The 57,671-nt window shown below is 62.3% G+C and carries 36 protein-coding genes, 3 pseudogenes and 1 riboswitch (1 of these 40 running past the window's edge); of the genes and pseudogenes, 11 read left to right on the forward strand and 28 right to left on the reverse strand.

Going from position 1 to position 57,671, the window contains the following annotated elements:
- Window positions 1-127 (forward strand): annotated as a pseudogene (locus D8M21_RS11500) (IS481 family transposase); the annotation flags it as partial.
- On the opposite strand, the pseudogene allB reads toward D8M21_RS11500, so the two are convergent.
- The 9 genes and pseudogenes from allB to D8M21_RS08090 all read right to left on the reverse strand — a co-directional run.
- Window positions 125-1,174: pseudogene (gene allB, locus D8M21_RS08050) on the reverse strand (allantoinase AllB); the annotation flags it as partial. The pseudogenes D8M21_RS11500 and allB sit on opposite strands and share 3 nt — an antisense overlap.
- A gap of 240 nt (window positions 1,175-1,414) precedes the next feature.
- Window positions 1,415-2,536 (reverse strand): annotated as a pseudogene (locus D8M21_RS08055) (glycerate kinase); the annotation flags it as partial.
- An 87-nt stretch (window positions 2,537-2,623) separates the two neighbouring features.
- Entirely contained in the window at window positions 2,624-4,399 is a 1,776-nt protein-coding gene (gene gcl / locus D8M21_RS08060) for a glyoxylate carboligase (protein ID WP_126855787.1), read from the reverse strand.
- A 41-nt stretch (window positions 4,400-4,440) separates the two neighbouring features.
- Window positions 4,441-5,325 (reverse strand): 2-hydroxy-3-oxopropionate reductase, encoded by an 885-nt coding sequence (locus D8M21_RS08065; protein WP_048681749.1) that lies wholly within the window; start codon window positions 5,323-5,325, stop codon window positions 4,441-4,443.
- 85 nt (window positions 5,326-5,410) lie between these two features.
- The gene (locus D8M21_RS08070) at window positions 5,411-6,196 is read right to left on the reverse strand and encodes a hydroxypyruvate isomerase family protein (protein WP_048681752.1); all 786 of its coding nucleotides are present in this window, start codon (window positions 6,194-6,196) and stop codon (window positions 5,411-5,413) included.
- A gap of 262 nt (window positions 6,197-6,458) precedes the next feature.
- A complete protein-coding gene (locus D8M21_RS08075; protein WP_048681754.1) occupies window positions 6,459-7,301 on the reverse strand; it encodes a bifunctional allantoicase/(S)-ureidoglycine aminohydrolase in 843 nt (280 codons plus the stop codon).
- A complete protein-coding gene (locus tag D8M21_RS08080; RefSeq protein ID WP_048681757.1) occupies window positions 7,298-8,686 on the reverse strand; it encodes a DUF6986 family protein in 1,389 nt (462 codons plus the stop codon). Before D8M21_RS08080 ends, D8M21_RS08075 begins: the two co-directional genes overlap by 4 nt.
- Window positions 8,683-10,290 (reverse strand): malate synthase A, encoded by a 1,608-nt coding sequence (aceB, locus tag D8M21_RS08085; RefSeq protein ID WP_126855788.1) that lies wholly within the window; start codon window positions 10,288-10,290, stop codon window positions 8,683-8,685. The genes D8M21_RS08080 and aceB overlap by 4 nt, the downstream gene beginning before the upstream one ends.
- Before the next feature lie 53 nt (window positions 10,291-10,343).
- A complete protein-coding gene (locus D8M21_RS08090; RefSeq protein WP_048681763.1) occupies window positions 10,344-11,738 on the reverse strand; it encodes an NAD-dependent malic enzyme in 1,395 nt (464 codons plus the stop codon).
- Between the two features lie 261 nt (window positions 11,739-11,999).
- On the opposite strand from D8M21_RS08090, the gene D8M21_RS08095 reads away from it, so the two are divergent.
- Both D8M21_RS08095 and mgtE read left to right on the forward strand, forming a co-directional pair.
- Window positions 12,000-12,761: an IclR family transcriptional regulator gene (locus tag D8M21_RS08095; protein ID WP_085528764.1), complete on the forward strand. Its 762-nt coding sequence runs from the start codon at window positions 12,000-12,002 to the stop codon at window positions 12,759-12,761.
- A 172-nt stretch (window positions 12,762-12,933) separates the two neighbouring features.
- Window positions 12,934-13,102, forward strand: a riboswitch (M-box (ykoK) riboswitch).
- Window positions 13,103-13,163: 61 nt separating this feature from the next.
- The gene (mgtE, locus tag D8M21_RS08100; RefSeq protein WP_126855789.1) at window positions 13,164-14,417 is read left to right on the forward strand and encodes a magnesium transporter; all 1,254 of its coding nucleotides are present in this window, start codon (window positions 13,164-13,166) and stop codon (window positions 14,415-14,417) included.
- 97 nt (window positions 14,418-14,514) lie between these two features.
- Here mgtE and pucL read toward each other — a convergent pair whose 3' ends face one another.
- From pucL to uraD, 3 genes are all read right to left on the reverse strand, one after another.
- A complete protein-coding gene (pucL, locus tag D8M21_RS08105; RefSeq protein WP_082156751.1) occupies window positions 14,515-15,399 on the reverse strand; it encodes a factor-independent urate hydroxylase in 885 nt (294 codons plus the stop codon).
- A gap of 78 nt (window positions 15,400-15,477) precedes the next feature.
- Entirely contained in the window at window positions 15,478-15,804 is a 327-nt protein-coding gene (uraH, locus tag D8M21_RS08110; protein ID WP_048680929.1) for a hydroxyisourate hydrolase, read from the reverse strand.
- Window positions 15,801-16,295: a 2-oxo-4-hydroxy-4-carboxy-5-ureidoimidazoline decarboxylase gene (uraD, locus tag D8M21_RS08115; RefSeq protein ID WP_048680931.1), complete on the reverse strand. Its 495-nt coding sequence runs from the start codon at window positions 16,293-16,295 to the stop codon at window positions 15,801-15,803. Before uraD ends, uraH begins: the two co-directional genes overlap by 4 nt.
- Window positions 16,296-16,713: 418 nt before the next feature.
- Between uraD and D8M21_RS08120 the strand changes: the two genes are divergently transcribed.
- The 3 genes from D8M21_RS08120 to D8M21_RS08130 are packed head-to-tail and all read left to right on the forward strand — an operon-like array spanning window position 16,714 to window position 19,222.
- A complete protein-coding gene (locus D8M21_RS08120) occupies window positions 16,714-17,604 on the forward strand; it encodes a metal ABC transporter substrate-binding protein (protein WP_238651206.1) in 891 nt (296 codons plus the stop codon).
- A complete protein-coding gene (locus D8M21_RS08125) occupies window positions 17,601-18,368 on the forward strand; it encodes a metal ABC transporter ATP-binding protein (protein ID WP_238651209.1) in 768 nt (255 codons plus the stop codon). The genes D8M21_RS08120 and D8M21_RS08125 overlap by 4 nt, the downstream gene beginning before the upstream one ends.
- On the forward strand, window positions 18,365-19,222 hold the full coding sequence (locus D8M21_RS08130; protein WP_048680933.1) for a metal ABC transporter permease: 858 nt from the start codon (window positions 18,365-18,367) through the stop codon (window positions 19,220-19,222). The genes D8M21_RS08125 and D8M21_RS08130 overlap by 4 nt, the downstream gene beginning before the upstream one ends.
- Window positions 19,223-19,232: 10 nt before the next feature.
- On the opposite strand, the gene D8M21_RS08135 is transcribed toward D8M21_RS08130, so the two are convergent.
- The 3 genes from D8M21_RS08135 to D8M21_RS08145 form a co-directional block, all read right to left on the reverse strand.
- Complete coding sequence (locus D8M21_RS08135; RefSeq protein ID WP_048680937.1) at window positions 19,233-20,918, reverse strand: FAD-dependent oxidoreductase; 1,686 nt, start codon at window positions 20,916-20,918, stop codon at window positions 19,233-19,235.
- Between the two features lie 22 nt (window positions 20,919-20,940).
- Window positions 20,941-22,788, reverse strand: a complete 1,848-nt coding sequence (locus D8M21_RS08140) for a Na+/H+ antiporter (protein WP_126855790.1) — start codon at window positions 22,786-22,788, stop codon at window positions 20,941-20,943.
- Window positions 22,789-22,867: 79 nt separating this feature from the next.
- Complete coding sequence (locus tag D8M21_RS08145; protein ID WP_048680942.1) at window positions 22,868-23,950, reverse strand: esterase-like activity of phytase family protein; 1,083 nt, start codon at window positions 23,948-23,950, stop codon at window positions 22,868-22,870.
- 260 nt (window positions 23,951-24,210) lie between these two features.
- On the opposite strand from D8M21_RS08145, the gene D8M21_RS08150 reads away from it, so the two are divergent.
- Complete coding sequence (locus D8M21_RS08150; RefSeq protein ID WP_048680944.1) at window positions 24,211-25,467, forward strand: MFS transporter; 1,257 nt, start codon at window positions 24,211-24,213, stop codon at window positions 25,465-25,467.
- Window positions 25,468-25,539: 72 nt separating this feature from the next.
- Here D8M21_RS08150 and D8M21_RS08155 read toward each other — a convergent pair whose 3' ends face one another.
- The 6 genes from D8M21_RS08155 to D8M21_RS08180 form a co-directional block, all read right to left on the reverse strand.
- Window positions 25,540-26,994: an esterase-like activity of phytase family protein gene (locus tag D8M21_RS08155; protein WP_126855791.1), complete on the reverse strand. Its 1,455-nt coding sequence runs from the start codon at window positions 26,992-26,994 to the stop codon at window positions 25,540-25,542.
- A 148-nt stretch (window positions 26,995-27,142) separates the two neighbouring features.
- The gene (locus tag D8M21_RS08160; RefSeq protein ID WP_048680948.1) at window positions 27,143-28,294 is read right to left on the reverse strand and encodes a M20 metallopeptidase family protein; all 1,152 of its coding nucleotides are present in this window, start codon (window positions 28,292-28,294) and stop codon (window positions 27,143-27,145) included.
- Entirely contained in the window at window positions 28,291-29,427 is a 1,137-nt protein-coding gene (locus D8M21_RS08165) for an amidohydrolase family protein (protein ID WP_126855792.1), read from the reverse strand. Before D8M21_RS08165 ends, D8M21_RS08160 begins: the two co-directional genes overlap by 4 nt.
- Window positions 29,417-30,715 (reverse strand): glutamine synthetase family protein, encoded by a 1,299-nt coding sequence (locus D8M21_RS08170; RefSeq protein WP_048680953.1) that lies wholly within the window; start codon window positions 30,713-30,715, stop codon window positions 29,417-29,419. The genes D8M21_RS08165 and D8M21_RS08170 overlap by 11 nt, the downstream gene beginning before the upstream one ends.
- Window positions 30,716-30,858: 143 nt before the next feature.
- Window positions 30,859-31,710: a MurR/RpiR family transcriptional regulator gene (locus D8M21_RS08175; RefSeq protein WP_048680955.1), complete on the reverse strand. Its 852-nt coding sequence runs from the start codon at window positions 31,708-31,710 to the stop codon at window positions 30,859-30,861.
- Window positions 31,704-33,059, reverse strand: a complete 1,356-nt coding sequence (locus tag D8M21_RS08180) for an aspartate aminotransferase family protein (protein WP_048680957.1) — start codon at window positions 33,057-33,059, stop codon at window positions 31,704-31,706. The genes D8M21_RS08175 and D8M21_RS08180 overlap by 7 nt, the downstream gene beginning before the upstream one ends.
- Window positions 33,060-33,174: 115 nt before the next feature.
- Between D8M21_RS08180 and D8M21_RS08185 the strand changes: the two genes are divergently transcribed.
- On the forward strand, window positions 33,175-34,632 hold the full coding sequence (locus D8M21_RS08185; RefSeq protein ID WP_082156762.1) for an APC family permease: 1,458 nt from the start codon (window positions 33,175-33,177) through the stop codon (window positions 34,630-34,632).
- Between the two features lie 187 nt (window positions 34,633-34,819).
- A complete protein-coding gene (locus D8M21_RS08190) occupies window positions 34,820-35,725 on the forward strand; it encodes an SDR family oxidoreductase (protein WP_446720498.1) in 906 nt (301 codons plus the stop codon).
- 86 nt (window positions 35,726-35,811) lie between these two features.
- Here the strand turns inward: D8M21_RS08190 and D8M21_RS08195 are convergent, their stop codons facing one another.
- The 5 genes from D8M21_RS08195 to D8M21_RS08215 form a co-directional block, all read right to left on the reverse strand.
- Window positions 35,812-38,157: a UvrD-helicase domain-containing protein gene (locus D8M21_RS08195; RefSeq protein ID WP_048680965.1), complete on the reverse strand. Its 2,346-nt coding sequence runs from the start codon at window positions 38,155-38,157 to the stop codon at window positions 35,812-35,814.
- Window positions 38,158-38,168: 11 nt separating this feature from the next.
- Window positions 38,169-44,708: a DEAD/DEAH box helicase gene (locus tag D8M21_RS08200; RefSeq protein WP_048680968.1), complete on the reverse strand. Its 6,540-nt coding sequence runs from the start codon at window positions 44,706-44,708 to the stop codon at window positions 38,169-38,171.
- Entirely contained in the window at window positions 44,708-49,480 is a 4,773-nt protein-coding gene (locus D8M21_RS08205) for an Eco57I restriction-modification methylase domain-containing protein (RefSeq protein ID WP_048680971.1), read from the reverse strand. The genes D8M21_RS08200 and D8M21_RS08205 overlap by 1 nt, the downstream gene beginning before the upstream one ends.
- Window positions 49,481-49,482: 2 nt before the next feature.
- Window positions 49,483-52,362: a helicase-related protein gene (locus tag D8M21_RS08210; RefSeq protein WP_048680972.1), complete on the reverse strand. Its 2,880-nt coding sequence runs from the start codon at window positions 52,360-52,362 to the stop codon at window positions 49,483-49,485.
- Between the two features lie 254 nt (window positions 52,363-52,616).
- The gene (locus D8M21_RS08215) at window positions 52,617-53,213 is read right to left on the reverse strand and encodes an HD domain-containing protein (RefSeq protein ID WP_048680975.1); all 597 of its coding nucleotides are present in this window, start codon (window positions 53,211-53,213) and stop codon (window positions 52,617-52,619) included.
- A gap of 139 nt (window positions 53,214-53,352) precedes the next feature.
- Between D8M21_RS08215 and D8M21_RS08220 the strand changes: the two genes are divergently transcribed.
- Entirely contained in the window at window positions 53,353-54,063 is a 711-nt protein-coding gene (locus D8M21_RS08220; protein WP_274542923.1) for a glycosyltransferase, read from the forward strand.
- A gap of 361 nt (window positions 54,064-54,424) precedes the next feature.
- On the opposite strand, the gene D8M21_RS08225 is transcribed toward D8M21_RS08220, so the two are convergent.
- The gene (locus tag D8M21_RS08225) at window positions 54,425-55,156 is read right to left on the reverse strand and encodes a response regulator (protein ID WP_048680985.1); all 732 of its coding nucleotides are present in this window, start codon (window positions 55,154-55,156) and stop codon (window positions 54,425-54,427) included.
- Window positions 55,153-56,538, reverse strand: coding sequence for a sensor histidine kinase (locus D8M21_RS08230; protein ID WP_048680988.1), 1,386 nt, complete (start codon window positions 56,536-56,538; stop codon window positions 55,153-55,155). Before D8M21_RS08230 ends, D8M21_RS08225 begins: the two co-directional genes overlap by 4 nt.
- Before the next feature lie 131 nt (window positions 56,539-56,669).
- Here D8M21_RS08230 and D8M21_RS08235 point away from each other — a divergent pair, with 131 nt between their 5' ends.
- Window positions 56,670-57,671, forward strand: the 5' portion of a protein-coding gene (locus D8M21_RS08235) for a CPBP family intramembrane glutamic endopeptidase (RefSeq protein ID WP_161970378.1). It continues 15 nt past the right edge of the window; 1,002 of the gene's 1,017 nt are visible here — the first part of the coding sequence; its start codon is at window positions 56,670-56,672; its stop codon lies beyond the right edge, outside the window.

The following is a 57,671-nucleotide window of genomic DNA, read 5'->3' on the forward strand; positions in this document are numbered from 1 at the left end:
AGAAGCCGAGCGTCGCATGGCGCTACCAGGCTGGCTGCACTTCTACAATCATCACAGGCACCACTCCGCAATCGGGGCCCCACCCATCAGCAGAATCCAAAACAACCTGCCTGGACAGCACAGCTAGTGGGATGCCACGGCGTCGAGCCTCGGTCCAGATGAGGGAAAGACCCAACTGAAGCGACGAGACCCCACCCCACGCGACCCCGAAGTCGCCGTTACCGAGGTCTTTGAGCGCGAGGGTCGAGGGGGAGTGGTCGGAGACGATGAAGTCGATGGTGCCGTTCATCAGCCCCTCCCAGAGCTTCTCTCGGTTGTCGACCTCCCGGACCGGTGGGCAACATTTGAAGGCCGTGGCCCCATTGGGGATTTCTTCGGACAGGAGCGTGAGGTAATGAGGGCAGGTTTCCACCGTGATGTCGAGTCCGTCGCGCTTGGCCGTGGCGATCATGGGCAGGGAGTCTGAGGACGAGACGTGCAGGATATGGGAGCGAGCGCCGGTCCAGCGGGTCCGCTCGATGACCTCGGCAATGGCGATGTTCTCGGCACCGCGCGGTCGTGACTGGAGAAAACGGTCGTACACATCCCCGGTCGGGCTTGGAGCTTTGTCGATCGTGCGCGAATCTTCGGCGTGGACGATCATCAGCGAGTCGAAGGTCTTGGTCTTGACCATCGCCTCTTCCATTTCGTCCGCCTCGAGGTGAGGGAATTCGTCCACGCCCGAGTGGAGGAGGAAACATTTGAACCCGAAGACGCCGTCGTCATGGAGCGGGCGAAGGTCATCCACGTTCCCTGGGACCGATCCACCCCAGAACCCCACGTCCACGAATACGTGGTCACGCGCGAAAAGCCGTTTGTAGGTGAGCGCAGGTTCATTGACGGTCGCCGGAACCGAGTTCAGCGGCATGTCGACGATCGTGGTGACTCCTCCGGCGGCCGCGGCTCGTGTGGCGCTCTCGAAGCCTTCCCACTCCGTTCGGCCAGGTTCGTTGACGTGTACGTGGGTATCCACGAGGCCCGGGATGAGGGTTTCGTCCTCCGCCAGCTCGACGACGCGGTCCCCTTCCAGCTGCGCACCGAGCGGCTCGATGGCCACGATCTTGCCGTCGCGCACCGCGACCTCTCGCGCCGCAAAATGGTCACCGCACGAGACCTGTCGGCCACGGACCACCAAGTCGTAGCGGTCTCGTCGAGGTGTGCCGGAACAGGTCGGGACGTCGTCGCCCCCGTCGGTGGGGGATATTCCCTGCTCGGCGGAGTAGTCACGGATTAATTCACGAATACGTTCCGGGTCATTGGCGCGATTGGCCACGGCGATCTGTTCGGCTCGTTCAACTAACGCGAGCCGTTCCGCCCGGGATTTTGCCTCGCCGCGGGCGGGGGGATAGTCGACCGCGCCGCAGTACTTTTGTCCGATCGCACCGCCAATGGTCCGAAGCAATCTCGGGGCCTCGCGCATCGAGGTCCGGGAGTCGGGAGCGAGGTCTGCGAGGGCGTAGGTGGCCTCAAAACCGGTCTTGCGTAGGGTCTGATCGTCCAGCGTGGTGCGACCGCAGACGGCAATCACGGGCACATTGTGTGCCTGGCCCACGGCGAGGACGCCCATCGGCGTCTTTCCGCCCAGACTCTGTTCGTCGAGGCTTCCTTCGCCCGTGATCAGGAGGTCGGCTCCAGTCACGGCGTCGTCCAGAGCCACGAGGTCCAAGACGACGTCGATGCCCGGCCGGCGTGTGGCCGCGAGAACGGTCAGGGCGGCAAATCCCACGCCACCGGCGGCGCCAGCTCCGGGTGCTTTCGCGGCGTCGTGCGCCGAATCGCCGAGAGTCTCGGCGAGCTTGTCGCGGAACGTTCCTAAGGCGGCGTCGAGGTCGGCGACGTCGTTCTGCGAGGCTCCTTTTTGTGGGCCGAAAACCGCCGCCGCACCATTGTCACCGAGCAGTGGGTGATCGACGTCGGCGGCCAAAACAAAGTCTGCTTCGCCAATGCGCGGATGCAGAGAGGCGAGGTCCACCCGGTCCAGATCGCTGAGGGCCGCGCCGCCGTCGGGAAGGGGCTCGCCGGATTCATCGAGGAGACGGGCTCCCAGGCCCGCGAGCATGCCCGCTCCACCGTCCGTGCACGCGCTACCGCCGACCGCCACCACGACCGACGTGCACCCGGCATCCAGCGCGGCGGCGATGAGTTCTCCGGTTCCGCGACTCGTGGCTTCCCGTGCAGCGAGGATGGGGTCGCCGTCGTCGTTCTGTGGCAACACGGCAATTCCCGAAGCCAGCGACATCTCGACGACGGCCTCGTTGCCGCGCTGTGCCCACGCCGCGGCGACGGGCTCGCCGACCGGGCCGGTCACCGAGAGGTCCCGACGCTCGAATCCGGCTTCGAGGGCCGCCTCAAGGGTTCCTTCGCCGCCGTCTGCCACCGGGAGAATCGTGAGATCCGCTTCGGGGCAGACGCCGCTCATCCCGTGGGCCAGCTCTTCGGCTGCTTCCCGGGCCGTAACCGATCCCTTGAATTTGTCGGGTGCCACCACGATGCGCACGGACGCCTCCTGAAATCTGGGTCGGCCGTAGGGCATGCGGTGTGACCCGCTCCCTCGGCCGACCGGGGTGAATACTGTCCGGTCGAGTCAGTCCATGACCGAAACGGCCGTGGGCGCATCCGCGCCGGATTCTGCCAAGTCCTCGAACTCTGTCACATTGTCCAGCTCGGTGCCCATAGCGATGTTGGTGATCTTCTCCAAGATGATCTCGACGACCACGGGAACCTGGAGCTCTTGGGCGAGTGTCGTCGCCTCCGCAAAGGCGTCGCCGAGCTTCTCTGGATCCGTCACGCGGATTGCGAGACATCCCAAACCCTCCGCGACCTTGAGGTGGTCCACTCCGTAACCCTGTGTCTCGGGGGAGTTGATGTTCTCGAAGGCCAATGAAACGTTCTGTTCCATCGTGAAACCGCGCTGGGCTTGGCGGATGAGACCGAGATAGGAGTTGTTGACCACCACGTGGACGTACGGCAAGTTGAACTGCGCTCCCACGGCGAGCTCTTCGACCATGAATTGGAAGTCGTAGTCCCCGGAGAGCGCGACGACGGTTTTCCCCGGCTGCGCCCGGACCACACCGAGAGCAGCGGGGCAGGTCCACCCGAGAGGCCCGGCCTGACCTGCATTGATCCACCGGCGGGGGCCGTAAACATGCATGAATTGGCCACCGGCGATCTGCGACAGACCAATCGTCGACACGTACGTGACGTCCTTGCCGAAGGCGGCATTCATCTCTTCGTACACGCGCTGCGGCTTGATCGGCGTCTGAGTGAAATGCGTCTTGCGTTGCATGCTGGCCTTGCGCTGCGCGCATTCCTTGGCCCACACGCCGTAGTCGGGAACGGAGAATTTGTCGGCACGTTCGCGGGCCACCTCCAGGAGCACGTCCAGAGCGGCTCCGGCGTCCGAGGCGATGCCGAGGTCCGGGGAGAAGACTCGCCCGATTTGGGTCGGATCGATATCCACGTGCACGAACGTGCGCCCCTTCGTGTATTGATCGATGGAACCCGTATGACGGTTCGCCCACCGGTTGCCAATACCGAGCACAAAATCCGATTCCTTGAACGTCGCGTTGGCATAACGATGCGAGATCTGAATGCCCACCATGCCAGCCATCAGGGGATGATCATCCGGTATGGTTCCCCAACCCATCAGCGTGGGAATCACGGGGACGTTCAGAGTTTCGGCGAGCTCCACGAGCTGTTCCGAGGCGTTGGCGTTAATGATCCCGCCGCCCGCGATGATGACCGGGTGCTCCGAAGCGAACAGCATGTCCAGGGCCTTTTCGGCTTGGGCGCGGCTGGCCTTTGGGCGAGATGGCTCGAGAGGCTCGTAGAGATCGATGTCGAACTCGATCTCTGCTTGCTGCACGTCCACGGGAAGGTCCAGCAGGACGGGCCCGGGCCGGCCGGAACGCATCAGGTAAAAGGCCTTCTGGAAGGCTCCCGGAATCTGCCCGGGCTCCAGCACGGTCATGGCCATTTTGGTCACCGGTTCGGCGATCGAGGCGATGTCGACTGCTTGGAAGTCCTCTTTGTGCAGCTTAGCCACGGGGGCCTGACCGGTGATGCAGAGGATCGGGATCGAGTCCGCAGAGGCCGAATACAGGCCGGTGACCATGTCGGTTCCTGCCGGGCCGGAGGTCCCCACGCAGATGCCGATATTTCCCGGCGCGGCCCGGGTGAACCCTTCGGCCATGTGAACCGCGCCTTCCACGTGGCGGGCGAGGGTGTGCCGAATGCCTCCGTGGGCGCGCATGGCCGAATAGAGGGGATTGATCGCGGCGCCGGGAAGGCCGAAAGCCTCGGTCGCGTTTTCCTTCTCGAGGATCGCCACAATGGCGTCCACCGTACGCATCTTGCTCATGATCTACTCCTGACGTCTGGTGAGGAACCCGCTGACCGGGTCTACTGGTTGTCCCTGCCCGAAAGTTCTTGGGCCAGAGTGAACAGACCGGAATGGTCCAGACCACCGTCGCCCCGGGCCACCATCGCGGAAACGAATTGGGCCACCAGGCCTCCGAGGGGAATGGTCACGCCGGCTTCGCGGGCCGCGGCCGTCACGATCCCCATGTCCTTGTTGTGCAGCGCCAAGCGGAAGCCGGGGTCGAAGTTGCGGTCCAGCATCTTCTGGCCCTTCTGATCCAGGACCTTTGAACCCGCCAACCCGCCGCCCAGCACCTTGAGCGCGGAGTCGGTGTCGACGCCATACGCCTCGAGGAACACCACGGCCTCGGCGAGCAACTGGATATTTCCCGCCACGATCAGCTGATTGGCGGCCTTGACCGTCTGCCCCGATCCGGAGGGCCCCACGTGCACGATCGTTGCACCGACCGCGTTGAACACCTCTTGAGCGGCCTCAAAGTCTTCGGCCGTGCCGCCGACCATGATCGAGAGCGCGCCGTCGATCGCGCCCTGCTCGCCGCCAGAAACCGGGGCGTCGAGGGGGCGGAGGCCCGCTTCCCGTGCGGCCTCCGCGAGTTCTCCGGCGACGTCGGGACGAATGGTCGAGGCATCGATCCACAACGCGCCGGCGGAAGCGTGGGCAAAGACGCCGTCCTGACCCTCGACGACGCCCTTCACATCCGGAGAATCCGGAAGCATCGTGATGATGACGTCCGCATCCCGAACGGCCTCGGCCACCGACTCCGCGGCCTTGCCGCCCTCCTGCGCCAGAGCCTGAGCCTTCTCGGGCGAACGGTTGTAGCCGACGACGTCGTGGCCGGCCGTGACGAGGTTTTTGGCCATGGGCAGTCCCATGATTCCCAATCCGATGACTGCAACGGTGCTCATGCTGTTACTCCTCAGAATCGTGATGATGGTTCGGTATGTGCGGTGTTTTGTGCCGGTGTTCCGTGGATCCCGGCGGTGATCTCTTTTAGGCTCGACGTTCCCGTGGCAACCAGGCGAATGGATCCTCGTGGGAGGCCTTGTATTCGAGCCCGATGACGCCCTCGTAGCCGAGCTCGCGGGACCGGTCGATCCACCGCTCCAGCGGGAGGTCGCCCGTGCCGGGTTCGTTTCGTCCGGGGTGATCGGCAATCTGAATGTGGCCGAAGTCGGCCGCATGGTCCTCGATGACCTGGGCGACGTCGTCGCCATTGGCGGCCAGGTGATAAAAGTCCGCCAAGAGTTTGACGTTGGGTTTGCCGACTTTCTCGATGATCGACAGGGCGTCGGCTGCGGTCTTGAGCGGATAGGCGGGGGTTCCTGAGACGGGCTCCAACAACACCACGCCGTCGATCTCTGCCACGGCGTCCGCGGCCCGACGCAGGTTGTCGACGCCCACGCGGTCCTGCTGGGCCGGGTTGTCGCCGTCGACCCGATTGCCGTACAGCGCGTTGAAGGCTCGGCACCCGGTCGCGCGACCGATGGCCACGACGGCATCGATATTGGCGCGGAATTCTTCGGCCCGGGTTGGCTGCGAGAGGACGCCGCGCTCACCGCCGGGCATGTCTCCTGCGTAGAAGTTCAGGCCGGTCAGCTGGATGCCGGCGTCCCTCAGGGCCGTGACGAATGCGTCCACCTCGGCTTGGGAGGGCGTGGGGGTGGGGAATGGCCACCAGAACTCAGCGCGGGTGAATCCGGCGTCGGCCACTGCCTGGGGGCGGTCGTTGATGGGCAGGTCGGTCAGCAGAATCGAGGCGTTGACGGTGTAGCTCACGGTGGCCCTCCTTGAATGGGTTCCCTGAACCCTCTATTTCGTATGACGGAAAGATATTTTTGGTGTATGAAAAAACCATATGTGAGCTTGTGATGTGGGTCAATACACTTCGACAAGTTTGTAGGAGTCATGCGTCGTGCTCGTGTGTGGATCCCACTCTTCGGTGCTGCGCCATGCACGACGCCGCCCCGGTTAGCATCTCGGGCTGACCGGGGCGGCGTGCTGTGGTGGTTTTAGGCGGGATCTCGCGGTGAAACGGGAATCAGGGGGTGGCGTGGCCCCCGAGGCTCAAGGGTGCGTGGCGATTGACGTCCTTATAGAGCAGGTACCGGAAGGGCTTCGGGCCCCCGGCGTAGCAGGCTTGGGGGCAGAACGCCCTCAGCCACAGGAAGTCGCCTTCTTGGACCTCCACCCAGTCCTCGTTCAGCCGGTAGACGGCTTGACCCTCCAAGACGTAGAGGCCGTGCTCCATCACGTGGGTTTCGGCAAAGGGGATGATTCCACCCGGCTGAAAGGTCACGATGGTCACGTGCATGTCGTGGCGCAGGTCTGTGGGGTCCATGAATCGGGAGGTGGCCCATCGTCCTTCCGTTCCCGGCATGGGGATCGGCTCCACGGCATCGTCGCTCGTGACGAACGACGACGGCGTCTCCAGCCCCTCGACCTTCTGGTATCTCTTGCGGATCCACAAGAATCGCGCCGGTTCTTCGCCTCGCTGGTGGAGTGTCCATGGCTCACCGGGAGCGATGAAAGCGTAGCCTCCGGGCTCGAGCTCGTGGGCGTCGTCGCCCAGGGTCAGGCTCAGCTGCCCTTCGAGGAGAAACAGGACGGATTCGGCGCTCGGATCATCTTCGGGCCGGTCCGAGCCGCCGCCGGGGGACACCTCGACCATGTACTCCGAGAAGGTTTCCGCGAACCCCGTCATCGGCCGGGCGAGGACCCACAGGCGGGTGGACGCCCAGAAGGGCAAGACGGAGGCCACGATGTCCCGTTGCGTGCCCCGAGGAATCACGGCGTACGCTTCGCGGAACATCGCCCGGTCGGTCAACATGTCGGTCTGCGGTGGGTGGCCACCGTGAGTGGCCCAGTAGGTGCGGTCTGTCATCGTGACTCTCCTGTCGAAGCGGCCGGGCTAGGGTGAGGCGTCGTCGCCGGGAGGGCGATCCCGCGGATGGTCTCTGGTTCGAGCCCCACCGCGCGGATCTCGGATTCGGTGATTGCCCCGCAGAGATGGGCGCGCAACAGGAAACCTGCCAGCGCCCTGGCCGTTGCTGGTTCGTCGGCGACGTCGGCGGCTTCGATTCCGGGGACCGACCGTCTGGCATAGGCCACCAAACGGCGGGCGGCGTCGACGAAGGAGTTTCGATAGAAACTGTAGGTCGCCAGGTACCGGGTGGGTAGCTGATGGGCATGGAGGTCCCAACCCTGGTAGAAACCGCGCTTGAGTGAGCGTCGCACCAAGCGGGAATGGAGGGCCCAACTGGCTCGCTGCTGTTCGGAGTCGCCCACGGGGAGCTGGTTGGACGAGCCGTCCGACAGGTGAACCCCCGTACCGGCGACGGCCACCTGCATGACGGATTTCGCGTGGTCCGCGGCGGGATGCTCCAGGGATTGGAACTCGGCGGCGATTCCTAAAGACGCCGAGTAGTCGTAGGTGCCGTAGTGCAGCGACGTTACCCTCCCCTCGGCGGCCCGGATCATGGCGGGGATGGGGGTTGCACCATCGGCGCCCACCACCATGAGTGGCGTTTCCATCTGAATTTCGAAGCGTAGGCGTCCGGCCGGTAGCGCGAGTGCTTCCTCAAGTGCCTGGCACGCCTGAACCATCACGCGTACCTGCTCCACGGTGGAAACCTTGGGCAGCGTCAGGATCAAACGGTCCGGCAACCCATCCGTGCCGACGCCCGCCTCAGCCAGGCCGCCTTCGCGCACCAAGGTGGTCACGAAGAGATCGAGGGTTCGGAGTCCTCGACGCCGGGTGGGGGCCTCGAAGCATTTGAATCGGATGCCCGAGAAGGCGGGAGCCGGTGCCGTCCCCCGATGTCGGTTGATTGCGAAGGCCGCAACCGTGTGGGCCGCTTGGACCGCGGCGGCGTCCTCCTCCTGGTCGGACCGGTCCCCGAATCCATCCTCGAGATCCACGCGCAGGTCCTCTATGGGCTCCTGACCGAGTTTCTCGGTGACGCGGGTGACGACCCCGTCCTGAACCTCCAGGGGAATCTCCGCCAGAGCCGCGAGGTGTTCCAAGCCGCCGGCCTGTTCCGAAGCCTCGAGCGCGGCGCGCCCCCATTCGGCCGGCGTGTTCTCGGTGACGAGATCGGCTGGGATGTAACAGGTATGCACGGGCTGCCGGGCGCCGGAATCTCCCGGATAGTTCAGGATGAGGTCGGCGTCCGTGGTCGCGAGGGCGTCATCGGCGCGGTCCGCGAATTCGGGCGGAAGGCTCCGTCCCGAATCCGCGGCATCCGCGCCTGCTTCGACGCGATTCACTGCGTGCCTTCCATTTGGGCGTAGGCCGGCAGGGTGAGGAACTCCGGGTAGTCGTCGCTCAGCACCATGTCCGAGATGAGGCGACCGGCCGGAACGAACCATGTGTCGTAATTCTCCGGATCGATTTCTTCCCGCAACGTGGCGAGCTGCTCGTCCAAGGTCTTCGAGACCAACTCTCGGGTCGCGGTATTCCCGGTGTCCGTGTAGACGATGCCGTTCTTGATCTGTTGCCACACCTGCGAGCGGGAAATTTCGGCGGTAGCGGCATCCTCCATGAGGTTGTGAATCGCGACGGCGCCGTTGCCGGAGAGCCACACGGCGATGTACTTGATCGCGACGTAGAGGTTGTCGGCGAGTTCGGCCTCGGTTCGTTGATCACCCGCCGAGGGAACGTCGAGGAGCTGTTCGGCGGTGACGTCGACGTCGGGGCGCTGGCGGTCCACCTGGTTGGGACGATCGCCCAGGACGCCGTCGAAGACTTCACGGCACACCGGAACCAAGTCCGGGTGGGCGACCCAGGAACCATCGAATCCATCGTTGGCCTCGCGGGATTTGTCGTTCCGGACCTTTTCAAAGGCGGCCTTATTGACCTGTTCGTCCTTGCGGGAGGGGATGAATGCCGCCATGCCGCCCATCGCGAAGGCGTTGCGCTTGTGGCAGGTTTGCACGAGGAGCTCGGTGTAAGCCCGCATGAGAGGTGCGGTCATCGTCACCGAGGAGCGGTCGGCCAGGATGTACTGCTCTCCGGCGTCGCGGAAATACTTGATGATGGAGAACAGGTAGTCCCAGCGTCCGGCGTTGAGGCCGGAAGCGTGTTCGCGCAACTCATAGAGGATCTCGTCCATTTGGAACGCGGCGGGGATCGTTTCAATGAGGACGGTCGCCCGGATCGTTCCGTGCTCGATACCGAGGTACTGCTCGGAGAAGGTGAAGACGTCGTTCCAGAGGCGGGCCTCCAAATACGACTCCATCTTGGGCAAGTAGTAATAGGGGCCGTGCCCGTTCTCGAGCAGCAGGCGCGCGGTATGGAAAAAGTGCAGGCCGAAGTCCGTGAGAGATCCCGATCCGGATTCGCCGTTGACGGTGATATTGGCCTCGGGCAAGTGCCAGCCGCGGGGGCGCATCACGACGACGGGGCGCGGCTGATCCTCACGCAACCGGTATTCCTTGCCCTCGGGGGAGGTGAAACTCAAAGTTCCGCGAGCGGCATCGCGCAAGTTAGCGATCGATTCCAGCTGTTTATGCCAACTCGGGCTGGCGGCGTCTTCGAGGTCCGCGAGCCAGACCTTGGCCCCAGAATTCAGCGCATTGATGGCCATCTTGGCCGGGCTGGCTGGACCAGTCATTTCGACCCGGCGGTCCTGAAGGGCCTCAGGGGTCGGCGCTACGGTCCAGTCACCGTCGCGAATTTCCTGGGTTTCGGGAAGGAAGTCCATGGTCTTTTCGGACATGACCTTCTCGCGTGCGGTCACTCGAGCAGCGAGGAGTTCTTCGCGACGGCCTCCAAACTTCTCGTGGAGAACTTCAAGGAATGCGAGGGCTTCGTCAGTCAGAATCTCCGGTGCGGAAGCCAACGTTTCCGGTGTGTTGTGCGTGATGGTCATCGATGTCTCCTCGACGGTCGTAGAGATGAGGTTCTCGGGAGTCTGGTGAGGACTCAGCCTTCGGCATTTCGTCGCGCGGTGCTTTCGACGGCCTCGGCGACGGCGGATGCCACATTGGGGTCAAAGACGCTCGGCACGATGAAATTGGGATTTCGTTCGTGGTCGGCCACGCAGTCCGCGATGGCCTGGGCCGCAGCCACGAGCATGTCTTGGGTGATGTCCTTGGCCCCGGCGTCGAGCAAGCCGCGGAAAAGGCCCGGGAAAGCCAAGACATTGTTGATTTGATTCGGGAAGTCGCTGCGTCCGGTCGCGACGACGGCGGCATGCCGGGCGGCTTCAGCGGGGTCGACTTCGGGGTCCGGATTGGCCATCGCGAAGACGATGGCGTCGTCGGCCATGGTTGCAATGTCGTCGCCGGTCAACAGGTTAGGTGCGGAGACGCCGATGAACACGTCGGCTCCCGCGACGGCCTCCCGAAGGGAACCGCTGAAGGCATTCTTATTCGTGTTCTCGGCCAGCCATTGGCGGTGCGGGTCGGAGTATGTCTCACCCGAGTGAATGGCACCGTTGCGGGAGCACGCGATCACGTTCGCGACGCCGTTAGCCAGCAAGAGTTGGATGATGGCGTGTCCGGCTGCACCCACGCCCGAGACGACCACCTTGACGACTTCTACCTTCTTGCCGACCTCACGCAGAGCGTTGTAGAGAGCCGCGAGGGTCACGATCGCGGTGCCGTGCTGATCGTCGTGGAAAACGGGGATGTCCAGCTCTTCCCGGAGTCGGGCCTCGATCTCGAAACAGCGCGGGGCTGCGATGTCTTCGAGGTTGACGCCGCCGTACACGGGAGCCATCGCTTTGACGATGCTGATGATCTCTTCGGTGTCTTTGGTGTCGAGGCACACGGGCCAGGCGTCGACCTCGGCGAAGGCTTTGAAGAGCGCGGCTTTGCCCTCCATCACGGGAAGTGCTGCGGCGGGGCCGATATCGCCCAGGCCGAGCACCGCGGTTCCGTCGGTGACCACGGCGACGGTATTGCGCTTAATCGTGAGCCGTCGAGCATCTTCGGGTTTGTCGTGGATGGCCTTGCAGACGCGCGCCACGCCGGGGGTGTAGGTGCGGGAGAGATCGTCGCGGTTGCGAAGCGACACGCGGGGAGTCACCTCGATCTTTCCGCCCAAATGGATCAGGAACGTGCGGTCGGAAATGTGGCGGACCGTGACGTTGTCGAGTGCGTTGATCGCGTCTCGGACTTCGTCGCGATGGTCACCATTCGACACATTGCAGCTGATGTCGAGGATCACGGAGTCCGGGTGAGATTCGACGATGTCGAGGGCCGTGACCTGGGCGCCTGCGGCGGAAGCTGCGGTGGTGATCTCGCTCGTGGAGGTGAAGGAGGCCGGCGCTTCGATGCGGAGGACCATGGAGTATCCGGGGCTAGGGGCTGCCATTGCGTGTGTTTCCTTCCCTTGGCGAGGATCGCTGATCCGCGCGGTATCCGTATTGTGGAAAAAGAATTCCATTACTGGAATCGTAAGGGTAGTGTGTCCACCATGACAAGGCTTCGGTGAAATATGATTCTCGGTGTTGCCGACTTATTAACCCTTCGGGCATGGGTCGGCTCATCGCCACCGATGCTTGCGCTGGGGTCCACAAGGGATTCCGCCGAGCGAACCATGACGGTGTGCGATCACCACGAGGAGGGGACACCGATGACAGAAGGCAAGAGCTCCGGAGGTGTGCAGTCGGTCGAGCGAGTCTTCGATCTGCTGAATATCATCACCAGTTCGGGTGGGGAGTCGTCGCTGAGCGAGTTGGCCACCAAGGCAGAGTTGCCGTTGCCGACCATCCATAGGTTGCTGCGAACTCTGGTGTACTTGGGGTACGTGCGTCAGCTACCGAGCCGAAGCTATGCGCTGGGCCCCGGCCTGATTCGGCTGGGCTATACCGCGAGTCTCCAAATGGGTGCATTCGCCCAGCCCGTGTTGAAGAACCTGGCGGACCGATTGGGCGAGTCCGCCAATATGGCCATGCTGGATGGACACATGGTGGTCTACGTGGGGCAGGCGCAATCCACGCATTCGATGAGGATGTTTACCGAGGTGGGGCGTCGTGCGCACACGCACGACACCGGCGTCGGGAAGGCCATCTTGGCAACCCTCCCCGAATCTCAGGTGATCTCGATCGTTTCCTCGATGGGGATGCCGACGCCCACGCGCAAAAGTATCGGGTCGATGGACGATCTCTTGGCTGATCTGGCAACCGTCCGCGAACGCGGCTATGCGATCGACGACGAAGAGCAGGAGATCGGCGTTCGGTGTTTCTCGATGGCCGTACCCAATGCCCCGACGCCGACGGCAATTTCGGTGTCAGGCCCCGTCTCGCGCGTTGACTGGAACTTTGGCGAGCGAGCGGTGCCTCAGCTGCGAGAAGCCGTGGCGGAACTTTCGGCTCAATTCACGTCCGGATCCTAAGGGGCTCACGGGTGCCGCACGACCGTGGCGGCGCGCAGGGCCCGCGCGGAATGGTTCGTTTCTGCGGGTGTTCGGTGGAATGCCAATTGTTCCCGACGACCCTCTGATGTGATACTTCACACATTACTTCAAATATTGATGTAAATCTGTGATGACTAGGCGTACTCTTCAAAAGGCGCTTCGTTAGGTGAGGCTCCTTAGTAGACAGAGGTCACTGATCTCACGACGTCGAGAGACGCCCAAGATTAGGACAGAGCACATCGGATTAAGGTGTGTTCCCAGGTGACTTCCCGTTCGTGGATACGCTACTGAGAGTCAAAACTTTTACATGGAAGCGCGTTCCCATGTACATCGTTTTGCGTTGGCTACGTGGGATCCTGCCTACTCTCAGTGAGGTTTCCCATGATGATGAACACTCCTGTCCTGAAGAAGACCGCGACCCCTCGGGTTGCTCACAAAGTTTCACTGTCCCTGGTGGGGATGACGCCGTCGTCGGCCGCCAAATATTTAGAACGACTGCCCATTGATCAGGCCTTTCGGCTGTTCTCTGGAGAGCCTCGCCAGCGTCAGACTGGCATTATTCAGACCATCGACGTGGCCGTCGGGGCCCGGCTCTTGCGCATGGATGAACACGACGACGACATCCTGAAAGAAATTCCGGAATCGCAGCGTCAACAACTCACCACGCTATTGTCTTGGCCGGATGACTCGATCGGTTCGCGGATGTCCGTGGTCTACTATTCGCTGCCCAGCGATCGCCTCATTGGCGACATCGATTGGGATGAATTGACCGCCAGCCCTTCATGGGCACGTGACCACACCATTTACGTGTGCGACGACGGGCAGTTCCGAGGGACCGTTCCCGAGGACGTGGTGTACACATCCTCGGATAGCGTGTCTCTGGGTTCCCTGTGTACTCGCAACGGGCGCACCATTTCGCCGTTAGAAGACCAAGAATCCGTGATTGTCGAGATCGAGGCTAATGGCTACGATCCCGTCCCCGTGGTCCACGAAGGTGCCATGATCGGGGTGATCCGTCACGACGACGCCGCCGAAATTATTCGCCAGGAATCCACCGAAGATGCCGAAAGGCAGGGTGGGTCCAGCCTCCTAGAGACCCCGTATTTGTCGTCATCGCCGTGGCACCTGTGGAAGAAGCGCATCGGGTGGATTCTCGTGCTCTTCGTGGCGGAGTCGTACACCAGCACCGTGCTGAGCACTTTTGAGGATGAGCTCAGCTCGGTCATCGCCTTGTCGTTCTTCATTCCATTGCTGATTGGTACCGGTGGAAATACCGGCACACAGATCACGTCGACGTTGATCCGCGCCATCGCCGTGGACGGCGTGCGCCTGGGTGATGTTGCGAAGATTATTCGGAAAGAAATGGCCACGGGATTGCTCATTGGCCTCTGCATGAGCGTGGCCGGCATCATCCGCGCAACGATCCTGGGGGTCGGTTTCCAGGTCGCATTGGTCGTGGCGGTGACCCTCGTGGCGATCGTTTTGTGGAGCAGCCTCGTTTCAGCGATTCTGCCGTTGCTCATCAAGAAGTTGCGCATGGATCCCGCGGTGGTTTCCTCGCCGTTTATCTCCACCTTTGTGGACGGCACCGGATTGATCATCTATTTCGAGATCGCGCGCCTGTTGATGTTTTAAAGGGTGACCAGATCCGGGGAAACCTTGGCTGAAAGCGCACCTATGAAGGCCCCGCCGAACCTCTCGTTCGGCGGGGCCTTCGCAGCGCGGAAGTGGTTTAGCAGAACCCGGCGATGCCGGCCCACACCTCGTCGGCCCTTTCGGCGCCTTCACGCTCGATGGTTGCCTCAATCAACCCGTAGGGCCGATCGGCCGCGTAGTGCGTTTCGTTGTTATTTTCCAGATCGCAGAATCCCAGGTTGTACACGAAATGGTGTTTATTGGGGCACGAGAATCTGATGTCGTCGATTTCCGGATGAGCCTCGATTACGGCCTTGCCCATCAAATAGAGGGTCTCCTGCAATGCCCGGGAATAGTGGTCGGTGAATTTGGCCAGGATAATCTTTTTCACGTCTTCGTAGACGGCGTCGTAATCCACGTCGTCCGTGTTGTACCGCCAACGGGTCGCGATATCCGTGGAGAGCACGCGGTCCTCGGTCTCGGGGAGGGTGGTGTAAGGATTTTTCGGATAGCCCACGAATCCCGATTCGGTGGTTTTGAGGACCGTCAGGTCGCGGAAGCCCGAAATGACGGTGCGTTTCGACCCATCCGTCACGACGACCGCGGTCCGCACTTCATCCTTATTTTGAACGAACGAGTGGTCGTGGTCGTTGATCCGATTCCAGAGGTGCTCTTCGGCCGCCCATCGGCCGCCCGTCACCCAGTCAAAGCTGGACGTGAAGTGGTCGGAAAGGGTCAGCAGAAACTCTTCCGGCGAGGCGACGTCGTGCTTTTGGGCCAGTGCAAACACCGTATTTTTCTGAGTATCCGTGGCGACGCAGTGGCCGTTGTCTCCTTCGGTGTGGACGGCCTGAAAATCGCCCCGCAATTGCGAGGAGACGACGACGTCCCTCAGGGTGTGGCGATCGCTGTCACGGTTAACGCGAACCACATGGTTCTCCGCCTTGCCGTACTGGTTTTTTCCAAGGATCACGTTGGTCATGATGCTGTACTCCTGATCGAAAGCATTTTCGTTTCTTGAGGTGGATCGGCAATCGTCGACGTGGGGTCGGCTCCTGGGTCAACTGCCGCGGTATGTGGAATACGCAAACGGGCTGAGGAGCAAAGGCACGTGGTAATGCCCTTGGTCTTCGCGCGCCGTAAAATCCACCGCGACGAACGGGTACAAGGTCTCCAGGTCAAGCCCGGAGAAGTACGGTTCGGTCGCGAAAATGATCCGGTAATGGCCGGATTCCAGGGTCTCTGGGCCGAGCGTGGAGACTCGGCCGTCCTCATCGGTCACGGCGGTGGCGATGGTCTCGCCGGATCCGTGGAGGAGCGTCACTTCAATTCCGACGGCGGGGCGGCCGTGAACGGAATCGAGGACGTGGGCGGAAATGAAACTCATGAGAGCATCCCTTCGATGCGTAGCGCGGCGATGTCGCGCAATTGTTCGGCGACTTCGGCCCGCTCTGACTGGGGGTCATTCTTCATCCGGCGAGTCAGCTCGGCGAGTATCTCGGGGTGGGAACGGCCCGCGGCCCGAATGAGGAAGACGTGGCCAAAGCGTTCTTCGTAGTCGCGGTTGCCTTGCTTGAGGCGTTCCGCGTCGTCGTCGGACGTTGAACCGAGACTGGCCTGTTCCGTGCGGGAAAGTCGGGCTTCGGCAGACTCGCTACCGTCTCGCTCTCCGATCTTGGGGTGATGCGCCAACGCCCGGTCGATCTCGGTTTCAGTGAAAGGCTGTGCCGCAGTGAGTGCGAGCTCCTGTACTGATTGGACCGACGTGAAAGGGCGAGCGTCGACGATTTCCTCTTGCCAGCGAGGGATATCCAGCGCTGGCCGAAGGGTCGAGAGCGCGGCGTCGCGACTCAGCTCGTTGAATTCCGTGAGGATCATGCGACTCCGTCGTATTTCGTATAACGAAAATTAAATTCCATTTAGAGACAGTGAACTGGATCACTGGATGGAAGTCAAGACCGTGTGGAGGTGGGTGGGGTGGATCGTGCCCCATGGGGCCACCCGACGCGCGCCTGTCCGGCCACCCTTTGCCCATGTGGCGCCGGCAACGTGCAGCGAAGAGAATAGCTTGCCAATGCGAAGTTGTGAGTTCGCTAAGCCGTACTTACGATAGTCCTCATCGGCGGCTATCGAGCTGGGCCCACTGGAGTACCAGAACGACGAGCCTCCCCGATGCACCTCGCTCGATCACTGCTCCTAGGAGAACTCCATGCACCGACGCCATCTGCCCCCATCACAAAGCCCACGCCATTCCCGAGGTTTTCGGGGTCGAGCATTGCGGGCATCCGCTGTTGGCATGGTGCTTTTGGCCGGGCTAACCGGTTGCGGAATAGCCGGAAATGCGGAAAAGAAGGCCGACGGGAACGATAAGCCCGTCGTGCTGACCACCTTCACCGTTCTCGCCGACATGGCCCGCAATATCTCCGGGGATCACGTTGAGGTTCGATCGATCACCTCCCCAGGGGCCGAAATTCATGAATACGAACCAACTCCCGACGACATCAAACAAGCGTCCCAAGCGGATTTGGTCCTCGAAAACGGGATGCACCTAGAAACGTGGTTTGAGAAATTCACCCAAGATGCTCACGCTGATCACGTGACCCTTTCCGAGGGAATTGAGCCCATCAACATCACCGAAGGGGACGGCAAAGACACGGCGAACCCCCACGCTTGGATGAGCCCTCAAGCCGCGATGACGTACGTGGACAACATGGTCAAAGCGTTCTCTCGTTTGTCTCCGGAACATGCCGAAGACTTCAAGGCCAACGCGGAAAAGTACCGTGGCAAGATTCGGGAGATTCAGGAACGCATGACCCACGGGCTCTCGACGGTCCCCGAGGACCGACGTGTCCTCGTGACCTGTGAAGGTGCGTTCTCCTACCTCGCTCGAGACGCCGGCCTCCGGGAAAAATACTTGTGGGCCGTGAACTCGGACGGCGATCCCACACCCTCCCGCATTGCCGAGACCATTGACGAGGTAAACAAGAATAAAGTTCCGGCCGTCTTCTGCGAATCCACGGTGTCGGACAGCTCCATGCGCCAGGTGGTGGACGCCACCGACGCAAAATTCGGAGGAACCCTGTATGTGGATTCACTGTCCGACCAGAACGGCCCCGTCCCTACGTATCTGGACTTGTTGCGCCATGATGCCGAGACCATCGCTTCGGCGCTCGGTGGCCACCAGTGAGCTCACCCCTCGGAGAGGCTCGGGCGTCGCTGAGTGCGGCCGAGGAGCCTCCCCTGAAGGTGCAGGGGCTGACCGTCTCATATGACGAAGGGCGGGCCCTCGACGACGTCGACCTCACCCTGTCGAGGGGGACGGTCACTGCGCTGTTAGGCATGAATGGGTCGGGAAAATCCACGCTGTTCAATGCCGTGGCCGGGCTGATCCCTGCCGTGGGAGGGGAAGTCCAGATCATGGGCCTCTCGCCCAAACACGCGCGCCGTCGGAATGTGCTGGGATACATGCCCCAGAGCGAAAACGTGGATTGGGACTTCCCGGTCACGGTTCACGACGTCGTGATGACCGGCCGTTACGGGCGGCTGGGCTTCACGCGTCGCCCGCGCCGTGAAGATCGGAAGGCCGTCGCGGAGGCCATTGAGCGGGTGGGTTTGAGCGAGTACACCCATCGGCAGATCGGAAAACTCTCCGGGGGACAAAAGAAACGAGCCTTCCTCGCACGGTCGCTGGCGCAAGAAGCCCAGCTGCTTTTGCTGGATGAGCCCCTCGCCGGGGTCGATACAGTCTCGGCACACACCATCGCCGAAATTCTGCGTGAGGTCGCCAGCGACGGGGCAACGGTCTTGATGTCGGTCCATGAAACCACCCAGCTGCGGAGCTTCGTCGACCATGCCATCTTGTTGAAAAATCGCGTCGTGTTCCGCGGATGCATCGACGAGGTCCTCAAACCGCAGAACCTGAGCCTCGCCTTCGGAGGAGCGACCGCATGAACGACGTCTTGTCTGTCATCCTCGAACCCCTGAATTACCCCTTCATGGCTCGTGCCCTGCTCGCGACCCTTGCGACCGCAACGGTGTGTGCGGTGCTATCGTGCTGGCTCGTGCTGACGGGGTGGTCCCTGATGGGTGACGCGGTCTCGCACGCGGTATTGCCCGGCGTCGTTCTGTCTTATGCCCTCGGACTACCCTTTGCGGTGGGTGCCGTGGTGTTTGGGCTCTTGACGGTGTGGCTGATCGGCGGGGTCAACAGGACCACCCGTATTAAGGAAGATGCGAGCATCGGGATCGTATTCACCACGCTGTTTGCCCTCGGTTTGGTCATGGTCTCGATGACGCCCTCTCCGGTGAATCTGGACCACATCATTTTCGGCAATTTGTTGGGGGTCTCTCCGGGGGACCTGATTCAAGTGGCCGTGTTGAGCGCCGTGTGTCTCACCGTCCTGTTGCTGAAACGACGTGATCTCACCTTGTACGCCTTCGATCCGCGCCACGCGCATGTCCTGGGTCTCCGCCCACGCGTCCTTGGAGGGATCCTCTTGGGCGCGCTCGCCGTGACCTGCGTCGTCGCCCTTCAGGCGGTGGGCGTGGTGTTGGTGGTGGCGATGCTCATTATCCCCGGGGCCACCGCGCTATTACTGACGAATCGATTCGGAACCATGCTCATGGTTGCCGTAGGTCTTTCGCTCTTCTGCTCGGTTTGTGGCGTTTATGCCAGCTACTACGTTGGCACCTCCACCGGAGGAACCGTGGTGCTGTGTCAGGGCATGATGTTCTGCGTCGTCTGGACGATCACCCGCATGAGGCGCATTCTTGCGGTTCGTTTCGAACGGTTGTCCATGGGGTGACGTTACCCGTTTACGGTTCCCGGTTCTGGGATTGGCCGATCCATTCGTGGACCAGTGAGACCACTCCGGCACCCTCGCCCGTCGCGGAGGCCACACGTTTCATGGATCCGGATCGAACGTCCCCGGCACAGAAGATGCCCGGCACGGCGGTGGCGAGCTCTGCCGGAGGCAACCCGTTGGACCAAAACCTCGAGGGGACATCGCGGCCTGTTAGAACGAAACCGCGGTCGTCGCGACAGACGGCATCCGGTATCCATTCACAGTGCGGGTCGGCGCCCAGAAGAAGGAACAAACCCTGGGACGCCACACGTTCGCCGACCTCGGTGCGGACATCGGTGAGCTCCAGCCACGCCAGTTGGCCGTCGACGGCGCCTCCGTCGGAAACTCGTGTGTTCGCCCGGACCGTGATGCGAGGGTTCGCCTCGATCTCGGTGATCAGGTAGGCCGACATGGTTTCTCGGAGCGACGGCCGTCGAATCACGATGGTCACGGAGCGGGCGAACCGAGCGAGATGCACCGCGGCCTGTCCGGCACTATTTCCGCCACCAACCACCACGACGTCGCCACCGGCTACTTCTCGTGCCTGCGACATCGCCGCCCCGTAGTTCACGCCGTGCCCCACGAGCTCTTCGATGTTGTCGACGCCGAGACGACGATACGAAATACCGCTGGCAATAATCACTGACCGGGCGGAAATCGCGCCGGCGTCGGTGAGAACCCGATGAGGTTGCCCGTCGCCCCCGGGAACCAGGCCAGTGACCTCCCAGCCGGTGAAAAACCGCGTACCGAACCGCATGGCCTGGCTCCGGGCCCGGAACGCGAGTCTCATCCCCGAGACCCCGTGGGGAAAACCGAGGTAATTGCGGATCATCGAACTGGTTCCCGCCTGGCCGCCTACGGCCTCGGCCTCTAGAGCGACCGTGCTTAAGCCCTCGCTCGAGGCGTACACGCAGGCAGCCAGGCCAGCAGGGCCCGCGCCAATCACCACGACGTCGAGTACCTCCGAGACTTCACCCAGCGTCGCCGCGTCCGGTCGTCCGTGCAAGCGTCGGGCCAAATCGCGGACTTCTGGACAATGCTCCGCCGACTCTCCCGCGACGGCCACGAGGGGCCATTGAACCTCGTCGCCCTTGTAACCGTCGAGGGCGCGACGGCCCATCTCCGACTCGGGGGCATGCAGGCCGTGGGGAATGCCGGTTCGTTGCAGGTAATCGCGTAGCCGCCAGGCCCCGGCGTGACCCGAAGGAGCAATGACCTGAACGGTTTCCACCTGCGAGGTGCCCACCGTGGCCGCCCAGTCGTTCAGCAGATCCACGATCACCGAGTGAAATTCCTCGTCCCGGGTGCCGCGTGGCATCAGCAGGTGCGCGTCGAAGTAGCCCATGGCTACCTTCTGGCGCAGGTGCGGTGCGTGTTCCCGAAAGTCGGCCCAGGGCGTCACCGCGATGCGTCGCGCCGTCGGAACCAGGGATCGGAAATCCGTCAGTAATGCTTTGAAGGAGTCCATGCCCACGGTGGTATCCGCGACGAACAGAACGATGGGCACCTCACGTGCCTGGAGGTCCTCGACGTGCGCTCGGGCGGACTCCGCGGAGGGCACCACCAGCACCGAGTACTCCCGCGCATATCGGTCCAATTGCGCGCTCATGACGTCGCCGTGTTCGGCTGTGAGGCACACGATGGCGGGTGTAGACATGGGGCTCCTGTTCAATTGTGAATTAGGCCGTGAGGCGGTGCACGTAACACCAGCGCCAGGACTCGCCGGGTTCGGCGGATTGCATCACGGGATGGCCCGTTCGGTGGAAATGTTCGCTCGCGTGCTTTCCGGTGGAGCTGTCGCAACAAGCAATATCGCCACACTCCAGGCACATGCGGAGCGCGACGGCGTGAGTGCCCTCTTCGATGCATTGCTGACACACCGGGGCTTCTGGGGATGCCTGGGAGGGGTATGCGGCGAGTTCATCGCAGTAGCCACCCTCGCGTGAGCCAATCGCCGCGAACGGCTCTGCCGAAGGCTCCACCGGGGTCTCGAGCATCGACTCTTCATAGTCCAAGGTGTTCAGCACGTCTTGGAGCACGTGAGACGGGAATTTTCCCTTCCCCCGGATCGCGATCACGCGGGCGCGTTCGGCCGCGATCATTCGGCGGCGAATACGCGCGTACGCATCGCTGGGTGCTTCGTGCCCCGGCGTCGTGGAGAGGCGCTCCCACGCGGCGAAGGACCGCTCGTCGATACGCTCGCGAATGGTCTCGAGCACGCCAGGGGATTCTTGGGTGGTGCAATCCTCCAGCTCCTTCATTCCGGCTTCCCCGGCCTTGTGGATGAGGGTGGCCCGAGCGAGCGCATCTTCGGCCGGGTCCGCGGGCTTGACCTTGAGCAAGCGCGTGAGCAAAGGCAGGGTCAGCCCTTGCACGTAGAGCGTGCCGAGCACCACGGTCAGCGCGGCGAGCACCAGGATGTCGTAGTGAGGCACGGACGGTGGGATCACGAAGACCGCCGCGATCGTCACGACGCCGCGCATGCCGGCCCACGAGGTCACGAGCGCGTGCGACCACGGCTGCCGGTTCTCGGGTGACACCCGGAAATTCCTGATCCCTTGGCGGGCGCACACCCAGATCACGCGCACCACGATCACCGTGCCGAGGACGGCGGCGCAGAATCCGATGACCGCTGGGAGTGACATGCCGTCGTCCACACCCGAAATGATCGAGGCGGCTTGCAAACCGATCAGAAGGAAGACGGCGTGTTCCAAGAGGAAGGCGACGGTCGACCACGTCAGCCGTTCGGTGATGCGGGAACTTGCGGTCTGGACGATGGGCGCTTTGTGCCCGATGAGAAGGCCGGCCACGACCACAGAGATCACCCCGGAAGCCTCCACGGACTCCCCGATGAGATAAGCCGCGAAAGGAACCACGAAGGACATGCCCATGTCGATGAGGGCATCGTGGATGAACTTGCGGACCCAGATCACCACAAACGCCACCGCAAGTCCCACGAGGACGCCGCCGCCGGCGGCGACGAGAAACTCCAGTCCGATCCCGCCGGCGGTCACGGCTCCACCAATAGCCGCCGTGGCTGCACGCAGAGCCACCAGCGCGGTCGCGTCGTTGAGGAGAGATTCGCCTTCCAGGACGGTCACGATCTGACGGGGCAGGCCGATCCTGCGCGCCACGGCGCTCGCCGAGACGGCGTCGGGCGGGGCCACGACCGCGCCGAGGGCCAGTGCCACGGGCCACCCAATGTCGGGCGCAATCGTGTGCACCATCGCCCCGACGGCCAGCGTGGTGACGACGACGAGGGCCACCGAGAGAGAAGCAACCGAGGCGATGTTGGCGCGAATATCGATGATCGATGTGTGGATCGCCGTGGAATACAGCAGGGGCGGCAGGAGGCCGAAGAGAACGATCTCGGGGGATAGTTGGATCTCCGGCACAAACGGCAAGAATGAGGCCAGGGCTCCTAAAACGATCAGAACCATGGGCGCGGGAAGCCGAAGGCGTTCGCTGAGGGCGGTCCCCACGAGCACCGCGACAACGAGGCAGACTAATAAGAGGACGACGTGCACGAATTGATCTTCGCACGTGGGAGGTCGTTTGAGCAGAGCCCGGCCGAGAGAGCTCCCGTTTTAGCAGAATCCGTTGGAATTACTCCGGTAGTGCTGCCGTGAGAGAGACGACGCGGGTGATCTGACGGGCATTGAAGTTATCGTCGCTGATCAAGTTGATCTCGTAGACGCCGTGTTGGCCGCCGGTTACTGCCATCCCCTCGTAGTTGTCCATCAGGGGGTTGGATTGCGTCTGATGCGTCGGGGCGCCCTGTGAGGGAAGGCCCGTCACGTCCACGGCCCGCGATTTTGTGAGGAAGGAGCCCGCCGAGGCTTGGGCGAGGTTCGGCACATCTGTGACGTCGGGGGCCGCGTCCAGGTTAGTCACGGCGTACAGTTCGGCGGTATTCCCGCGATCGGCGGACCACGCCGCTTCTTCCACGAGGAGATTGTCTTTGCCGTAGAACTGGACCTCAGGGATGCGGTTGCCGGTTTGGGTGCGGTAACCGACCTGTTTGTCTAGTCTCCACTGGCCACCATGCTTTCGGTAGACGAGGAAACGATGAGCCGTCGCGTCGGCGGTGGTGACGTCTCCGCTGAGGGGGCCCTCCATCGAGGCGACGAGCGTCTGCCCATTGGGGCTGAGCGTGAGCCCTTCCAGGGTCGCGTTGTCGGTGGCCTGGCCTTGGGCGGATTTGCCCGCGACCCCGAAGTTTCCTGGAACCGGCAGGGTTGCTTTCTGGACGCCGTCTCGACCGAATACCCGAATGGTTGGCTCGGTTTCGGAGCTGACCAGGTAATCCCCCTGGGGTGTGATTGCCAGACCTTCGTTGTCGGCGGTTTGGCCTGTGTATGGGGTGCCGTCCGGTTTCTTCAAGACCAAGGGGGCACCCGTGATGCGGGGATTGTGGGGATCCGAGTAGAACCAGATGCGCGACGGGTCGTCCGCGTGGTTGTCCACCGTGGAAGCCCACGCGTGCCGTCTCTTGTCGTAGGCCATGGACGAGAGGCCGCCGACCTCCGCGCCGTCGGCGCTCACCTTGTCCAGGGCGTCGGAATAGCCGACGACCTGCGGCGATGAAGGCGTCCCATGCCCGGGATTGGCTTGAGCGGCGGGGGAGCCCAGACCGATGAGGAGCGTGCCGGCCAGAGCGGCGGCGGCACATTGCGTGTGGCGATGCATGATGGGCTCCGAGGTGGTTGGTGTCGTGGCCGCCGACGGCGGCAACGGAGGCAGACATCGTCGATGCTGGACGGCTCGGGTGTCGCCCGAGTGACGTGCGGGCCAACACGTCGCGAATCTTCGCACGCGGTCGATCCCACCGATAGCTGGCAATTCAGACGAGAAATTATTTCGCAACCGAAATATTTTCCACGAGCATGGGGTTTAATCCGACATTGCCCGAGAATGGGTGATCGTCGTGAACAAGGAAGGGAGGGATCATGTCGGGAAAGCGGCTGTTCACCATGGAGAAGAGCTCGTCCCACGTGGGGCTCGTGACATTTTGGCTGGCGGCGGGCACGTTTGCCTTCGGGGCGGGCGAATTCGCGTCGATGAGCCTGCTGCCCTCGATCGCCTCCGGTCTTGGAGTGAGTGAGGGCCAGGTCGGCCACATCATCACCGCGTACGCCGTCGGCGTCGTTTTGGGCGCGCCGGTCATCGCGGTGTTCGGCGCCCGGTGGCCCCGCAAGCCGTTGCTCTTGGCGCTTCTGGGCGTTCTGGTTCTCGGGAATATCTTTGCCGGGCTCGCACCTTCCGTGCTCTTGCTGAACGTCGCACGATTCCTCTCGGGCATACCCCACGGAGCCTTCATCGGGTTGGGCACCTTGGTTGCCGTCGAGATGTCTTTGCCCTCCAAGAAAGCGCGTGCCGTGAGCTCGGTGGGCCTGGGAATTCCCGTGGCCACCATCATCGGCGTTCCCGTGTTCACGATTCTCGGTCAGCTCGTAGGCTGGCGCGCCAGCTACCTGCTCATGGCCGTGATTGCCGCAGTTGCCCTGGTCGCTCTGTGGGCGACGGCGCCCAATACCGCCGGAAACCGTGCCACGAGCCCCAAACTCGAGATGGCTGCGATGACCAATCCCAAGGTGCTTTTGACGTTGTTCACCGCAGCCATCGGGTTCGGCGGCATTTTTGCGGTGTATTCCTTCTTCACGTCGGCCTACGAGGGGACCGACGCCGGCCCGGTGTGGGCGATGTCGCTCATTCTGATGCTCTATGGGTTCGGGGCGACCGTCGGCAACTGGCTGGCGGGTTTCGCCACGGAGCGGTTCCTGCTGGGCGCCGCCATCATTTTCCAGATACTCCTGGGGCTCTCCGCGGCTCTGTACGCCGTTGGGATGGGCAACGTCTGGATCATGGGTCTCGCGATGATCCTCATCGGGTCCAGCGGTGGGCTGGTGGTGCCGATGCAAACCCGCCTCATGGTCGCCGCCGGCGACGCCCGGACATTGGCGGCCGCCATGAATCACGTGGCATTCAACCTAGCCAACGCGATCGGCCCGCTGGTTGCGGGAGCCGCGATGACGGCGGGTGGCGGCTGGGCTTCCACGGGGTGGGTCGGCGTCGCACTCGCTGCTGGAGGGTTGATCCTGCTGCTCGTCAACGTGCTCAGCGATCGCCGCACCCCGGTGACCCATCACGCGATCCGGTTCGTCCCGCACACGGGGACCGTGCAGATCGTCGACCCGAAGCAGTAAGCACTTCGGAGCCGCATGAATAGGCAAGGCCCCGCGATTCCGTGAAGAATCGCGGGGCCTTGCGTTGTGCGGCTAGTGTCGGCCGTTGCCGTTGCCCTGGCCGTTCCCGTGGCCATTCCCCTGGCCGGGACCCTGGTGTGAGCCAGTGCCGCCGGCGGGTTGATAACCGGGACCCTTGGCGGAGGCCGGGATCGAATCCATGTTCACGTGCAGGAACTCGCCGTCGTCTTGTTGACCATCCGGAAGGTTCTTCGGGGTCAGACCATACGGAGCCTTGTCGCCGGTGGAGCCACCCAGCCCGTAATCGCTGTCGTTGGAAATCCAGAGGTCACGCCCGCCGTTGAGTGCGGCGACGCCCTCGATCTTGTCGTGAGCAAAGAAACCGCCGGTGGGATCGATGCCCCAGACGAGCTTGGTGATGTCCAGGTACATCGCGCTCGATACGGGCGTGATACCCGCGTTCTTCAGTGCCGAAGCGGCGTCGGCCTCGTTGGACTTACCGGTGAGCCCCTCGATGCTCTTGCCACCCACGAGCAAGCCGCCTTTGCCTGCGTCATACGTACTGCCCTGAACGTTGCCATTCTGAGAGACATCCGTGGCCCCGGAAATATCTACCTTGTGCAATTTTTTGTACGAATTCGCACCCAGGTCGCCGTCGCGCTCATCCACGAGGAATTCGTGATTCGACAACGCGGTGATTTCGCTGATGTTGGTCGAGGCTGAGTCCAGATGCCGCATGTACAGGTATTCATGGCTCTTTCCTGTTGCGAGGTCGATGGTCACGATGCGGGTCGGCACCACATTCTTTGGCTTGCCCTTCAAATCCGGGGTGACCAGGGCGGACTGCATGGCGCCCACCAAAGTCTTGCCATCGGGCGTGATGGTGAGGCCTTCCATGCCCTTATTTGGGTCCCGCATTTTCAGCTCACCCGGGAGGCTGCCGTTGAAAGGCGAGAGGCGCTGGAGCTGTCGGCCCTGAGCGTCGAAGTGAGTCACGTACGGGCCGTACTCGTCGCTCACCCAGAACGAGCCATCGGGCATGGCCACCAAGCCCTCGCTGTCATATCCGTGATCCGACTTCGGCAGCACCTTGCCCGAGAGGTCTTGAATTTCCTCGCCGGTGTCGGCCTCGGGAGAAACCTGGCCATTCAACGGTTTGCCGTCCGTGCCCTTGAGCTCGATCACGCGGTTGAGCTTCGCGTGGCCGTTGACCATGCGAAATTCGCCGATCTGCGGTGCGTAGTCGGGGTAGGGCTCGATCTTGATGCCGTCCGGCCCATCGACGTTGGGGCCACGGTCGGTCAACCCGTAGAACACATCCTGGCTACCGGGCTTGGGCGTTAGGGCGGAACCATAGGCCGAACCCTTGACCGGGACGTTACCCACGGATCCAAGGTCCTTGATGTGCGTGGTGTAAACCTCCGCGCCGGGAGCCTTCTGGGGAGGATTAGCCATCGCGGGAGCGGAGGGGAACACCAGGATTCCGGTTGCGGCTGCGGCGAACAGGAGGGTGCGTTTCTTCGTCATGGTTTGGTCTTTCCATCGATGCTGAGTGACCGACCGAGTACATCAGCCGCAGATGACGAATGGGGGAGCATCGGGTGACGAGAACACGACCAACCCGTGGCACAGGGAGGGAAGAGACCGGGCCACGGCGGCCGTGTTCGGGCTCGTCTTAGGCCACGGCGTCGGCGAGCGCGAGGTAGCCAGACATCATGGCCCGAGCCACCCGATATACGTCGTCGTCGTTCGGAAGGAACGTCGAGGAATGCAGTCCCTCCGTGGTCTCGGTCCCCACGAAGAGCATGAGGGAGGGGATCTTCTCGGCGAAGAATGAGAAGTCATCCGCGCCCAACGAACGAAGGGTTTCGTCGACGTCGAACCCCTGTTCGGCAAGTATGGCCGCGGTGGCTTCGGCCAACGTCGGGTCGTTGTACAGCACAGGCTCACCGGCCGTGATGGTGACCTTTGCAGTGCACCCGTGGGCCGCCGACGTCGCGACCGCGATCTCCCGAACCTGAGCGCGTATGAGGGCCCGGGTTTCCTCGTCGAGCGCTCGCAGGGTCCCGGATATTGTGGCGCGCTCTGGGACAACATTTGCGGCCTCGCCGGCGTGAAAGGACGACACCCCGACGACTGCCGAGCGCATGGGGTCTACGACGCGGCCGACCACGGACTGGAGGGCTCCGACGATCTGGGTGCCAGCGTAGAGCGGGTCGCGGGTGGTGTGCGGGTACGCGGCGTGACCGGGACGGCCGCTGACCTCAATGTGGAACTCGTCTGCGGCGGCGTTGACGCCTTCCGGCGTGCACGAGACGACGTCGCGCCCCAGCGTGGGCTGAACATGCGCCCCCAACATTGCCGCGCACTCTTCGCGACGGAGGATTCCTGAGGCGACGATATCTTCCGCCCCCGAGGGGTAGGTCTCTTCCCGCGGTTGAAGGACCGCGAGCAGCGGCATGGGGGCCTCCGTCGAGGCCACCGCATGGACTACGGCCGTCAGCGCGGCCAGGTGCACGTCGTGACCGCAGGCGTGCATGACCCCCGGGTTTTCCGAGGCCCAGTCCACCCCGGTTTCTTCGAGAATGGGCAATGCATCCAGCTCGCCGCGAATCCCAATGGCAGGGCCCGGTCCGCCACAACGCACGACGGCGCCCGCCTCGGCCACAGTGGTGCGCGGCAGCCCGTGAGGGAGATGCTCGATCACCAGGTCTCGCGTCTCGGTCTCGTTCCCGGAAGGTCGCGGATTCCGATGGAGGAGCCCTCGCAAGGCGCGGGCACGTGGCATCTCGGCGTCGAGGGCCGACCACAATTCTTCGTATTTCATGACGTCACCTCGTAGACGCGCAGTGCGTTATTCCTGCCGATCATCCGGGCGACGCGGGATGCTTCGGCGGGACTCCATTCGTCGTCGTCGATCCATTGTTGGAGCACGCGTTCGGTTCCGCGACGCCACAAGACCGAACCGAGATAGTGCAGCTCGGGTGGGCCCCACGCGTCGGAGGAGTAGAGAATCTTGCCGAAGGGCGCGAGCTCCATACTCTCGGCGATGATTCGCGTCGCTGCGGCACCTGTGTAGTTGATGGCCAGTCCGACGTCCATATAGACGTGCGGAAACACGTGGGCCAGGTACCCGGCGATCCGATGGTACGGGTAGCAATGCAGAAGCATGATGCGTGCGCCCGTGGGCTCGATGAGCTTGAGCCAATCCGTCAGCAGCGCGGGGTTGCAACGGTGCATGTCGACGTCGGCGTCGCCGAAGCCCACGTGAAGTTGCAGGGGCTTGCCCGTGGCGCAGGCCGCGTGAAGCAGGAAGCGCAGGAGCACCGGGTTCTCGACCCTCGGAGTGACACCAGGCTGGAAGTCTCCCATCCACTCACGGGCGGCTTCGCGAATCTCGGCGCTGCTGGGGCGCGTGGGGTCAAAGTCAAAGCCGTAGCGGTATGCGACGATCGATTTCCAGCCCACGGCTCGTTCCGATGCTTTGGCGAGGGCTTCCTCGACGTCCGTCTCCAAGTTTTCCGGGGTGGAGGTCGGAGCTATGGCTTCGAGGGTCGATTCCAAACGCACAATCTCGTGGGTGGTGCCCTGCAGTTCGGCATTCATGCGGGCGACGTCCCAGATCGCGTCGGTCGCGAAACCGGAGTCCACGATCCAGTCACTCACGCCCGCCGAACCCATCAGAACTTTCGCTAGGGCATCGGCCCCGAGATCCTCGCGGGCGGCCATGTAGGCATCCGCGCTCGCGTGGGCCTCCAGTCCCAAGGCGGGCGCGCAGTGACGTCGCACCGCGAAGCCAACCTGGCTGTCGAAGGCGCTGACCCCGGCCGGTTGGGGCACGTCGCATTCGCTGATGAGCGTCTCAAACGTGCCCCGATCCACGTTTCCGGCGAGTGGGCCGTGGACGTGGTGGTCCACCAGCTTCAGCTCGCGGAAGGTTTCGTGTAGATCAGTAGACATTCGCGACCTTTCGGCAGATCTCCTTCGCGGTCAGGCCCTCACAGGATTCCAGGTCGGCTCGCTTGACGTCCACGTAGGTCTGGATGAGATCCGGGTGGAACCACGACATCACAACGTCGTCCTTGCGGAGGGCATCCAAGGCATCTTCGACGTCGGTGGGCAGCTTGGGCACCCGAGTGAGCTCTTCGGCCGAATCCTCTTCGTGCCAAATCTTCTCGGGCTGATACCCGCGCTTGATGCCTTCCATTCCCGCGCGCACGATGGCCCCCACGGCCAACCAAGGGTTCGCCGTCGCGTCCGCGGCGCGGTATTCCAAGTTGAACTGGTGCTGCGGTCGTCCCCCGCCGAGGGTGCTCGTGGGGCAGATCCGGACGAGGGCCTCACGGTGGTATTCGCCCAGGAAGGCACCGCCGACGCTCCAGCGGTTGGGGCTCAGCCGCAAGTAGGAGGCCGGGCTGCACGCGGTCAGGGCGGTCAGCGGCTTGGCGTGGGTGATGATTCCGGCGGCGAACTGGGCACCGACCTCGGCGAGGTCCGAGGGGCGCTCCGGGTCATGGAGCACAGGCGCGCCGGTCTGGGCGTCGCGCAGGGAGAAGTGGATGTGCACGCCGCTGCCGGAACCATCCGGATCCAGCAGGGGAGCGAATGAGGCCTTGCGACCACTGCGTTCGGCCAGATCGCGGACCAAGTCGCGAAGCACGACGGCACGATCGGCGGCGGCCAAGGCGCCCGTCGGCTCCAGGGTGATCTCGAACTGGTCTTCGCCGTATTCCGGAAGCCAGGTCTCCGGCCTGAGGCCGACCTCGTCCAGGAGCTCTACGAGCTTCGATCCGAACGGCTCGGCCTTGCGGAAACGCTCGAAGCTAAACGGGGCGGTCTCTTCCGCGCCAGACAGGAAAAACTCGTGTTCAAAAGAGGCCACGACTTCCAAGCCAGTGAGTTCGGTGAACTCGCGCAGGGCGTCGCGGGCAAAGGTGCGGGGGCAGCATGCCCACGGGGAGCCATCGGGGCGAGTTTGATCGGCCAAGTAGTAGCTCAGACCAGGGCGTTCTTCGGATTCGGCGATGTTAAACAACGCCTCGTTGTCGGGCATGAGCCGTAGGTCTCCCGTCGCGCCAAAGACGTTGTCCTCCGCGATGTGACCGAAGGCCCCGATCGCCAGATTGGCCGGAACCCAACCGACGCCGCGTCGTAGTGCTGCCGGAGTCTCGGCGCCGGGGACGGAACGTCCGCGGGTCTGTGCGGAGAGGTCGTTGGTTGCGATGAAGGTTAGGGGGGTCGTGGTCATGGTCCTCACGCATCTTCGTCAGTGAATCAGATGTTCCAACACCGAGTGTTTCGATGTCTTTCGTAATGCACATTACATTTTCTGAGAGACGTGGGCCACAGTCTGCGTCATTTTGGTCGCTATTTGGTGAGGTGAGACGCGGGTCAAGCGTCCCGGAGGATGCCTTCGGCTAGTGCCACCCTGCGTTTGCCGTGTTCGCCCAACTGCTCCGTCACCGCCGCGATCAGGCTCTCGACCACAGCGGTTGCGGCGGTGATGGAATCGAAGGGTGAGGGCGACTCGACGGGGCAAGGCAGAACGACCGAGGACGTTCGGGCAATGGGGGAGAGCCAGACATCGGTCATGAGGCACACGGTTGCCCCTTGGGCCTGGACGGTCTGGGCCAAGTGCTCGGCCCAGACCGTGTAGCGCCGGTAATCGAAGACGACGAGAACGGTCTGTCGGTTGGCGTCGGCCACCGCGGTGGCGCGGGACAATTCATCATGCCCGACCACCGAGATTCCGGGTCGCAAGAGCCGCAGGTGCGCTGCCAGGTACTCCGCGAGGAAACCGCTGAACCTGCCGCCCACGAGCATGATCTGTTTCTTCCGATCACACAGCTCTTGGACCATCGCGCGGAACTCGGATTCGGGGAGGCTCTCGTAGGTACTCTCGATCATGTCCACGAAAGTGCACCGCGAGCGGGTGAGAACATCACGGCCGTCCTCGTGGGCCGCACCCGTCTTGTGGGGATATTGGCTGAGGGGTGAGCCTTCGTCGTTGAGTCCCTTGACGACGTCGCGCTGGAGCTCTGGCCACCCCGAATAGCCAAGGCGCGCGGCGAAGCGGATGACGGTTGGAGGGCTCACGTCGGCGACGGCGGCCAATTCCGCCACGGTGCCGAGGGCTGAACTGGGGTAGCCGGCGAGCACGGCCCGGGCGGCCTTGCGCTCGCTCGGGCTCATGTCTTCCATAAACTCGTGCACGAGCGAGCGTACGTTCCGGTGACTCACCATCCAGAGAACCTCCTCAGGTTGTTCGGATCAATCTTTCCATCTTCGGCGTCTCGAAGGGCCTGGGAGATCGTGTCGGCGATGAATTCGGCGTCCGCTCGGGTGATCGTGAGGGGAGGAACCAGCTCCAGGACGTTGCCGCCGATTCCGGAGTAGTTCAGGGCGACACCCAATTCGAAGGCTCGATACACGGTGGCCGCGGCGAGGTCGGTGGCAGGTTCTTTGGTTTCCCGATCCAAGACCAGTTCGACGCCGATGGATAGCCCGCACCCGCGCACCTCACCCACGTGGAGCATCTGTGCCGTCCGTTCCAGAAGTAGGTCCTTGAGTAACTGACCCTGGGTGGCGGCGCGCTCGGGGAGACCTTCATCGTCGATGCGGCGGAGGACGTCGAGTCCGGTACGGGATCCGGCGGGATATCCGTTCATCGTGAGGAGGAGGCCTCCGGTGGCGGCGTCGGCCATCTTGGGAGCCATGATTGCCGCCGAGACCGGCAGTCCACCGCCAAGGGTTTTCCCCAGCGTTACGGCGTCTGGGGTGTGGTCGGGGTGATCGAAATAGTCGTCGGCGGTATAGGCGGGAAAGGTGCCCGTGCGTCCCAGGCCGACCTTCACCTCGTCGACGCACAGCAACGTCCCGTGCCTGCGGCAGGCCCGGTGGAGCTCCCGCAGGAAGTGCTTCGGGGGTATCAAGATCCCGCCGTCGTGCGCGATGGGTTCGACCAGAACTAGGGCAATCTCGCCTGAAGCGAGGGTCTCCTCTGTGCGGCGCATGACTTCGGCCAGGAGCTCTTCCTCGGTGCTGGCGGGATCACCGGTAACGGCCTCGGGGCGATAGAGGTCCGGATAGGGCAGAACTACCGCGCGTGGATCCATGTCGCCGCCCGCATCGGCATTAAATCCCGATGCCGCCTGAGAGTCTCCGATGCCGCCGTGGTAGGAGTGGCCGAAACTCAAGACCTTGCTCCGTTGGGTGGCTGCCCGGGCGCTCCGGATGACCGCGGTGTTGGCGTCCGAGCCGGTGAGGCCCAGGTAGACCTTGCGGCCGGCGTCTCCCGGGATCACGTCGAGGAGACGCTGGGCGAATTCGACGGATGCCGAGTTCGTCATCGCCAACACGTTGGCCCCGCCCCCGTCCATGAGCGCGGATCGTGCCGAATCGGCCAGTCGTGCGTCGCCATAACCGAGTCCGAAGGCGCCTTGGCCGGAGGTGGCGTCCAGGACGCGTCGGTCGTCGTCGGTCATGAGATATGGGCCTTCGCCTGAGCGGGCAGCTAAAGGGTAGAAGCGCATTTTGGACGGGCCGGCTAGTACCGATTCGTCCCGTTCGTAGAGATCGCCTGAGGGATCCATGGGTGTCCTCCGTGAATTGTGAATAACAGAAAGGTCTTGTTCATGAGGATTTGTAACGTGTATAACTATAGGCAATCTATGTGATGCTGAACACAGCGTCGGAGAGTTGGGCATGATGAACGACGCCAGATCTCAGAGCACCCAGACCGAGTCCCATCAAGGTGCGAGCCGCGCCGAAGGCACGCCGAAGCGGCTCATCGGACCCGTACAAGCCGCGGCCCTCTCAGTGGGTTTCATGGGGCCCGTCATGGCGATGGCACTGAACGGCATCGGAGTTGCGGGCCTGGTGGGAACCAAGGTTCCGTACACCTGCATCATCGCGGCCCTAGGCGTGTTGTTCGTGGCCTACGCGTTCGTGCGCCTGACCGGGAAATTCGCGCACGCGGGTTCGGTCTATGCGTTGACCGGAGCGACCATCGGGCCTCGGGCAGGATTCTTTTCGGGCTTCGCCTTGTTGGGCACGTACCTGTTCTTCGTCGCGTGCATCTATGGGGCTTGCGGCGTCTTCTTCGACGCCTTCGTCTCCACGCTGGGTTGGGACATTTCGGTCCCGTGGCCGGTCACGCTGATCGTCATCGCCGCGCTCGTCCTTCTCCTGGGTGTGAGAGAGGCGCCGGTCATCACCAAGATCTTGATGGTCATCGGCGCCGTTGGTATCGGGTTGATGTTGATTCTCGCGGTGATCGTGATCGTTCAGGTTGCCGGTGGTGGAGGACCGCACGGTGAGCCGTTGAGCATGGATCCCGTGCTGCCAGGTGGGGCCTCGATGTCGGCCGTCATGACCGCCTCCGTGTTCGCGTTCCTGTCGTGGGCCGGGTTTGAATCGTGCACGTCTCTCGCGGAAGAAACGCGCAATCCTCGGCGTGCGATTCCGATCGCCCTGCTCGGCTCGGTCATCCTGGGCGGGGTGATCTACGTGGTCGTGATGTACGCCCAGACGGTGGGGTTCGGGACTTCGGATGCGGGCGTCGCCTCCTTCGCGGGGGCCGACTCATCGTTGATCGAGATCGCCTCGATGTACACCGGGCCGATGTTTGCGCGGCTCTTGGCGCTCTCCGCATTTGCGGTGGCCTTCGCCTCGGCTTTGAGCTCGACGTCGGCGGCTTCCCGCCTGCTCTTCGCCCTTGCCCGGGACGGATTCGGTCCGCGGTTTCTGGCTCGTACGCCGGCCCGATCCTCGACTCCCCGCAACTGCGTAACCGCCGTCGTCGTGCTGACCCTGGCACTGTCCCTGTTCCTGCTGATTTTCCAGGCCCAAGCCTTCGAGACGTACTACTGGTTCGCGACCATCGCGGTGCTATGCCTGATCGTCGCCTACGCGATGACTTCGGTGGGGGCTATTGTCGCCGCGGCTCGCGGGACCTTCGGTCTTCACAAAGGGGAGATGATCATCCCTTTGGTTGCCCTCGCCTACCTCGGATATGTGTATTTCGTGCAGGCGTGGGGGCAGGAAGCGCCCTTCACCTATTTCCCGTGGATCGCTGGCGCTTGGTGTCTCGTGGGGCTCGTCGTGGCACTGGTTCGGCCGGATATGGCGAAGAACATCGGGGACGAGTTGTTGCTGGAGGACTGATATGGCCCGAGACTCGCGCGACGCGTCGTGAGCGATTGAGCCGAGACGCCGTCTCACTCGTCCGGGGGAGTTCCATGCAGAGTTTCCGGGTTTAAGCCGAGAGCTGTCGAACCTCGTGAGACCCGTGTTCCAGCTCTAGATTGGGGAGTGAGCCAACGCAGTTTTCGATAATCCCTCAAAGGAGATCATGATGACTCAATCGGCCGATCAGCTGACATTCCAGAACCCCGTCACGCGGTACCCGAAAATCGAACCGCCCCGGCAGAAGCAGCCGGAGCCCGGTCTGGATGCCCACCTTGAGCCAAGCGCGGATCGCGGTGAAAAGACCTATCGGGGAACCGGCCGGCTCGAAGGGCGCAAGGCTCTCATTACGGGTGCGGATTCCGGAATTGGCGCAGCGGTAGCGATTGCCTTCTCGCGGGAAGGCGCCGACATCGCCATGAACTACCTGCCCGCCGAGGAAGAGGACGCGCAGTACATCAAGAACCTCCTGGAACAGGAAGGACGAAAGATCTGCCTGATCCCCGGTGATCTTATGGACCGCGAATTCTGCACGACCCTCGTAGACCAGGCGCACGAGGCACTCGATGGCCTAGATATTCTCGTCAACAACGCCGGTAAACAGGTCATCACAGATGGTCTGGAGAATTTGAGCGACGACGAACTGGAAAAGACCTTCGACGTCAACATCTTGGCCATGTTCCGTATTACCCGCCAAGCGTTGAAATACCTGCCTGCCGGATCGGCAATTGTTAATTCGACCTCAATTCAGGCCTATGATCCGTCGACGCACATCATGCACTACGCGTCCACCAAGGCGGCCATCAATAACTTTTCCAAGGGGCTGGCGCAGGATCTGGCCCCGCGGGGCATCCGGGTCAACGCCGTCGCACCCGGACCGATCTGGACGCCGTTGCAGGTGAGTGAGGGCCAACCCCAGGAAGCCTTGCCGTCATTCGGCCACAACACGCCCTTGGGTCGTGCCGGACAACCCACCGAACTTGCCCCCGCGTACGTATTTCTCGCGTCCGCGGAGTCGAGCTACGTCATGGGGGAAACCTTGAACGTTAACGGCGGGATGGTTTCTCCGTAGGGGATAGAGCCACCGGCGCGCCCATTCTCGCAGGCGCGCCAGTGGCGTCTTCTTGGCCCCGCCCGAGCGGGCCGAGTGCGGCCGGATCAGGCCGGTAGGAACGGGCTGGCCTTCCGGTTCCAGGAGAAGGCGAGCATGTCCCGGGCACGGGTAGCCCCGACGTAGAGCAGCGAGCGCTCGCGGAGGTAGTTGTCCTCCCGTGATTGGTCATCGTATTCCGTGCCTTCGAAGTGACGTGGAATAGATGCCTCGCTCAGGTCGAATAGAATCACGCGGGAGAATTCGGTGCCCTTGGCGCGGTGCAGAGTCATGGCCACCGGTGCGCCCTTGGGCACGGTGTCCCGGTCCACGGGCGTGACCGGCACGTTGCGGTCGCTCATGGCCCGGATCAGGCGGGTTCTCTGCGATTGGGTCCGGACCAGGATGCCCAAGGTATTCCGATCCATTCCTTGTTGGTGAATCTCCTCCGCCCACGTGGTGATCAGCTTGGCCACCTCGTCGAGTTCGTCCTTCTCGCTGGATGAGGAGAGCGGATTGGGCTGAGGGCCCGATCGGCTCGACAGGTATCGATCCATCGCGGCCAGAGCACCGGTGGCTTCCCCGCCCTCCGCCTCGTCGAGGTCGTAGTTTCCGCCTTCGAGAACACTCAGTGCCCATTGCAGATTCTGCTCGGTCGTACGGTAATTCAGGCGCAGACGCCGGGACCGGCCGCGAACGTGAATTCCGTAGTGGCCCAGCACAATCCGGTTGCCGTAAATGCGCTGATTGGCATCCTCTGCGATGAACAGGTCGTTCGGGCCCTCGGGTACGGCGGCTCGGGCGAGCTGCCAGCGGGTGGGGGAGAAATCTTGGGCCTCGTCGATGAGGAGGTGATCGGCGGGTGCCGCCAACTGTCGTTGACCTTCCGGGAGTCCATCGCCGTTCAAGATGGCCGCGGCGACCGTAGGTGCTTCATCCCAATCGATCACCTGTTCGGCGCGGCCCTCTTTCCGGTAATGGTCTACGACCTTCCACACCGCGCGACGTTGGGAGCGGCCGAGCCGGGTGCCGCGGCCGGTGCGCGTCGCACGGAGGTAGCCTCGCTCGTCCGTGATGTGCTGAGGAAGGATCACCTCGGCGTATTCGCTCGTGAAAAAGTGCGGCGTTCGGAGGTTTTCCGGAAGGTCTGCGCCCGCCACTTCGATCGCATGATCCCAGGGGGTATTCCCAAACGAACCGGTAGTTCGGTAGCGGGGTGTTTGCCGGACGCTCCAGCCGAGAACCGCATTCATCGCGCTGGACACACGGTTCTGGCGGGGATCTTCGCTGGCTGTTCGGATCACGCGGCTGGCCACCTGGTCCATCGTCAACACGCAGATGCCGGGGGTGCCCAGAGTCGCTGCCTTGCGGACTCCCGGGGCGAGCTCGTGAATTTGGCGCTCGATCATCTGGACTAGGTTCTTGGTATAGGAGACGACGAGCACCCTGGCCTGCGGATTGGCGCGTGCCAGGCGTACGGCGCGATGCACCAGGACCACGGTTTTGCCAGTGCCGGCCCCTCCAGTGAGTCGGAAGGGACCCGTGGTTTCGGCCTCGACGTAATTGCGCTGATCGGGGTGTAAGAATAGACGCCATTGGTCGAAATCTCCGCTTTCCAGAGCTTCGCGAAGTGCCTCGTCGTCCCTGATGAGGTGGAACTGGGAAGCTGCGGTCTCATCGCTGACCGCACGGATGACGTCGTCGGTGTCGGAGGGAACGCCGATATCCGTGCCGCGAACCTCTGCATCGGAGCGCGTGTAATTGGCACGGACCTCCTCGAGGGATGTTCCGGTGGCCAGGTCGAGCAGAGCAGAACCCTGCCAGTCGCGGATTCTCTCCAGGCGAGCGACCAGGTCGGCCTCTTCTGCCGTGACCACGAATTGCGCCAACGGGGGCTCAATGCCGAGGTCGTCGACGAGTTGTTGCTCGGAGTAAGGGGCGAGGGGGATCTCGGGCTCGGCGGACGGAACGTTTTGCTGTTCCGCGAGGATTTCCGCGGCCTTGGCATTGACCAGCGCTTTGAGCTCGGAGTCGGTGTAAAAACCACCGGCATCCGCGGCCTCTGGAACTTGGTCGGCCCGATTCTCGGTTCGCCTGATCTCGGCGACGCCGCTGCGCGGGTTCACACGGGTGTAGACGGTCTCCGCGATGGGATACGCGACGTCGTGCTTGTACACGCCGTACAGCATGTACCAGTCGCCGAGATCGAAGAAGACCATGCGATGGTTCGAATCGACGCGTGCGGTACGAACGCGGTCATCTACCGCGTTTTTGATCGGCTCGACGTGCAAGCCGAGTGTGGTGGAGTCCCGCATCAGCTTGTCGATCGTGGACTTGACCTTGCCCGCGATGCTGGAGTCATAGCTCGCGCTAAAGCGACGATCTAGGATGAGTTGCTTGGTGGGCATCGCCATGATGGTCTCCTCTAGGCGTTTCTGGATTCGGTGATGTGGTGATTGAGCGCGTCGCGGACCCCGTCAACGTCCGGACCGGTGACCGTCCAGTCGGTGAATTGCGCCAGGGCGCGAACTTTGTCGAGGTCTTTCTCGTCGCCGACCCACGCAATTTTGAGGGGCAGCCACGCGAGGTCCACCATGTACCCGCCGAATTCCTCGCCCTGCTCCGGAATCGGGAGACCCCGCTCGGCGGCGAATCTTAGGATGGTTCGTTCCTGAGCATCGAGGGCGTCGTCGATCATGTCCTGCCACTCGGGCGACAGCTCGGTGGTGGCCGGTGTGTCTTGGACGATCGCGGCATCCGGGTCGGTTGACGGTGGGGCCATGGTGTCCTCAGCCAGAAGCAACGACATAATCGAGTCTTCTTCGGCCACGTGAGTGGCCTCATCGGAGAGGGCCTGGGAGAGTGTGGTCCACGTTTCCAGGGTCGCAGGGTGACGAGTGGAGTCCGCGAACGGCTGTGCCAGGTTCGCGATGGCGAGCCATTGGCGCCACCCCCGATCGAAGTCCTCACTCGTCAGCGCTTGTTCCCTGTCATCGAGAACCGCCACCACCTGGCGGTCGCCGTCGATCATGGCCAGAATTGCGAGGGGCAGGTCGGCTCGAACCAGGCCGTTGGGTCGACCGCCGTAGACGATGGCGCTCTGGTCACGCGCGTCGTCGAGGAGCGCCAACGCTCCCGTCAGCATGCGATCCGGGATGACGTGCCGGGCGACCTGCCGCGAAAAGAGGCCGGTGGATAGGCTCTCAGAGACTTCGCGCTGAATCTTCCACGGGTCTTTGGTCCCGCCGCGGAAAAGTCGGAGCAACTGAGCCACGGGATTCTCGGTGAAGTACTCGTGGGCTTCGGCAGACAATCGCGACGAACGACGCAACCGCTCGAGAATTTCGGCGTCTGCCATGTCGTGAATCGCGGAAAGGCATGAATCCCCGTCCCGCTGTGGGCCCTCAAATTTGTTGAGGTCTTGGTCGGTCACCGCGAAGACCAGATATCCGAGCTCGCGAAGGGTCCGGCGTTTGGCGGCGTCGTCGGCCAGGCGGTTGTGGCTGGGGGTTGCGTGGAAGCGCTTGCCGTCCAGGAAGATCGCCGCGCCGTGGAATGCTCGATTGTCGTTCCACGTGATCAGCACGTCGGGCCGGGTGTTAGCGATTTGCACTTGCTGGGCCACGGTGAACTTGACGCCGTCTTGGAACAACGTGAATCCACGGCCTCCGTCACCCACGGTGTCGGTTAGCTGAGCGTCCTCGATGTTCCCGGCCGCTTGGCGGAAGACACGCATGAAACGTGACTCCAGGCTCGACTCGAAGTCATCGGACTGCTTCGGGGAGTCGGCCGTGATGGACCAGTTATTGGTGTCTTCGGGCGACTGGCCCTCGTCCGGGGCGAGCAAAGTATGCAGAAGCTGCTCGGCGCGGGAGCGACTGACCATGTGGGAGTTCTTTGACTCCACATAAGGCAGTAGGCACTTGTGGCAAGCAGGCTCATCCTGGTCGACGCACGGGCATTCGCTCAGGCGTCGCCAGGCGTTCAGGAACACCTTGTGCAGGGATTCGGGAGTTGCCATTTCGGAGAGGTAACCGGTTCCGCCGGGAACGTCGTCGTACAGCAGTATTGCCATCGCGTTATTCCGTTGCGTGTCTTTGATGGTTTCCATGCTCAGATGGTCAATCTCGCCGCCGAAGAGCTCCCTCAGGCCAAGCCTCACCGCTGCGTAGAAACTCCACAGGGAAACCCCCGAAGTGTCTTCTCCGATGGACTTGGGGATGCTCAAGAGGATGGACTCGGTGACCAGCTCCCGGGCGAGAACCACCTTGATGGACTCGGAGTTTTCGAGGGCACGATTGCTACACCAGGGCTGGTGCTCTGCCGGACTGTTGGTGCCAGTCTGTTGATCGACGTGGCCGCATTCGGCGCAGATCAGGAAGCCGCTCGTGCGGGTCTTATCCCCGGCCAGGATGATGTCCTGACCGCTTTCTTGGCTCCGGCCAATATTCAGATTGGTTAATTTGCTGTCGCGTCGGTAATTCACGCCGATGCCTGTGCCGTCCACGGACCAGTTTTTCAGCTGGATGGAGCGGTTGAAGTCGGGGACGATCCTGGTCTCAAAGGATATAGAGCGCCGGATATCCGAGGCATCGCCGATGGTGCTGAGGTTCTTGTCCATGCTGGAGTAGACCTTCTTGAGCTTTACCACGTTGAGGCTCTGGCCGGGGTCGCCGATGCCGGAGTCTTGGCACTGACGGCAGCTCAGCAGCTCGTCGTCCCCGGGCGTGAGGACTTCTTGGTGGCCGCACCTGGGGCAAAAGGCCACCGTCGAGATGCCGGAACCTTCCATGCCCAGATCGACGGTATCGATCTCGAGGTCTTGTCCTTGAGCGTAGAAGTGATTCCCGGGTGCGAGCTCTTTAAGGGCCCGGAACCCCGACCGGTGGAAGGTTTGCGGAAGCGTGTGATACTGGCCGTCGTCGTCTTTCCACGTGAGGGTCACGTCCAGCTCCACGGAATCGTCGTAGAGCGTGAAGTTCGGCAACAGGCCAAAGCGTTCAAGAACGCCGACCCAGTGCTGGAAGTTAAAGGCGGCCTGCTCCGACCGAGTCCGGCGTTCTTGGCCGTAGAGTTTCTTGATCTCTTTCTCGCGGGCCTCGGGGTCCTCGGTGCCTTCCAGATCGATGTCGGCTTGGCGGAGGAGGTCCTCTTGACCCTTGAGCTGGGAGGCGGTCGAGTCTGCATCGCTCGCGGCGATCTGCTGGCCGTCCCGAACCTCTGCCATTCTCTTACGGATCTTTTGGAGCCGGTACCCTAGCTCTTCCTTTTCTCGGTTCCACCGCTGTACCGCGTCGTGCACGCTCCGCGACAAGGGGCTGGTGCCATTGGCATCGGGGGTGGCCCAATCCCGAAGGGCCTGGATAGCCTGCGGCGTAATGCCTTCCCTCGGGTTTTTAGCCTGGTCAAATTCGGAAAGAAACTCGTCCAAACGCTCCTGCGGGGCCTGATGAGCTTCGTCGAGGACTGCGCCGAGGAAGGTGCCCGGTGCAGAGGATTTCAGGACCGTTACCTTGGCGGGGTCGGGTGTCCCGGAATCCCCGGCCAAGCGATCCATGAGGAAGGCCAGGTATTGGCGGTGCAGGATCTCCTCGGCGGAGAGATACGCCGCAGGTGGGCGCACCGACCCGTTGATCATCTCGTCGGGATCGGTCCGAACCGCTTGGCTCGAGCCGCGGCTCGAGAGGAAGGTCAAGTCCAGCGAGTTGCCGGTCTTTCGGCCCGAGCGACCCACACGTTGAAGGTATGAGGCCACGGTCCGGGGGAGGGAGGAGAGAATCACCATCGAGAGGTCGCCGATGTCGATGCCCATCTCCAGAGTCGGCGTCGCCACGAGTACGTTCGGTGCGCCCGGGGTGTCGGCACTGTTTTTGAACTGATTTTCGTATTCCAGGCGCTCGTCTGTGGGCAACAGAGAGGTGTGTTCGCGGGAGATCACTCTCAGCATCTCGCCGCGGTACAGGCGCTGGTAGTAATTTTTACCGCGGGTTTGGAGCTGCAACTGTCCCTGGCATGCCGTCGTGACGCATGGAGCGTCTTCCATGGACTTGACGTATTCGTGCAGTCCCGTGAGTTCGTTGCCGCACACTGGGCACACCAAAAAGGTGTCGTCGGTGCCCTCCGGAATACGGGCCACGACGACGCGTTCCCGCTGGAGACCGTAGGTAGTTACGCTGGCCTTGCGGTTGTCCAGCTCGATCGCGTCCGTAATGCCGGCGCGCGTGAGCGCGTCAAACAAGGGCCGGAGCACATGGGAAGCATCGCGGCGTCCCACGGGTAAGCACTGGGCAGTCAACCGCGCGAAGCGGCCGGTCGATGCGGACAAATCAGGGAAGCCGGTTTTAATGGTTGCCGGCATTCGCCCGACGTAGGGGAATTCCGGCGTCCGTGCCGCCGGCGGGAAGGCCCGCATCGCGTCGCGGGGGTTTCGCCCACCCCACACCCGGTATCGGGCGCCTCCCGCACGCCGGAAGGCCCGGAACCAAGGGTGCGAAATGGCACCGTCCAGGCGCATGCGTTCAAGGACACCCCGAACCCACTGTTCGACCTGGTGGTCGGTCAGGGAATCGAAGACGTCTTCTTCCTGCCGCAGTGTCTGAGGCAGTTTCTCGAGGGCGGAGCGGCCGATGTTCACGAGTTCCTCGCGTTCGGCCCGGACCGACGCTACGGCCGTGCCGGTGGTGGCGAGGGTCCGGCCGTAGGAGCCGGTTAGGCCCACTTCGAGGTCGATCTCCATGGAGAGGCGTCCCAGGACCTTGGCCTTGGCCGCCCGTTTCTCCTTGGCGGAGGGATTCCCTTCCCAGAAGGGGCGGATCCCCTGGTTGTGCGCGATGGTGGACGGCAGGAGGCGGTACCTGTCGGCGTCCGTGGTGGCGGCGTCGACCATGCGCTGGGTGATGTCGTCGGCCGTGAGGGGAGTCCCGTCAGCTGCGAGCGAGGAGTGGATTGCGGATCGCAACGAAAGCGCATAGGACCTGGACTCCACGAAGGCAGCCCGGTGCGCGGCGTCCTGCACCGAGTCGGTGAACACCAGGGACTTCTTTTCGCCCGGATCGAGGGATGGCGTGCCGAACAGGTTGGAGAGGGCCACGGACAGAAGGGTCGCGATGGCCGAACCCACGAAGCGGATGGTGTTGTGGGCTTCGCACGAGGGGCAGACGTCGTCGTTGGATTTCTGGTCAGCTTCCAGACCCGTCCACATGATCACGGGCAGTTGGTCGATGTCTCCGACCTCTTCGGATGGTTGGGCCGTGTCCAGGGCGTGGGTTTCCGGGTTGAGGAAGCGGACCCGTTCGGCGCGATCGCCACCGACTTCCTGAGGCGCCAGGATCAGCGCCCGGAACCGTCCGGTGTTGCGGGCATGCTGTTGGCGAATGTTCTGGGCATCGAGACGGATCTCATCCGTCCCGGTGAGTACCGTACCCCAGCCGGAGGCACCGCAGGCGCGGCAATAGATGGCGGGCAGATGGCTTCCGTCGGGGGCCGCGTGGTCGTCGCTCCACACGAACTCCACTGTGGAGGAGGTCACGCGGTCAACCCGACTGATCTCCCGGATCCAGAGGTGAACCTCGACGTTGGGGAACTGGTTCCGGTCGGCCGCCGACCTTGCGTGCGAGAGCGCGGCGACGAGGTTCTCCAAAAAGCGCTCGCCCGAATCGTCCTCTCCCGGCCGATCTAATACGGTGCGCACCAAGCTGGTGATGGTGGAGGCCGTCCCGGTTTCGTGCAGCAGGCGTTGGACCACGCTGTGGGCGAGCAAGAGATCCGCGTCGCGGTAGGTTTTGCGGGCATGGTCGATGGTGCCGGTCTTGGCCGAGGGATCCGTCCAAAGAATGTTGAGCACGGCTGCGGTGATGTCCTCAGGGTTCTCGCTCGGTTCGCCGGTACCGTCCGCGCTGTCGATGAGCGCGCGTTTGATGGCGTGGAAGTCCGCTGGTCCGAGGTCTTTCGTGGGGACGAGCCCGCTGCCCCCAAGCCGCTCCTGCGCGGCGGCTCCGAGCTCGTCCACGGATACGCGGGATTCAACCACCACGGAATCGTTGGTGAACTCCGTGCCGAACACTGTTTGAGCGAAGCGGGCCACTGCCCCGCCGTCGCCTTGGTCCCCGAGGGTTGCGGAAGTGGCCACAGGCACCAGATGGTTTGTGCCCGGGGCGAGGCGTTCTAACAACAACCGAAGACGGCGGATCAGCATAGCGACGTCGGTGCCTTGCGCGCCGTTGTATGTGTGGAATTCGTCCAGCACCAGGTACCGCAGGGCCTCGGCGGAGTCTTCCCAAATCCGGCGGTCTTCCCGGCGGAGCAGGAGCTGGTCCAGCATCTTGTAGTTGGTCAGCAAGATGTCCGGGGCGGCATCCCGGATGGTGTAGCGATCCTCAATGAGTTTCTCGGGGGTCATCACGGTGCTGGGGGTGGGGTTGTCACCCGTGTAGAGGCCAGCGGTGATCCCGGCGAGTTGGGGATTGGAATCGATCATGTCCGCCAGGCGGGAAGCTTGGTCGTTGGCCAGGGCGTTCATGGGGTACAGGATGATCGCCTTGACGCCGTGAATCCCCTGTTTCCTGGCGCGAACCGCGTAGTCCAGCAGGGGGTACAGGAAGGATTCGGTTTTACCGGAGCCGGTTCCGGTGGTCACGATGGTGGGTTCCGGCAGCCGGAATCCGCGCGAGTCTTTCTCTCCGGGCAATTCGGGGGAGGTGGCCAGTCGCTCGAAGGCCGCGGCCTGGTGGGAGTACGGGGAGAACCAGTCTGGCAGGATGTCCAGCACGGGTTTGCGGTTCACTGACCGGAACGGCAGACGTGTCCGCACGTAGGGACCCTTGAAAATGCCGTGGGTGCGGTCCTTCAAAAAGTCGGCGAAGGAGTTCTCCACGTGCTTTTCGGAGAAGCGCACCGCGGTGGAGGTGTACTGGACCAGCGCCTTTTTCAGCGCCTCGGCCTGGATGGTGGGGAGCAGTTCGCTCATCAGTTCTTGTCCTGGTGGTTCAGGCGGCGGGCGAATTCGCGGTAGGCGGTTCGCATGTCTTCTTCGCGGTCGAGGATCCGGAACGGCTCGTGCGCTACCAATGTGCGGCCCTCGGGATTGACGTAGGTGCGGTCTTCTTCGGGCATCCCGGATTCTGGTCGCCCGGCCTTATTCCAGGCGGTCCGGACGGTTGAGGGAATCACTCGGCCAGAGGCGTCGTAAATGTAGGCGCCGCGCCCTTCGCCCCGGTCGTAGCCGTAGAGGACGCCGAACTGGGTGCGGTAAGTCGTGCACAGCTCGTCGATGCTGATGCCGGTCACGTGAGCCATGATTGCGTCGATTTCCACCAGGGCTTGGCGACGGTCCTCGTCCACGCGCAGGGGAGTGGCCTGGGTCCATTGGGGGCCGACGGCGCCAAGTTCGGGCCGCGGACCGGAATCCGCCGCGGTATGGGTGTTGCCGCCGGTCCAGGAGTCGTGGGTCATCTCCTCGCGCCAGCAGTCCGCCCAGAGGTCTGCGTAGGCGTCCGTGAGGGCGTTGAGCCGGAGGATCCGGAGGATCGCGGCGGATGCGAGGGGGTGGCCCTCAGGGATTCGGGGGAGGCGATCGATGGCGGCTCGGAAAATGTTGTTTCCGGATGTAGCCCGTGTCAGGAAATCAGATAGCAACGTAGTCATGCTTGTCGTAGCTAACGCGAGCAGATTTGCTCGATTGGCCACGTCAGTAAAGCCGATACAGAAGGCACCATCAATGGTGGCCGTACCCGGAGGGAAAATGGCTGGGATTAAGGTGCGTTCGCCTGTTCCGGCCGCCATCCGACGCCACATGACCCGGTAGAAATCCCTCACCGGGGCGCGGCGGACCGTTCCCGGTTCATTTCCGGGGACTTCCCACGAGCCGTAGGCGTTGTCGTACCGGGACGTGTCGGTATTGCCGTCCTTGTCCTGCTCATAAATGGGCTTGTACTCGGTGACGGGTAATGCATCGCTGGAGAGGCGCTCCAGGTCCACGCGGGAGTAGTCCTGGTTTCCACCCATCGTGGAGTTACGGGACTGGAAGAACGGATTGCCCACGTGGAAATACGGGCCCTGCAAGATGACGTCTTTCCACTGCGGTGCCGCACCCCAGCGCGACTCGAAGTAGCCATCCCGGCGCGCGCTGGTTTCGTGCATGCCGCTATTGAACTGAGGGGACAAATCAGAGATCGAAGCGTCCCTGGTGAGCTTCGCGAGGACTTCACGAGCTGAGGCGTTGACGGTATACACCATCCGTGACGACGCCACGGGAGTCTCAGGGCTTCCGCCTTCCATGACTTCGTGCCAGACTCGGAGGTCCTCTTCACCGACATGCTGGATTCGGGAGCGGTGCGGTCGTAGGTCCCAATTTCCGTCGTCGTCCTTGAAACCCGGTTCGGGACCATCTCCGTTGTGAACTAGCGAGGCGGAAGCCGTTGAGGGGTGGTATATATTTACGGCGTTTAGGAAACGGGTATCTTTTTGTGATCCATATACATTAACGCTGTACGAAAGGTGATGGTCAACTTCACTGAAAAGCTGTAGTTCATTGATAAAGCCCCAATGCCTACGCAAATGGCGGTACGTGTGGTGTCGAATAGTGTAACCACGGGCATCGGTGAAATGCGTTGGGGGGTGAACCAACGAGGATATCCCCCTCCTGGAAGCGTGATTCCACACCTGAACCATGAACGCCCGGTAGAGGTCCGGCTGAGTATTCTGTAACGGTTCATAGTTACAGGCGCTTGACACGAATTCCGCCGTGCCGACGGTTTCTCCAAGCCCTTGAAGAACGGTTTCCTCAGCGTCATTCAGGGAAAGTGAATACTCGTGTCGTTGCCTCTTCTCCGATTCTGACGGCTTTTGAGTCAGCACCCACCAGGGATCGTGGTCGCCGAGGAGCGAGGCCACGTTGATGGTCGGCCGGACCCACGGCGGATTTCCCACCTGCAGATCAAACCCGCCCCGGGCAAAGACGGCCGCGAAGTCCAGTTCCCAGTGGAAGAAGCGCTGTTCCTTGGCGATGCGCTGGGCTTCCTGTAACCACGGGATCTCATCGAGAAGTTTCTCGACGTCCTCGCACCCTTCGGCCGTGAACATGACTTCGATGTGGTCCAGCGTCGCCCATTCGTCGTCGCCTCGCCCGAAATAGGAGTCCTGACGAGCGTACTTTGAGACCTTGTACTCGCTGCCAACAATCCTGCGGATGGTCGTTAGCCACTCATCGAACTCCGGCGGCTTGGGCACGCTGCCGTCGGACAGAACAGGCCAGAACCAAAGGGCACACCACGCATCCATGACCAGGCGCAAGCGCCGGTACGCGGAATTCGACTCCCGCAGAGACCTCTCGATCTCTTCGCGAGTCACCTCGCCACCAGCAGGAACTTCAGCCTCCCAGACGTCGATCGACCGGCGGGACTGCCGCTCGGCCTCGATCATGCGGCGCTCGGCGATACCCCACAGGTACTGAATCCGCTCGGTCAACGAGACCAGCTCTTTGACTTGCGACTTGTTCGGCTTGGCGGCCACGCGTTTGGTCCAGTCACGCAGGTCCTTGGCCGGTTCCGGGGCGAGCTTCTTGATTTCGTTATTGCCACCCGCGGCACCCCACCCGGAAGCCGGAAGCAAGAAGTGGAAAATGCCTTGGCCTGCGGGGGACTGGCTCAGCGGAATCCGGTCCGGGGCTTGCCCCATGCGGTCCTTCGGCTTAGCCTTCTCCACCGTCGAGGCGCTATACACCGCATGGCGCGCGCCGATCAGTGAGTTACCCGACCGCAACCTCAGACCAAACCACGGTGCCTTCAACCCGCGCGCCATGGTGTCCAGCCAGAGGGAAACCTCGGCCAGCTCCACGGCGGTCGGGTTCAGATCCACGCCGTACACGTTATGCAGGGCGATGTACGTCTTAGCCTTCTGGAATTCCTGCGGATATTCGTCCGGATCGATGGATCGGCCGACCTCCCGCTGGCGCCGTTCCAGGTAGGCGGCAGCCAGCTGGTTCACGGCCTCGATGGCGAACGCCCCAGAACCCAACGCGGGCTCACATACGCTCAGGTCTAAAATCTCTTGCGCCGTGGTGTCGTCGGTGAGCAACTCGTCCAGGCCTTGCTGCACCGTGAATTCCGTGAGCACCTTCGGCGAATAGTACGACGCCGAGCGCTGCCGTTCCCGCCCCGAAAGTCGGAACACGAACTCACCAAACTGATACCGCCGAACGTGTGGGCGGCCTTCCTCGTCGAGCACCTCGACGCAATGCACCTTCAGGTCTTCGTCCAGGCGGCGCTCCGGCACGACCCACGAGCCGTGCGACGCATCGCCGTGCGGGGCTACCTCCACGAGCTCCTCCGAAGCGAAAGAACCCGTGTAACTCATCAGCGACTCATACACCGCGCCCAACTGGTTGATTCCCAGTGCCACATAGCTGATGAATCCGCGATTCCGGCCGCGGGTTTCCTTGGTCAGCAGCAGGTTCTGGAGCACCTTTTGGAGGGCCTTATTGCCCAGCTTGACCTCGTCGATCAGCGACGTTCGATTCGGCCGGAACAGGTCCGAACGCATGGCTTCGAAAGTCAGGCCTTCGTGCGGGTTCTCCTGGTCTTCCCCGGCCGCACGCGGGGTGTGACCGGTCTCCACGAGGTGAAACAGCAACTGCAAGGACTCGTAAAAGTGTCGCCCGTCCGACGACGACGGCGTCAGCGGCTTGATCGTCAGTTCCCGCAGGCGGTCGATCGAATACCCGGATTCGTAGTCGGGGTCTCCGGTAGGCACCACACCCAGCCGGGGTGAGGCCTCCGCGTAGAGCAGGAACAGGACGCGGAATAAATACCGCAGGGACTGCACGGCCAGAACCTGGGCCTGGTCGTTCGCCAGCGGATCCAGGCCCTGGGCCTTCCTTCGGTTCACCACCTCATTCGCGATGATCTCAATGGACTCCCGCACGCCATCCCTCAGATCCGCGGAGACACCCACGGCATTCCGGACGGATTCCTCGCGGCGGGCATCCCACCAGATCTCGCCCTGGGCGTTCGGAATCAGCGAAGGCCCCGAAACGGAAGCGACCGCTCGCTGCGTCTCACCTCCCGAGCGCAAGTCGCCGCGTTCGGCAACCGTCTGGAGATCCACCGACAGGTAGCGACCCTCGGCCCAACCATTAGTGCCCGTGCTCGTGAGTAGTACGTGACGTCCCGCGAAGACCACCACGTAAGTAGGCGCCGGCGTATGACTGATCAGCGCGGACGTGACGCCGGCCACCGAGCCGATGGGATCCGGGTTGGTTTCCGTATCGAAGATGACGTCCTCCGGCAGGATCCCCGTGCGTGCCGAGACCAGTTCCTCCACGGAATCCACGGCCAGAGCGTCAACCACCGCGACGGTCGGTTGTTCGATCCCTGGGGCCGAATAGATCCGCAACGGCCCGTATTGCTCCACGTCCCCGCGGTAGTCGAACATCTCGCGAAGTTCCTCGGCGATCGCGGTGGAACCGTCAGCGAGCTTGGCCCGGCGGAGAGCCACCGGCGCGTCCTCGGGGATCTCCTGAACGTCGCTGTGAAGGGTAATGAGTTCCGAGAGTAGCCGTTGCCTCTTGGATGTAAATCGATCCAGTGGGCTGACCCAGCCGGAGCCATCCTCCGCCTCGGCCTTCCACTCCTTGACCAGGTTCTTCACGGCGGCGAGGAACGTTCCCGAGGATTGATCGGCGGTGAAGTAGAACTCGCTGATCCAATCGTTGGTGACCAGCAGGGCATCGCTTGAGGCCATGACTATTCTCCTTCTCGCGGGACGACCACCAGGATCGGACGGATGAAGCTCCGATCGGGCAACATCTCTTGGGCCAACTGACGTTGGGCCTGAAGCGTGGCCCTGGAATCTTTGAAAAGGGCCTGTCTGCCGGCGGCATCGTCCGCCTGTTCCATCCAGGCGTCCACCTCCGTGACCCATCGGTTCACTCGAGCCTCGGCGTCGTCTCGGATCGCGCGCTGAAACCCCTCGCTCTCCACGAAGTTCTCGACCATGGTCACGGCTTCGGGAATGAGGTGCTGAAACTGTTCCGGATCCTGAACGCTACGACCCAGCGTCTCAGGACCGAGACCCACCTTGGCAAACATCTGTTCCGGGGATTCAAAGAACTGCAACGAAGGCCAGCCCACCAGGAATTCGACGCCGTTGAAGGCCACCGTGATGTTTTCCCCGCGCTTGTTGGTCATGGTGGTCATCGTCAGAACCGTCGGATTGTCGACGTCGCCCCGAATCGCAAACACCTCGCCCCGCCCCAACGCGGCCAAGGACCGGTCCGATACCCAATCCAGGATCGGGTGCAAGGGAGCGAGATAGTGGGTATCCGGCCACGAACTCCCCTGGGTATCGCTCAAGGCGGCGCGAAGCCGGCGCTCCGCGATGCCGCGTTCCGGGGTGAGACGGATCTTCTCCAGCACGCCGCGTTCCGCCAGATACGACTGCGGCAAAGCCTGCAGCCGTTGGCGAAGGTCATCCGACGGCGTCAACGCGATCGTCTGCACCGCATCCGAAGCGCTACGTTCCACCTGGAGGTTCACGCCACCCGTCTCGGGAGACCGCTCGGGTTCGGTATAGATCTGCTCGAGACCGGCCAGCAGGAAATCCGAGGAGGACTGGAATAAACCGGGGTGGTCCAAATCCACCACGGGTTCCTCCTCCGGCTGGGCGACTGTCGGCTCGGGCTGCTCGTCGGATAGACCGAGCAGCAGGTCCATGATGTCGTCGCCGCCCTGAGACTGTTCCACCGCGGGCACGGTCTCCTCGAAGTCCTTAGCCCCGCGGAGCACTTGGACAATCTCGTCTTCCTCGGCCGATGCGCTGTACTTGCCCATGATCGACGTGGTGTCACCGAGTTTCTCGTGAGCCTCGCGCTCGCGTTCGAGCAGGCGCGAGAGGATGCGGATGTCGCCGGTGAACCCGCCCACATCGTCAAGGTCCAGGAGGAGCGTGGTGATCTGCGGCGGGTGTTCCTGCCCGTACCGGTCGATGCGCCCATTGCGCTGCTCGATGCGAATGAGCGACCACGGGATGTCGTAGTGAATCAGCTCGTGGCACTGCTGGTGAAGGTTCACGCCCTCGGAGGCGACGTCGCCGGTCACCAGCACCCGGATGGGGCTCGAGGCTTGTTTGAAGGACTCGACGATGGCCTGCTGCTCCATGTCGGTCAGGCCACCATGCAGAATTTGCACCTGCTCGGGCTTGAGCTTGAGATCCTTGATGAGATGCTCGCGCAGCCATGTCAACGTGGGAACACGTTCGGCGAAGACGACGGCGCGTTCGGGAGAATTCTTGGAGATCTTCTTCTCGCGAAGCTGGTCCAGCAGCGAGGAATACTTCCCCGATAGCGGCAGGCCGCTCTCAGGAAGGCAGGCGTCGTTCAGCTCCTGGAGGCGTTCCAAAGCTTGACGTTCCGCTGTGGCGTCTGGCTTGGCGTCGAGGCTCTTGAGCCTGGCAGTGACCGTCGCGCGCAGGGCGGCGGGTGAGGAAAGGAACGACTTCGCCAGGGTCCAGGGGAACAACTTGGAGCCCTTGCCGGAACTTGGCGGATTTCCAGAGGCTGGGTGCGTCCACGTGCCGGCGATTTCCCGGGCGACGGCGAGTTCCTCAGGCGACGGTGTGGCCAAAATATTGCGCGGAGGGAGCCGTTCGGCCCAGCGGTCGCCGACCTCGTCCTTAACCGACGGTGAATTTCGGTGTCGGCGGATCATGAGGTGCGAGACCGCCTCCTGCGTGATCGTTCCGTCTGGGGCCACACTCGACGGCTCTAAGAGGGTGAGCTGCTGGGCGAAGGAATCATTGCGACCGTTATGTGGTGTCGCCGAGGCCAGGATCAGCGAGTCGGTGTTCGGTGCCAGTGTCCGCGCGAGCTGGTTATTTTGCGTGGACCGATTGGTGACGTTGTGGGACTCATCGATCACCACGGCGTCCCAACGGTGTTTGCGGAGGTCTTGGACAAAACGATCTTGTTTGAGCGTGTCCATCGAGATGATGACCCGCTCAAAGAAGGTGAAGGGGTTCCGCGTGGCCGGGAGCTTCTGCTTGACCTGTTGCACGCCCTCGGAATCCAGGCGCACAAACGGAATGGCAAAGCGCGTCCACATTTCGTGCTGCATCTGTTCCAGCACATGGCGTGGGGTGACGATCAGGATGCGGCGTCCTTTGCCGCGGCGGATGAGCTCGGAGAGGACCATCCCGATTTCTAAAGTCTTGCCCAGCCCGACGGTGTCTGCGATAAGCAATCGGGCCCGGAGTCGATTAGGGTCCAGCGCCTTCGAAACCGCCTCGCGTTGGTAGGCCAATGTGTCGGCTAAGACGTGAGGGGTGACGGCAAGTTCTTGCTGGGACACCGGCAACGGCGTTTTACGGAGCGTAGCCTCGAGCCACAAGCGGGAGCTGACGTACCGAGAGGAGGTGTCCGCGACAATGCGCGTTTCCTTAGGGCTGAAGGTCCAGATCGAGTCAATCGAGGAGTAAAACCGGGCTGTGGTGCCTTCAACTAGGGGGCTGACACCGCTGACGGTCAAGAGGTCTCCATCGGCCGTATTCTCCACGGAGGTTACGAGCCACGTTTCGTCCCGAATTTCCACGAGGGATCCAGGAGCGACATCGGTGGTTTCGTGACTCAATGTGGTCCTCCCGCACTGTAAAAGACGTGACTTGTATATCTTAGAGGGATATGGATCACGTATCGACCAGGAGAGTGACGTCGTGTGGCGGATGATCCTACGGTGCGGTGATATTCCTCAATGAGAGACCCCTAGGGTTCCGAAGAATCTCATGCTGGAAAACTGAAAAATGAGTGTTGCTAGTTTCCTTTTGTTAGCCTTTAATTTCCTCGTGCGGCGACGGCTGGCGTCCAGATTCTTCCTGGCGTGTCCTTCTACTCGAGCGGGTGCCGCCTCATCCTTTCCACCAGCCCATTGTTGACCAGTCGCCCGGCCGCAGTGGCTGGTTTTCTGCGGGCTTGGTCGGTGACGCAGGCGCTGAATTCATCGGCGAGTGAGCCGCGTGGATACGTTTCGATGACTTCGTGCAGGAAGGCCTGTGGCAGGGCCTCGATGTTGGCGCCGGTAATGTCTAGGCCGGTCGCGAGTTCCAGGAGGTGCCCCTCCAGGTCGAGTTCCGGGTCCACGCTGGTCCAATTGTGTCGGATGATCACCTCAGCGACACGCTCGCGCCGCGCGGGTTCCCACCCGGCGCCCGCGGTGAGGGCCTTGCCGACGTGGCCGGCCGCTTCTTCGTAGGACAGCGTGTGATTGTCGAATTCCGGCACAGTACCTAGGTCGTGAAGGAGCGCGGCAACGTACAGAAGCTCGTGGTCGACCCCGGGGAGGCTTCTCTCGGCGGCAATCCCTTCGGCCCACAGCCAGGAACGCATCGTGTGATTCAGCATGGCCTCGGAATGATATTCGGCGGCCAATTCCCAGGCCGCCCGGGCCGCAGGAGTTTGTGGCGGGTGGATTTCGGCGAGCTTCATGGAATGAGTGTGTCACAACGGGCACGTTTGGAAGCTGAACGGTGCCCGGATCTAGGTGGCCGGGAATAAGAGGTTCCTTCCGGCTACTATGTGTCACGAGGCAGAAGCCTCACCTAAAACCTTAACCAGGGGCCGCCCGATGTTTAGTGTCGTCATTCCTACTCTGCAAAAATCACCAAAATTGGGAAGATTAATTAGCAGCCTGGATTCCGTCGATCTTGTGGGAGAAATCCTCGTCATCAATAACGCTCCGGAGCCGCTGGAATTTGCGAGCCAGAAGGTCCGCATCCTCAACCAGTCCGAAAACATCTTCGTCAACCCGGCATGGAACCTGGGTGCAGAACAGGCGCGGTTCCCCTGGTTAGCGATCCTCAACGACGACGTTGTCCTCGGCAGAGACTTTTTCAGCCGGGCGGCCTGGCTGTTGCGCACAGGGCGAGTGGGCATGGTCGGGCTGAATAAGGATCACGTAATCGAGTCGCCGGGCGGAATCCGAAAGTTCGTGCCGGCCAGTCCCGCTTATAAGCGAGGAATAGCTTTCGGCATGGCTATGGCCATGCCTACCCGGAATTACGTGCACATCCCCGAAAATCTCAAAGTGTTTTATGGGGATGATTGGATCTTCTACTCCCAAACTCTGCGGAATTGGACCCTGAGAAATATCCGCATCGATACTGACGTGTCCGTCACCTCGGGCGCTCCGAAATTCCTCGCGATGGGGCGCGAAGAGGAGCGATGGTATTTCGCGAACCAGCCGAACACCTACCTCTCCCGGTTCGGGCGGGAACAACGCGTTACCAGGAAGCTGTTGGATATCGCTTATGGGCTACGACGGATGCTCCCCGGGTGATTGACCCGAGGGAGTGGGGCCTAGCCGTTGTCCCCTGCGTTCTCTTCGTGCAGCCGTGCTAGGGCCTTTCTTTCGATAGGCCTGGTAATGGTTCGTGCGATGAGCCCGAGGAGAAGGGCCCCGATGATCCCTACGATGAAGTCGGTGCCGTCGTCAAATATTCGACTACAGACGGTGCTCCATGCCACGCAGAGAATTAACGCCATGATCCAAATGAGTGTGGAAGTACTGCTATTCGTCCGCATTCACCTATGGTACGTAGGCCTACCTACATCTGCGTGATGTTTTAGATTTATTCCGGGAAGCCTCGGAGCCGAACCCGAAAAATTCTCACCGGAAAAGGCGATCACTACAGATTTCACTAATTCGTCCGGGAACGGTCGCGAGGGTCTGAGTGCCCCTTTTGCAGCTCGAGAACTTTGAGGGCCAATTGCACTCGATTAGTCACGAGAAGCTTCTCAAAAAGGTGAGTCACGTGCGTCTTTACTGTGGGTACGGACAGAAAGAGCGCATCTGCGATCTCGGAATTGGTGAGTCCCTGAGCGACTAGCCCTGCGACCTCCCATTCGCGAACGGTCAAGATTTCCGGGACGGTGGGAATCGGGGAAGAATCCTTAAGCTCCTCGTCGGAGTCCGGAGGGCCATCCAGCACAGTGGTCTGTGTGGTGAGCCGGACCAGCCGTTGGAGAACCGTCGACGAAAATCGCGGTTCCCCTGCGGCGGCGTCGTGAACGGCTCGGACCACGTCTTTCGGCGGAGAGTCTTTGAGAAGGAAAGAGACGGCACCAGCGCGGAGGGCTTCTACGAGAAAAGTGTCGGTATCGAAGGCAGTCAGGACGACGACGGCAGCTCGCGCACCAGATTCGGTGAGACGTCGCGTCGCCTCGATCCCGTCCACGATGGGCATCCTGAGGTCCATGAGAATCACGTCGGGGTCTAGGCGTTGAGCTTGGTCGATCGCTTCCGCGCCGTTGGTGGCCTCGCCGCTCACCGAAATTCCTTCCGCACCGTCGATCATGAGGCGCAGGCCGGACCGCATGAGCCGTTCGTCGTCGGCGATGAGTACTGCAACCGAAGGAGCGTTCTCGCTCATGACCCCTCACTTTCCGACGACCCCCACGGCAGGCTGACGCTGACGATAAAGAGATCCTCTTCGAGGCCACCGTCGCGGGTCTCCCCATCGTGAGGAGATTTGACCGTGCAGACACCGCCGAGGAGACGGGCCTGCTCACGTATACCCGTCAGACCTAGGCCCGCACCACGATGGAGGCTTTCTGACCGAGACGCCCCGATGCTCGTCCGATTCCATGCCGTCAGCACAACCTCGGAGCCGGAGGCATTGTCGGCGCTTCGCGCAATACTGAGTTCAAGGAGATTCCCCGGCGCGTGTTTCCGTGCGTTTGCGATGAGCTCCCGAACAATCCGAGCCAAAGCGCTACTCAAGACCGGCTTTTCGGCGCTGAGCGTCTCAGAATTCAACCCGCTCCACGTGAGGATGACATCTTGCCCGGCCATCCGTGAATGCGCCACTTCAGCGTCGATCGATGTTGCCGTTGGCATGGTGGATCCGTCGTCAGAGCGCAAGGTCGTCAGTGCCTGACGGAGGTCGGTATTGGCCGCCTGAGCTTCGTCTCGAAGTAGGGAAAGGACTTCCTTCATCCGTTCGGGTGGAATGTCGTCCCGATAAGCCAGAGCTCCGGAATGCATGGCGATCAGGGACAGATGATGGGACAGGCTGTCATGCATATCGCGGGCTATGGCGGCACGCTGAGTCGCTTGGGCCTGGGCGACTAGTGCGCGGTGCTCCCGGGTTACGGCGTCGCGCTCGCGTTTCATAGCGTCACGTTCCCGCTGGTCGGTGGCCGCCTGAAGACGCAATGAGGTGATAAGGGCGAGTCGGGTGCCCTTGACGCGTCCCCACAAGAGGCAAGCCACAGCGAAAATCAGGCTCACGCCGACTTCGATAACGAATTGGGGCCTCCAATGCGGATCTACCATCGAAAAAACTACATCGGCGACGACGACGCCGACGGCGACAATCAGAAGGCAAAACAGATCCAAGCGGAGCTCTCGGCGCTTTCCGATGCGTGAGAGCCCGACCGCTACCGCGGGCAGGGAGGTTCCGCTGAGTGAACCCACCCCGATGAGGACATAATTCCACGCACCGGCATTTCGAAGAGGACCTGCGGCCAGATTCGTGAGGACGCCCAATACGAGATCGGCAAAAAGAACAAAGCTGAGACGATCGGGAATATGCTCGTGATTTTCATCCAGGAAAGTCGAAAAAATGACGACGAAGACGATCAGCCCGAGCAAGAAGCACGTGAGTGAAACGGCGAAGGAGCGCATGATGCCTAAGAAAATGCGCATGGCCGGTCGTTGTGGAGTCGATAGAGCGTTCTGAAAAACCACTCCGCTCACGGGGTCGCGAGTGAGCACCTGGTCCTGCGGTGCGGATGCTTGAGGCTCAGTCATTAGGTTCATTCTAAAGAGCCGGTGAATGAGCTTCATCGGTCGAAAGTATGAGTCGCGAGCATGAACGACGTCGAACTCTTCATTCCTTTGTCGGATCCGCCGCGGTTCCCGAATCGAACACCATGAATGGCATGAGTTCAATCGATATTGGCCGCCATCGTCAGATAGATCCTCCAGCGCCTCTTCCGTACCACCGGATCGCGCATCTCACCGCCACCACGGGGAAGTGGTGGCGACCATTGGTCGTGATCCTTCTGGGGGCAGTGCTGTTGGCAGGAGCCTTTGTCATCTACCCGATTCTTGTGACTCTAGCGGGAGTCCTGTTGAACATGGCGCCAACGACCTCGGCCTTTGATGACCCTCGCAATCCGATGGATTTGATGGTCGCGTTGGGATCAGTCGCTGTAGGCGTACCGGTGATCCTGTTCGCCTTTCGATGGGGCAGCGGGCGACATCGTTCCATGAGGGGAACGGTGCACAGTGTGAGGGGCCGCTTTCGGTGGCACCTCGTGGCGCGCGCCGGTTTGGTCGTATTTCCGATAGTTGCGCTGGTCAACTTGGTGAGTTTCCTGGTAATGCCGCCGCCAGACCTCTCCGCCCCACCGGCAAGTTGGTCCTTGGTATTGGCATACGTGGTGATCTTGGTCTTGACTCCCCTTCAGTGCGCGGCCGAAGAATACGTATATAGGGCGTTGCCCCTGCAAACCTTTGGTACTTGGCTCCGTTCGCCGCTGTGGGGAATCATCCTTCCGGTGCCGTTATTCATGGTGGCTCATGAATATGGCTGGGTCGGTCAGATCGACATCGCCACTTTTGCCGTATGTATGGGCATCTTGACGTGGAAAACCGGCGGTATTGAATGTGCCATTTTGCTGCACACGGCGCATAATCTGACGCTCCTTTTGCTGGGCACCTGGAGTCCTAGTTCTATGAAGCAAGGCGGTGAGGAGCCTCTGACATTGCTTTTTAGCCTCCCGCCGTTGTTTGTTCTCACCTTTGGCCTCATGTGGTGGATTTCCCGTAGAGAAAAATTGGCGTTTTGGGAAGCTCTGCGTGGCTCGGGACATCTGGAAACGGCAAGAGCCTCTGGTCGGTCGTGCCCGAACGCTGTAGATGGAAGAGAGCAGAGGGGC

The sequence above is a fragment of the Kocuria sp. HSID16901 genome (assembly GCF_003989425.1).
Taxonomy (GTDB): Bacteria; Actinomycetota; Actinomycetes; order Actinomycetales; family Micrococcaceae; genus Rothia; species Rothia massiliensis.

Bases quoted from the DNA above. Each gene is read 5' to 3' on its own strand.
- D8M21_RS08200 (WP_048680968.1), bottom strand. From the start codon at position 44,708: ATGAGCGAACTGCTCCCCACCATCCAGGCCGAGGCGCTGAAAAAGGCG.
- uraD (WP_048680931.1), bottom strand. From the start codon at position 16,295: ATGATCCTCACGGAATTCAACGAGCTGAGTCGCGACGCCGCGCTCTCG.
- gcl (WP_126855787.1), bottom strand. From the start codon at position 4,399: ATGAGCAAGATGCGTACGGTGGACGCCATTGTGGCGATCCTCGAGAAG.
- D8M21_RS08185 (WP_082156762.1), top strand. From the start codon at position 33,175: ATGAACGACGCCAGATCTCAGAGCACCCAGACCGAGTCCCATCAAGGT.
- D8M21_RS08095 (WP_085528764.1), top strand. From the start codon at position 12,000: ATGACAGAAGGCAAGAGCTCCGGAGGTGTGCAGTCGGTCGAGCGAGTC.
- D8M21_RS08120 (WP_238651206.1), top strand. From the start codon at position 16,714: ATGGTGCTTTTGGCCGGGCTAACCGGTTGCGGAATAGCCGGAAATGCG.
- D8M21_RS08220 (WP_274542923.1), top strand. From the start codon at position 53,353: ATGTTTAGTGTCGTCATTCCTACTCTGCAAAAATCACCAAAATTGGGA.
- D8M21_RS08215 (WP_048680975.1), bottom strand. From the start codon at position 53,213: ATGAAGCTCGCCGAAATCCACCCGCCACAAACTCCTGCGGCCCGGGCG.
- D8M21_RS08160 (WP_048680948.1), bottom strand. From the start codon at position 28,294: ATGAAATACGAAGAATTGTGGTCGGCCCTCGACGCCGAGATGCCACGT.
- D8M21_RS08175 (WP_048680955.1), bottom strand. From the start codon at position 31,710: ATGGTGAGTCACCGGAACGTACGCTCGCTCGTGCACGAGTTTATGGAA.
- D8M21_RS08145 (WP_048680942.1), bottom strand. From the start codon at position 23,950: ATGCATCGCCACACGCAATGTGCCGCCGCCGCTCTGGCCGGCACGCTC.
- D8M21_RS08155 (WP_126855791.1), bottom strand. From the start codon at position 26,994: ATGACGAAGAAACGCACCCTCCTGTTCGCCGCAGCCGCAACCGGAATC.
- D8M21_RS08165 (WP_126855792.1), bottom strand. From the start codon at position 29,427: ATGTCTACTGATCTACACGAAACCTTCCGCGAGCTGAAGCTGGTGGAC.
- D8M21_RS08180 (WP_048680957.1), bottom strand. From the start codon at position 33,059: ATGGATCCCTCAGGCGATCTCTACGAACGGGACGAATCGGTACTAGCC.
- D8M21_RS08150 (WP_048680944.1), top strand. From the start codon at position 24,211: ATGTCGGGAAAGCGGCTGTTCACCATGGAGAAGAGCTCGTCCCACGTG.
- D8M21_RS08135 (WP_048680937.1), bottom strand. From the start codon at position 20,918: ATGTCTACACCCGCCATCGTGTGCCTCACAGCCGAACACGGCGACGTC.
- D8M21_RS08065 (WP_048681749.1), bottom strand. From the start codon at position 5,325: ATGAGCACCGTTGCAGTCATCGGATTGGGAATCATGGGACTGCCCATG.
- D8M21_RS08205 (WP_048680971.1), bottom strand. From the start codon at position 49,480: ATGGCCTCAAGCGATGCCCTGCTGGTCACCAACGATTGGATCAGCGAG.
- D8M21_RS08170 (WP_048680953.1), bottom strand. From the start codon at position 30,715: ATGACCACGACCCCCCTAACCTTCATCGCAACCAACGACCTCTCCGCA.
- D8M21_RS08075 (WP_048681754.1), bottom strand. From the start codon at position 7,301: ATGACAGACCGCACCTACTGGGCCACTCACGGTGGCCACCCACCGCAG.
- pucL (WP_082156751.1), bottom strand. From the start codon at position 15,399: ATGACCAACGTGATCCTTGGAAAAAACCAGTACGGCAAGGCGGAGAAC.
- D8M21_RS08190 (WP_446720498.1), top strand. From the start codon at position 34,820: ATGATGACTCAATCGGCCGATCAGCTGACATTCCAGAACCCCGTCACG.
- D8M21_RS08195 (WP_048680965.1), bottom strand. From the start codon at position 38,157: ATGGCGATGCCCACCAAGCAACTCATCCTAGATCGTCGCTTTAGCGCG.
- D8M21_RS08230 (WP_048680988.1), bottom strand. From the start codon at position 56,538: ATGACTGAGCCTCAAGCATCCGCACCGCAGGACCAGGTGCTCACTCGC.
- mgtE (WP_126855789.1), top strand. From the start codon at position 13,164: ATGATGATGAACACTCCTGTCCTGAAGAAGACCGCGACCCCTCGGGTT.
- aceB (WP_126855788.1), bottom strand. From the start codon at position 10,290: ATGACCATCACGCACAACACACCGGAAACGTTGGCTTCCGCACCGGAG.
- D8M21_RS08130 (WP_048680933.1), top strand. From the start codon at position 18,365: ATGAACGACGTCTTGTCTGTCATCCTCGAACCCCTGAATTACCCCTTC.
- D8M21_RS08090 (WP_048681763.1), bottom strand. From the start codon at position 11,738: ATGGCAGCCCCTAGCCCCGGATACTCCATGGTCCTCCGCATCGAAGCG.
- D8M21_RS08225 (WP_048680985.1), bottom strand. From the start codon at position 55,156: ATGAGCGAGAACGCTCCTTCGGTTGCAGTACTCATCGCCGACGACGAA.
- uraH (WP_048680929.1), bottom strand. From the start codon at position 15,804: ATGAGTTTCATTTCCGCCCACGTCCTCGATTCCGTTCACGGCCGCCCC.